This window comes from Bradyrhizobium sp. CCBAU 51745 (assembly GCF_028128715.1).
GTDB lineage: Bacteria > Pseudomonadota > Alphaproteobacteria > Rhizobiales > Xanthobacteraceae > Bradyrhizobium > Bradyrhizobium manausense.
Genome location: NZ_LBJP01000066.1, coordinates 1 through 56,695 on the forward strand (window position 1 = coordinate 1; position 56,695 = coordinate 56,695).

Annotated in this window: 50 protein-coding genes, 1 tRNA gene and 2 pseudogenes; 16 read left to right on the top strand and 37 right to left on the bottom strand. The window is 63.7% G+C overall.

The genetic code is table 11. From position 1 onward, the window contains the following. The 4 genes and pseudogenes from XH98_RS15860 to XH98_RS15875 all read left to right on the top strand — a co-directional run. Positions 1–560: pseudogene (locus XH98_RS15860) on the top strand (DNA polymerase III subunit gamma/tau); the annotation flags it as partial. A 24-nt stretch (positions 561–584) separates the two neighbouring features. Beyond that, positions 585–905, top strand: coding sequence for a YbaB/EbfC family nucleoid-associated protein (locus XH98_RS15865; RefSeq protein WP_128949514.1), 321 nt, complete (start codon positions 585–587; stop codon positions 903–905). A 1-nt stretch (position 906) separates the two neighbouring features. After that, positions 907–1,509 carry a recombination mediator RecR gene (gene recR, locus XH98_RS15870; RefSeq protein ID WP_271603530.1) on the top strand — a complete coding sequence of 201 codons (603 nt, stop codon included), beginning with the start codon at positions 907–909 and terminating at the stop codon, positions 1,507–1,509. 24 nt (positions 1,510–1,533) lie between these two features. Continuing rightward, complete coding sequence (locus tag XH98_RS15875) at positions 1,534–1,971, top strand: hypothetical protein (RefSeq protein ID WP_220001419.1); 438 nt, start codon at positions 1,534–1,536, stop codon at positions 1,969–1,971. Between the two features lie 149 nt (positions 1,972–2,120). Here the strand turns inward: XH98_RS15875 and XH98_RS15880 are convergent, their stop codons facing one another. After that, positions 2,121–3,485: an AmpG family muropeptide MFS transporter gene (locus XH98_RS15880; protein ID WP_271619173.1), complete on the bottom strand. Its 1,365-nt coding sequence runs from the start codon at positions 3,483–3,485 to the stop codon at positions 2,121–2,123. Positions 3,486–3,674: 189 nt separating this feature from the next. Then, complete coding sequence (locus XH98_RS15885) at positions 3,675–4,874, bottom strand: DNA recombination protein RmuC (RefSeq protein WP_271603533.1); 1,200 nt, start codon at positions 4,872–4,874, stop codon at positions 3,675–3,677. A 169-nt stretch (positions 4,875–5,043) separates the two neighbouring features. Between XH98_RS15885 and def the strand changes: the two genes are divergently transcribed. From def to truA, 3 genes are all read left to right on the top strand, one after another. Further along, positions 5,044–5,571 carry a peptide deformylase gene (gene def, locus XH98_RS15890; RefSeq protein WP_271603534.1) on the top strand — a complete coding sequence of 176 codons (528 nt, stop codon included), beginning with the start codon at positions 5,044–5,046 and terminating at the stop codon, positions 5,569–5,571. A 128-nt stretch (positions 5,572–5,699) separates the two neighbouring features. After that, complete coding sequence (gene fmt, locus XH98_RS15895; protein ID WP_271619199.1) at positions 5,700–6,623, top strand: methionyl-tRNA formyltransferase; 924 nt, start codon at positions 5,700–5,702, stop codon at positions 6,621–6,623. Next, positions 6,623–7,360, top strand: coding sequence for a tRNA pseudouridine(38-40) synthase TruA (truA, locus tag XH98_RS15900; RefSeq protein WP_271619174.1), 738 nt, complete (start codon positions 6,623–6,625; stop codon positions 7,358–7,360). Before fmt ends, truA begins: the two co-directional genes overlap by 1 nt. A 159-nt stretch (positions 7,361–7,519) precedes the next feature. Here the strand turns inward: truA and dapE are convergent, their stop codons facing one another. The 11 genes from dapE to rpmH all read right to left on the bottom strand — a co-directional run bounded on the left by dapE (position 7,520) and on the right by rpmH (position 17,192). Continuing rightward, positions 7,520–8,686 carry a succinyl-diaminopimelate desuccinylase gene (gene dapE / locus XH98_RS15905; RefSeq protein WP_271619175.1) on the bottom strand — a complete coding sequence of 389 codons (1,167 nt, stop codon included), beginning with the start codon at positions 8,684–8,686 and terminating at the stop codon, positions 7,520–7,522. Next, complete coding sequence (locus tag XH98_RS15910) at positions 8,683–9,306, bottom strand: DUF805 domain-containing protein (RefSeq protein ID WP_271619176.1); 624 nt, start codon at positions 9,304–9,306, stop codon at positions 8,683–8,685. The genes dapE and XH98_RS15910 overlap by 4 nt, the downstream gene beginning before the upstream one ends. A 222-nt stretch (positions 9,307–9,528) precedes the next feature. Then, complete coding sequence (dapD, locus tag XH98_RS15915) at positions 9,529–10,374, bottom strand: 2,3,4,5-tetrahydropyridine-2,6-dicarboxylate N-succinyltransferase (protein ID WP_271603538.1); 846 nt, start codon at positions 10,372–10,374, stop codon at positions 9,529–9,531. Positions 10,375–10,585: 211 nt separating this feature from the next. After that, positions 10,586–11,275 (bottom strand): pyrimidine 5'-nucleotidase, encoded by a 690-nt coding sequence (locus tag XH98_RS15920; RefSeq protein WP_271619177.1) that lies wholly within the window; start codon positions 11,273–11,275, stop codon positions 10,586–10,588. 15 nt (positions 11,276–11,290) lie between these two features. Then, positions 11,291–12,277, bottom strand: coding sequence for a DUF1036 domain-containing protein (locus tag XH98_RS15925; RefSeq protein ID WP_333932090.1), 987 nt, complete (start codon positions 12,275–12,277; stop codon positions 11,291–11,293). Positions 12,278–12,510: 233 nt separating this feature from the next. Next, a complete protein-coding gene (gene argB, locus XH98_RS15930; protein ID WP_057748412.1) occupies positions 12,511–13,398 on the bottom strand; it encodes an acetylglutamate kinase in 888 nt (295 codons plus the stop codon). 211 nt (positions 13,399–13,609) lie between these two features. Next, positions 13,610–13,969 (bottom strand): DUF423 domain-containing protein, encoded by a 360-nt coding sequence (locus XH98_RS15935; protein WP_271619179.1) that lies wholly within the window; start codon positions 13,967–13,969, stop codon positions 13,610–13,612. Next, positions 13,969–14,622, bottom strand: coding sequence for a ribosome biogenesis GTP-binding protein YihA/YsxC (gene yihA, locus XH98_RS15940; protein WP_271603542.1), 654 nt, complete (start codon positions 14,620–14,622; stop codon positions 13,969–13,971). The genes XH98_RS15935 and yihA overlap by 1 nt, the downstream gene beginning before the upstream one ends. A gap of 114 nt (positions 14,623–14,736) precedes the next feature. Further along, complete coding sequence (yidC, locus tag XH98_RS15945; protein ID WP_271619180.1) at positions 14,737–16,602, bottom strand: membrane protein insertase YidC; 1,866 nt, start codon at positions 16,600–16,602, stop codon at positions 14,737–14,739. A gap of 16 nt (positions 16,603–16,618) precedes the next feature. Then, positions 16,619–17,029 (bottom strand): ribonuclease P protein component, encoded by a 411-nt coding sequence (rnpA, locus tag XH98_RS15950; RefSeq protein WP_271603544.1) that lies wholly within the window; start codon positions 17,027–17,029, stop codon positions 16,619–16,621. Positions 17,030–17,057: 28 nt separating this feature from the next. Beyond that, entirely contained in the window at positions 17,058–17,192 is a 135-nt protein-coding gene (gene rpmH / locus XH98_RS15955) for a 50S ribosomal protein L34 (protein WP_008542748.1), read from the bottom strand. Between the two features lie 383 nt (positions 17,193–17,575). On the opposite strand from rpmH, the gene XH98_RS15960 reads away from it, so the two are divergent. Together XH98_RS15960 and XH98_RS15965 are read left to right on the top strand one after the other, a co-directional pair. After that, entirely contained in the window at positions 17,576–19,114 is a 1,539-nt protein-coding gene (locus XH98_RS15960) for a sensor histidine kinase (RefSeq protein WP_271619181.1), read from the top strand. Between the two features lie 292 nt (positions 19,115–19,406). After that, positions 19,407–19,483 (top strand) — tRNA-Arg (locus XH98_RS15965). Between the two features lie 29 nt (positions 19,484–19,512). On the opposite strand, the gene XH98_RS15970 is transcribed toward XH98_RS15965, so the two are convergent. The 6 genes from XH98_RS15970 to XH98_RS15995 form a co-directional block, all read right to left on the bottom strand. After that, complete coding sequence (locus XH98_RS15970) at positions 19,513–19,854, bottom strand: hypothetical protein (RefSeq protein ID WP_271619182.1); 342 nt, start codon at positions 19,852–19,854, stop codon at positions 19,513–19,515. A 77-nt stretch (positions 19,855–19,931) separates the two neighbouring features. Beyond that, on the bottom strand, positions 19,932–24,755 hold the full coding sequence (locus tag XH98_RS15975; protein ID WP_271603546.1) for an NAD-glutamate dehydrogenase: 4,824 nt from the start codon (positions 24,753–24,755) through the stop codon (positions 19,932–19,934). Between the two features lie 307 nt (positions 24,756–25,062). Then, a complete protein-coding gene (locus XH98_RS15980; protein WP_271603547.1) occupies positions 25,063–25,347 on the bottom strand; it encodes a GYD domain-containing protein in 285 nt (94 codons plus the stop codon). Between the two features lie 266 nt (positions 25,348–25,613). After that, a complete protein-coding gene (locus XH98_RS15985) occupies positions 25,614–26,549 on the bottom strand; it encodes a sensor domain-containing diguanylate cyclase (protein WP_271619183.1) in 936 nt (311 codons plus the stop codon). A 183-nt stretch (positions 26,550–26,732) separates the two neighbouring features. Further along, positions 26,733–28,400 carry a tetratricopeptide repeat-containing glycosyltransferase family protein gene (locus XH98_RS15990; RefSeq protein ID WP_271619184.1) on the bottom strand — a complete coding sequence of 556 codons (1,668 nt, stop codon included), beginning with the start codon at positions 28,398–28,400 and terminating at the stop codon, positions 26,733–26,735. Further along, on the bottom strand, positions 28,397–28,540 hold the full coding sequence (locus XH98_RS15995; RefSeq protein ID WP_157083556.1) for a hypothetical protein: 144 nt from the start codon (positions 28,538–28,540) through the stop codon (positions 28,397–28,399). The genes XH98_RS15990 and XH98_RS15995 overlap by 4 nt, the downstream gene beginning before the upstream one ends. A 128-nt stretch (positions 28,541–28,668) precedes the next feature. Between XH98_RS15995 and XH98_RS16000 the strand changes: the two genes are divergently transcribed. Then, positions 28,669–30,357, top strand: a complete 1,689-nt coding sequence (locus tag XH98_RS16000; protein ID WP_271603551.1) for a methyl-accepting chemotaxis protein — start codon at positions 28,669–28,671, stop codon at positions 30,355–30,357. A gap of 12 nt (positions 30,358–30,369) precedes the next feature. On the opposite strand, the gene XH98_RS16005 is transcribed toward XH98_RS16000, so the two are convergent. The 5 genes from XH98_RS16005 to XH98_RS16025 form a co-directional block, all read right to left on the bottom strand. Further along, on the bottom strand, positions 30,370–33,501 hold the full coding sequence (locus XH98_RS16005; protein ID WP_271619185.1) for an efflux RND transporter permease subunit: 3,132 nt from the start codon (positions 33,499–33,501) through the stop codon (positions 30,370–30,372). Continuing rightward, positions 33,498–36,683, bottom strand: a complete 3,186-nt coding sequence (locus XH98_RS16010) for an efflux RND transporter permease subunit (RefSeq protein ID WP_271619186.1) — start codon at positions 36,681–36,683, stop codon at positions 33,498–33,500. The genes XH98_RS16005 and XH98_RS16010 overlap by 4 nt, the downstream gene beginning before the upstream one ends. Positions 36,684–36,691: 8 nt before the next feature. Then, positions 36,692–37,912 (bottom strand): efflux RND transporter periplasmic adaptor subunit, encoded by a 1,221-nt coding sequence (locus XH98_RS16015; protein ID WP_271619187.1) that lies wholly within the window; start codon positions 37,910–37,912, stop codon positions 36,692–36,694. A gap of 209 nt (positions 37,913–38,121) precedes the next feature. Beyond that, the gene (locus tag XH98_RS16020) at positions 38,122–39,219 is read right to left on the bottom strand and encodes a glycoside hydrolase family 3 N-terminal domain-containing protein (RefSeq protein ID WP_271619188.1); all 1,098 of its coding nucleotides are present in this window, start codon (positions 39,217–39,219) and stop codon (positions 38,122–38,124) included. 201 nt (positions 39,220–39,420) lie between these two features. After that, positions 39,421–40,731, bottom strand: coding sequence for an MFS transporter (locus XH98_RS16025; RefSeq protein WP_271619189.1), 1,311 nt, complete (start codon positions 40,729–40,731; stop codon positions 39,421–39,423). An 87-nt stretch (positions 40,732–40,818) separates the two neighbouring features. Here XH98_RS16025 and XH98_RS16030 point away from each other — a divergent pair, with 87 nt between their 5' ends. The 3 genes from XH98_RS16030 (at position 40,819) to XH98_RS16040 (ending at position 42,371) form a co-directional block, all read left to right on the top strand. Continuing rightward, positions 40,819–41,415, top strand: a complete 597-nt coding sequence (locus XH98_RS16030) for a TetR/AcrR family transcriptional regulator (protein WP_271619190.1) — start codon at positions 40,819–40,821, stop codon at positions 41,413–41,415. A 265-nt stretch (positions 41,416–41,680) separates the two neighbouring features. Continuing rightward, a complete protein-coding gene (locus tag XH98_RS16035; protein ID WP_271603557.1) occupies positions 41,681–41,902 on the top strand; it encodes a hypothetical protein in 222 nt (73 codons plus the stop codon). A 7-nt stretch (positions 41,903–41,909) separates the two neighbouring features. Continuing rightward, complete coding sequence (locus XH98_RS16040) at positions 41,910–42,371, top strand: hypothetical protein (protein ID WP_271603558.1); 462 nt, start codon at positions 41,910–41,912, stop codon at positions 42,369–42,371. Positions 42,372–42,439: 68 nt separating this feature from the next. Here XH98_RS16040 and XH98_RS16045 read toward each other — a convergent pair whose 3' ends face one another. From XH98_RS16045 to XH98_RS16070, 7 genes and pseudogenes are all read right to left on the bottom strand, one after another. Continuing rightward, positions 42,440–42,868, bottom strand: coding sequence for a hypothetical protein (locus tag XH98_RS16045; RefSeq protein ID WP_271603559.1), 429 nt, complete (start codon positions 42,866–42,868; stop codon positions 42,440–42,442). 20 nt (positions 42,869–42,888) lie between these two features. Next, complete coding sequence (locus XH98_RS16050) at positions 42,889–43,242, bottom strand: hypothetical protein (RefSeq protein ID WP_271619191.1); 354 nt, start codon at positions 43,240–43,242, stop codon at positions 42,889–42,891. A 61-nt stretch (positions 43,243–43,303) separates the two neighbouring features. After that, a complete protein-coding gene (locus XH98_RS16055) occupies positions 43,304–43,840 on the bottom strand; it encodes a hypothetical protein (protein ID WP_271603561.1) in 537 nt (178 codons plus the stop codon). 391 nt (positions 43,841–44,231) lie between these two features. Further along, a pseudogene (locus XH98_RS41130) lies at positions 44,232–44,343 on the bottom strand (LLM class flavin-dependent oxidoreductase); the annotation flags it as partial. A 14-nt stretch (positions 44,344–44,357) separates the two neighbouring features. Then, positions 44,358–44,969 carry a pentapeptide repeat-containing protein gene (locus XH98_RS16060; RefSeq protein ID WP_271603563.1) on the bottom strand — a complete coding sequence of 204 codons (612 nt, stop codon included), beginning with the start codon at positions 44,967–44,969 and terminating at the stop codon, positions 44,358–44,360. A 263-nt stretch (positions 44,970–45,232) separates the two neighbouring features. After that, on the bottom strand, positions 45,233–46,255 hold the full coding sequence (locus XH98_RS16065) for an LLM class flavin-dependent oxidoreductase (protein ID WP_271619200.1): 1,023 nt from the start codon (positions 46,253–46,255) through the stop codon (positions 45,233–45,235). Between the two features lie 120 nt (positions 46,256–46,375). Then, positions 46,376–46,591 (bottom strand): hypothetical protein, encoded by a 216-nt coding sequence (locus tag XH98_RS16070; protein ID WP_271603564.1) that lies wholly within the window; start codon positions 46,589–46,591, stop codon positions 46,376–46,378. A gap of 478 nt (positions 46,592–47,069) precedes the next feature. On the opposite strand from XH98_RS16070, the gene XH98_RS16075 reads away from it, so the two are divergent. Together XH98_RS16075 and XH98_RS16080 are read left to right on the top strand one after the other, a co-directional pair. Beyond that, on the top strand, positions 47,070–47,546 hold the full coding sequence (locus XH98_RS16075; RefSeq protein ID WP_271619192.1) for a histidine phosphatase family protein: 477 nt from the start codon (positions 47,070–47,072) through the stop codon (positions 47,544–47,546). A 26-nt stretch (positions 47,547–47,572) separates the two neighbouring features. Further along, positions 47,573–48,784 (top strand): hypothetical protein, encoded by a 1,212-nt coding sequence (locus tag XH98_RS16080; protein ID WP_271619193.1) that lies wholly within the window; start codon positions 47,573–47,575, stop codon positions 48,782–48,784. A gap of 68 nt (positions 48,785–48,852) precedes the next feature. Here the strand turns inward: XH98_RS16080 and XH98_RS16085 are convergent, their stop codons facing one another. Together XH98_RS16085 and XH98_RS16090 are read right to left on the bottom strand one after the other, a co-directional pair. Further along, positions 48,853–50,208: a hypothetical protein gene (locus XH98_RS16085; protein ID WP_271619194.1), complete on the bottom strand. Its 1,356-nt coding sequence runs from the start codon at positions 50,206–50,208 to the stop codon at positions 48,853–48,855. A gap of 133 nt (positions 50,209–50,341) precedes the next feature. After that, a complete protein-coding gene (locus XH98_RS16090) occupies positions 50,342–51,019 on the bottom strand; it encodes a hypothetical protein (protein ID WP_271619195.1) in 678 nt (225 codons plus the stop codon). Positions 51,020–51,277: 258 nt separating this feature from the next. Here XH98_RS16090 and XH98_RS16095 point away from each other — a divergent pair, with 258 nt between their 5' ends. After that, positions 51,278–52,366, top strand: a complete 1,089-nt coding sequence (locus tag XH98_RS16095) for an FAD-dependent oxidoreductase (protein ID WP_271603569.1) — start codon at positions 51,278–51,280, stop codon at positions 52,364–52,366. A 150-nt stretch (positions 52,367–52,516) separates the two neighbouring features. Here XH98_RS16095 and XH98_RS16100 read toward each other — a convergent pair whose 3' ends face one another. From XH98_RS16100 to XH98_RS16115, 4 genes are all read right to left on the bottom strand, one after another. Further along, positions 52,517–53,341: a class I SAM-dependent methyltransferase gene (locus XH98_RS16100; protein ID WP_271619196.1), complete on the bottom strand. Its 825-nt coding sequence runs from the start codon at positions 53,339–53,341 to the stop codon at positions 52,517–52,519. Between the two features lie 179 nt (positions 53,342–53,520). Further along, positions 53,521–54,039, bottom strand: a complete 519-nt coding sequence (locus XH98_RS16105; protein ID WP_271619197.1) for a nuclear transport factor 2 family protein — start codon at positions 54,037–54,039, stop codon at positions 53,521–53,523. 113 nt (positions 54,040–54,152) lie between these two features. After that, a complete protein-coding gene (locus XH98_RS16110; protein ID WP_271619198.1) occupies positions 54,153–55,145 on the bottom strand; it encodes a cysteine synthase A in 993 nt (330 codons plus the stop codon). A gap of 500 nt (positions 55,146–55,645) precedes the next feature. Further along, positions 55,646–56,239: a hypothetical protein gene (locus tag XH98_RS16115; protein WP_271603573.1), complete on the bottom strand. Its 594-nt coding sequence runs from the start codon at positions 56,237–56,239 to the stop codon at positions 55,646–55,648. Positions 56,240–56,695 lie beyond the last annotated feature (456 nt).

The following is a 56,695-nucleotide window of genomic DNA, read 5'->3' on the forward strand; positions in this document are numbered from 1 at the left end:
CGGCCCCGCCGGCCGCGCCGGTTCGCATGCCGACCTCGTCGCCATCGGCGTTCGGCGGCGGCGCGCGGCCGCAGATGGCGGCGCCCGCGCCGGATCCGCAAGGCGCAACACCTCAGCTGCGTGTCACCAGCTTCACCCAGCTCGTCGCGCTCGCGGGCCAGAAGCGCGACCTCATGACCAAGAGCGCGCTGGAAGGCGACATGCGGCTCGTCCGTTTCGAGGAGGGCCGGCTGGAGGTCGCGCTCGAGCCGAACGCCTCCAAGACCATGATCTCGGAGCTTGCGAAGAAGTTCGAGCTGTGGACCGGCCGGCGCTGGACCATGATCGTTTCCAACGAGCAGGGCCAGCCCACGCTCCGTTCGGTGAACCAGGCCGCCAAGCAGGAACATGCGCGCAACGCAGAGGCCGATCCGCGCGTGCAGGAGGTGCTGTCGCGCTTCCCCGGTGCGAAGGTCATCGAGGTCCGCAGGCTTGCCCCGGAGACGCCGGAGTCCAATATTAACGCTGACTACGGCTCTGACGATCCGCCCGACGGTTCCGACGCCGACGACGATCTCTGAGCCTATCTTTGAGGACGAAAACCCATGGCTGATTTTCTCGGCATGATGAAGCAGGCGGCGCAGCTGCAATCCAAGATGCAGGAGATGCAGGAGCAGCTCGGCAATGTGGAGGTCGAGGGTATCTCCGGCGGCGGCCTCGTCGCCGTGCGCATGACCGCGAAGATGGACGTCAAGGGCGTCAAGATCGATCCCTCGCTGATGAAGCCGGAAGAACGCGAGGTGCTGGAAGACCTGCTCGTCACCGCGCTCGGTGACGCCCGCCGCAAGGCCGAGACCGCGATGCAGGAGAAGATGCAGTCGCTGACCGGCGGGCTCGGCCTGCCGCCGGGGCTGTTCGGCCAGTAAGATGGGCGCGGTTGCAGGTCCTGAAATCGAGCGGCTGGTCCAGCTTCTCGCGCGGCTGCCCGGTTTGGGCCCGCGCTCCGCGCGTCGCGCGGCGCTGCATCTGATCAAGAAGCGCGAAGCGCTGATGATGCCGCTGTCATCAGCCTTGCAGGTCGCGCTGGACAAGGTCCAGGTCTGCAAGACCTGCGGCAATATCGATACGCAAAATCCCTGCACGGTCTGCACCGATGCGAAGCGCGATGGCGCCATCATCGTCGTCGTCGCCGATGTCGCCGATCTCTGGGCGCTGGAGCGGGCCAATGCAACCCAGGGCCGCTATCACGTGCTGGGTGCGACCCTGTCGCCGCTCGACGGTGTCGGCCCGCAGGACCTCACCATCGACGCGCTGGTCGCGCGCGCGCACGCACCCGAGGTGCACGAGGTCATTCTGGCGCTGAATGCGACTGTCGACGGCCAGACCACGGCGCACTACATCACCGACCTGCTTCAGGACGCCAACGTCAAGGTCACCCGGCTGGCTCATGGTGTGCCTGTCGGCGGCGAGCTTGATTATCTCGATGAGGGCACGCTATCGGCCGCCATGCGGCAGCGCACCCTGTTCTAGCCACAGACCCGCGGAACGGACGACATGACGAAACTTTTCGCCACACGATCGGCTTTGGTCGCGACGATGCTGCTGCTGGTGACGCCGGCCATCGCCGCCGCGCAGCAGGAGAGCGAGGCGCCGCCGCCCTCGAAGCCCGGCAAGCCGATCAGCGCCGGCGAGGTGCTCTCGGGCGAGCTCAACGCCATGAAGATTCGCGACGCCAAGAACGCGGGCAAGCGTGTCGCGATGTACCAGATCACCTCCGAGCCGCGCCGCCTGCCGGCGCCGAACGGGCTGTGCGACCTCGAGACCGGGCCCGAGACCTTCCAGCTCGTCACCTCCAGCGACGCGCAGGCCTCGCAGCTGAAATCCTTCGTCGGCAAGGAGATCTCCGTGAAGGTAGATGAAGTCGCCTGCGCCAGCGATCCCGGCCAGATGAGCGAGGCTGTCGTGACGAAATGGAGCCTGGTGAAGAAGTAAGGGCGGCAGGCGAGGTGCCGTAGCGAGCTGCCGTAGGGTGGGCAAAGCGAAGCGTGCCCACGCACTGTTGACGACCGAGAGAGATGGTGGGCACGGCGCGTTGCGCCTTTGCCCACCCTACGGCATTGCGGCTGCGGCACGTGCTCGCCCTACACCCTCACCGGCCCCAGCGTCTCGAAATGCCCGCGCTTCTGCAGCCAGGTGAGCAACACCAGGCTCGGGATCGCCACCAGCACGCAGATGACGAAGAACAGCGGCCAGCCGGTCGCGCTGGCGACGAAGCCTGCTCCTGACGACAGGTACGTCCGTCCCACCGCCGCAAGCGCGGTGAGCAGGGCGTATTGCGTCGCGGTGTGCAGCGGGTTCTGGCACAGCGCCGAGAGATAGGCGACGAAGATCACCGTGCCGATGGCGCTGGTGAAATTCTCGGCGCAGATCGCGAGCGCCAGCGCCCATTGATTGGTGCCGACCAGCGCGAGCCAGGAGAAGGTGAGGTTGGCCAGCGCCTGCACCACGCCGCCAATCCACAGCGAGGTCGCCAGCGAGTAGCGCCGCGCGACGAAGCCGCCGGCAAAGCCGCCGATCAGCGTCGCGGCAAGGCCGACGCCTTTCACGATCGCCGCATAATCGTTGCGAGTGAAGCCGAGATCGATCACGAACGGCGCCGTCATGGTGCCGGAGAACGCGTCGGTGAACTTGAACAGCACCACGAAGGCGAGCGCTGCGAGCGCGTCCTTGCGCGACAGGAATTCCGAGAAGGCGCCGATCGCCGCGTGCAGCACCCGCGTGAATGCGGTCTCGGTTTGCGTCGCAGCTTCCGCCCGCACCGACTGCTCGGGCTCGGTCGCAACAAGCGCCGTGATCGTCCCGATCAGCACCATCGCCGCCATCACCACATAGCCCCACATCCAGGCCGCGCTGCGCGTGATGCCGGTGCTCTCGAAGCCGGAGACGATGAACAGCGCGCCCGCGGTCGAAACCAGCATGCCGATGCGATAGGCCGCGACATAGGCCGCCATGCCGGCCGCCTGCTCGCTCTCCGGCAGGCTCTCGACGCGGAAGGCGTCGACCACGATGTCCTGGGTCGACGACGTCGTCGCCACCAGCAGCGCACCGAGCGCGACGTAGAACGGTGACCGCGCCGGATCGGTCATCGCCAGCAGCAGGATCGAAATGATCAGCAGCAGCTGCGAGAACAGCAGCCAGCCGCGCCGCCGTCCGAAGGCGCGCGTGAACAGCGGCACGTGCAGCGCATCCACCAGGGGCGCCCACAGGAACTTCAGCGTGTAGGGCGTGCCCACCAATGCAAACAGCCCGATGGTCTTGAGATCGACGCCGGCCTCGCGCATCCACACCAGCAGCGTCGAGCCCGACAGTGCCAGCGGCAGCCCTGACGAAAAGCCGAGGAACAGCACGATCAGCACCCGCGGTTGCAGGTACACAGCCAGGCTGTCGCGCCAGGAGGTCGCGGGGGCGTCAGTGCCGGCGGGGGACGTCGTGTCGGGTGCGGTCATAGGGCGGTGTTAGCAGATTCCGGGGGAAAAGACTCGCGGCAGCCGTGTGGCGGGAATGCCTTCGGCCCCCTCAATGTCATCGTCCGCGAAGGCGGACGATCCAGTGGTCACCAGCACCTCGATTCAATCACTGCTGCCGCGGCGTACTGGATACCCCGCCTTCGCGGGGTATGGCAGTGTGCCCATATCCTATTCACCCGCTTGCAGCTTCTTCGGAAACAGCTCGCCCGCGCCCGTCGTCACCAGCCGCGGGCCTTCCGGCGCATCGGTCTTGCTGAAATCGAGCTCCTCGATTCGTCCCGCCCGCTTCTCGATCTTGTCGGCGGAGATCAGGATCTGCCGGACGTCTTCGTTGGCGTCGGCAAAGTGCTTCTGCAATTTCAACACACGGTCGCGCAGGCGGCCGAGATCGTCGCCGAGCTTGATCACCTCGGTCTGGATCTGGTCGGCGGCATCGCGCATGCGCGCGTCCTTCATGATCTGCTGCATCACCTGGATCGCGAGCATCAAGAGCGAGGGCGACACCAGCACGACGCGGGCGCGATAGGCCTTCTGGATCACGTCGTCGAATCCGTCATGGATTTCGGCGTAGACCGATTCCGACGGCACGAACATCAGCGCCATCTCCTGGGTCTCGCCGGTGACGAGGTATTTTTCCGCGATGTCGCTGACATGCTTCATCACGTCGCTGCGCAGCCGCTGCGTGGCGAGGCGCTTCTCCTCGTCGGTGCGGGCATCGTGCAGCGCGGTCATCGCCTCCAGCGGGAATTTCGCATCGATGCAGAGCGGGCGCTGGTCGGGCAGGAACACGACGCAGTCGGGCCGTTTTCCGGTTGAGAGCGTGAACTGGAATTCGTAGGACCCCTTCGGCAGACCGTCCTGGACGATCGCCTCCATCCGCGCCTGGCCGAAGGCGCCGCGCGACTGCTTGTTGGCGAGCACGTCGCGCAGGGTCGTGACCTGCGTGGTGAGGTCGGTGAGGTTCTTGTGGGCAGAGTCGATGATGCCGAGCCGCTCGTGCAGCGCGCGCAGGCTCTCCATGGTGTTGCGGGTCGAGTGTTCCATGGACTGGCCGACCCGATGGGTCACCGAATCCAGCCGCTCGTTGACCGCCCGCGCCATTTCGGCCTGGCGGCCGGCCAGCGCCTGGGTCATGGCGTCGACCCGCCCGGAGGCCTCGCTCTGCGCGTGCAGCACCTGGGCGAGCCGCTCTTCCAGCTCGTCGGCCCGGATCGCGCTCGCCATCGCGAGTTCCGCGCCGCGCCGCCCCGAGCGCGCGATCACGACGGCAATCACCACCAGCAGGATGAGGACGAGGGCGCCGAAGCCGATCAGCGCATCGATGGTGCGCACCGGCCAGTCGCCCAGCATGAAAATGATCTCGTTCATGTCGCCCTTCTAGCCGATTCGCGGACCAGAGCGAACGAAGAGAGAACGATGACCCTAACGGCCCCCTCATTTTTATGGTTACCGAAAGGCGAAGTTTTATGGTTAGCGGAGGGTTGACGCGTTCCCGGCCGCATTGACCGCTTCTCGTGCGCAGCTTAAATCGCCCGCCATGGCCCTCAGAGAAATCATCATCCTGCCCGACAAGCAGCTGCGTCTGGTCTCCAAGCCGATCGAGAAGGTCACGCCGGAGATCCGCAAGCTTGCCGACGACATGTTCGAGACCATGTACGACGCGCCCGGCATTGGCCTCGCTGCGATCCAGATCGCGCAACCGCTGCGGCTGATCACCATGGACCTCGCCAAGCCCAACCCGGACGGCGAGACCAAGCCGGAGCCGCGCGTCTTCATCAATCCGGAGATCATCGCCTCGTCAGAGGAGCTGTCCACTTACGAGGAAGGCTGCCTGTCGATCCCCGAATATTACGAGGAGGTCGAACGCCCGGCCAAGGTGCGCGTGCGCTTCACCGATCTCGACGGAAAGCTGCACGAGGAGGACGCCGAAGGCCTCTACGCCACCTGCATCCAGCATGAGATCGATCATCTCAACGGCGTGCTGTTCGTCGACTATCTGTCGAAGCTCAAGCGCGACCGCGTCATCAAGAAGTTCGAGAAAGCCGCCAAGCGCGCGGCGGAGTAGGTCTTTCTGTCGTTGTTCCGGGGCGATGCAAGGCATCGAACCCGGAACTTCGAGATTCCGGGTTCGGCTCTTCGAGCCGCCCCGGAATGACGGTCACATTAATTGCGTCCTTCGCAGGTTTTTCCCCGATGCCGCTCCGCCTGATCTTCATGGGCACGCCCGATTTCTCCGTGCCGACGCTGCTCGAGCTCGTCGCGCACGGCCACGAGATCGTGGCCGTCTATACCCGCGCGCCGAAGCCGGGCGGGCGGCGCGGGCTGCAGATGCAGCCGACGCCGATTGAAGAGGCCGCGCGAAAGCTCGGCGTCCTCGTGCTGACGCCGAAGACGTTGAAGACGCCGGAGGCGCTGGAAGAGTTTCGCGCCTTCGACGCCGATGCCGCTGTCGTCGTCGCCTATGGCATGATCCTGCCGCAGGCGATCCTCGATGCGCCCCGGCTCGGTTGCTACAACCTTCACGCTTCGCTGCTGCCGCGCTGGCGCGGCGCCGCGCCGATCAACCGCGCGATCATGGCCGGCGATGCCGAGAGCGGCGTCATGGTGATGAAGATGGATGTCGGCCTCGATACCGGCGACGTCGCCATGGCCGAGCGGCTTCCGATCACCGACAACATGACCGCGGCCGATCTGCACGATCGCCTCGCCCGTCTCGGCGCCGACCTGATGGTGCGCGCCATGGCGGCGCTTGACCGCGGCGGGTTGCAGCTGAAAAAGCAGCGCGAGGACGGCGTCACTTATGCCGCCAAGATCGACAAGGCCGAGGCGCGGATCGACTGGAGCAAGCCCGCCCATGCGGTGCTGCGCCATATTCATGGCCTGTCGCCGTTTCCCGGCGCCTGGGCCGAGCTTGAGAATGCGCGGGTCAAAATCCTGCGCTGCGCGCTTGCCGAAGGTTCCGGCGCGCCGGGTGCCGTGCTGGACGATCAACTCACCATCGCCTGCGGCGAGGGCGCCATCCGCATCCTCGAGCTGCAGCGGGAGGGCAAGGGCCGGATGCAGGCGGCAGACTTTTTGCGCGGCACGCCTGTGAAGCCGCCGATGCGGCTCACCTAATGCCGCGCTACAAGCTCACCATCGAATATGACGGCGCCCCGTTCTTCGGCTGGCAGATCCAGGACACGCTGCCCTCGGTCCAGGGCGCCCTGGAAGCAGCGGTGAAGGCGATGACGGGCGCCGATCTGCGCGTGCACGGTGCCGGCCGCACCGATGCCGGCGTGCATGCGCGCGGCCAGGTCGCGCATGTCGATGTCGAGAAGCAGTTTCCGCCCGGCCGTTTTCGCGACGGGTTGAATGCGCATCTGCGTCCGCATCCGATCGCAGTGCTCGAAGCCGAGATCGTGCCCGATCATTTCGAGGCCCGCTTCTCGGCGATCAGGCGCCACTATCGCTACCGCGTCATCAACACCCGCGCCAATCTCGCGCTCGACGCCGGCCATGCCTGGCGCGTGCCGCGCCGGCTCGACGCTGACGCGATGCATGCGGCCGCCCAGCGCCTGCTCGGCAAGCACGATTTCACGACGTTCCGCGACACCGAGTGCCAGGCGAAATCGCCGGAGAAGACGCTCGATCAGCTCGACGTCTTTCGCGATGGCCGCGAGATCACCATCCTCACCTCGGCGCGCTCGTTCCTGCACAGTCAGGTGCGCTCGATGGTGGGCTCGCTGGTCTGGGTCGGCGAGGGACGCTGGACCGCCGACGATCTCTCCGCAGCGCTTGCCGCCCGCAACCGCGCCGCCTGCGGCATCGTCGCGCCGCCGGAGGGGCTGTATCTGATGAAGGTGGATTATTAGGCGAGAGGCGCGCGGCTGTTGCCTCATCAGCGGTGTCATGCCCCGGCTTGACCGGGGCATCCAGTACGCCGCGGCCTCTCGTCCTATCGCTGGCGTCTCTGGAATACTGGATCGCCCGGTCAAGCCGGGCGATGACAGCGGAGAATGGGGCGTTGAGCGTTAAACAAAATACCTTGTCAGAATCCCGCGATAGACCTTCGTCAGCTTCTCCAAATCCACCACCGGCACGCGCTCGTTGACCTGGTGCATGGTCTGGCCGACCAGGCCGAACTCGATCACCGGGCAATAGCTCGAGATGAAACGCGCATCCGAGGTGCCGCCTGAGGTCGACAGCTCCGGCTTGCGACCCGTCACCTCTTCGATTGCGGACACCGCGAGGTCAGTGAACGGGCCGGGCTTGGTCACGAACACGTTCGAGTTCGATGGCTCCCAGACAATACGGGCCTTGATGCGGTTGCCGCAGGCTTTGGCGAGACGGGTCTCGACCAGCTCGCGCAAGGATGCCTGGGTGTGGTTGTCGTTGTAGCGGATGTTGAATTTGGCGCGGGCTTCGCCGGGGATGACGTTGAAGGCCTTGTTGCCGACGTCGACCGAGACGAATTCGAGATTGGAAGCCTGGAACTGCGCGCTGCCATGATCGAGCGGCTCGTCCGAGATCGCCACGATCAGACGCGAGATGTCCGGCACCGGATTGGAGGCGCGATGCGGATAGGCGACGTGGCCCTGCACGCCGTCGACGACGAGCGTGCCCGACTGCGAGCCGCGGCGGCCGACCTTGATGGTGTCGCCGAGCGTCTCGACATTGGAGGGCTCGCCCAGCACGCAATGATCGAACTTCTCGCCGCGCTCGGCGGCCCATTTCAGCAGCTTGATGGTGCCGTTGATCGAGACGTCTTCCTCGTCGCCGGTGATCAGGAACGAAATCGAGCCCTTTCCGTCCGCGCGCGGCTTGCCGCCATTGGCGGCGAGATGCTCCAGCACCGCGGCCACCGAGCACGCAATGCCGCCCTTCATGTCGACCGCGCCGCGGCCGTGCAGAAAACCGTCCTTCACCTCGCCGGAGAACGCGCCAACGCTCCAGGCGCTCTCGTCGCCTGCTGGCACGACGTCGGTGTGGCCGGCAAAGGTGATGTGCGGGCCTTCGGTGCCGATCCGCGCATAGAGATTGTCGACGTCGGCGGTGCCGTCCTCACTGAAGGTCACACGGCGGCAAATGAAGCCGGCTGCGCCCAGCGCTTTCTCAAGCACGCCGAGCGCGCCGGCGTCTTCAGGGGTTACCGAGGGGCAGCGGATCAGGTCGCGGGCAAGGGAGAGGGCATCGGTCATGCGCCCCGCTTAACATGCATGCCGCCGGGCGGGCTAGCGCTGGGCGGGACAATTTCGAGCTCGCGGCTCTGGTCCCAGCTTTTCGCAGGCGAGGCAGAATCGTCGGCCTCCTTGGCCTCCGGGTCCGGACCAAACCGGTTCGGCCCGATGGTGCCGCGCAGAAAGCCGGTCTCGACCAAGGCCGAGAGGGTGAGGACGGCGCTCGCCAATGCGAGCGGCAGCACCCAATAGCTGTCCGGAAGGCGCTCCTCGAACTGCTTGTAGAGGCCCGGCAGCACGAAATAAGCGAGCAGCCACCAGGCGCTCTTGTCGCGGTCATGCAGCCGCTTCACCACGATCGCGAGATAGATCCAGAGCAACAGTCCGGTCGCGGCAAGCTTGAGCAGCAGCAGCGGCACATGGTCCAGCAGCGACCATCGATAGGTGGAGGGATCGACAATCGCGAAGACGTCGTCGGCATTCAGCTCGAACGATCCGATCTTGCCGCTGAACGCGACCATGACGCCCGCGCAGAGGAACAGCAGCAGGATCATGCCGCACAAGACAAAGAACAGGCTACACCAGAACCCGGCACGGCCAATGCGGCCGTCGAAGCGGAACAGGTACCAGATCCAGTTCATGCGAGAGGCTCCGGGCAGGAAGGGTCGCCCGGATCTTGGTCGCGATGGAGGGAGAGGGGGTTCGATCGCTCCTCGGCGTCGTCCCGGCGAAGGCCGGGACCCATCCCGCGAAGTCTATCGGTCTTGAGCGGTGCCCGTCTCGAAGACCACTTCCAATCTTCGCCCAACTGAGCCCTGTGGCTATGGGTCCCGGCCTTCGCCGGGACGACGATGGAGGCCGCTTTAATCCCGCAGCAGCTCGTTGATGCTGGTCTTCGAGCGCGTGCGCTCGTCGACGCGCTTGACGATCACGGCGCAGGCGGTGCTCGGGCCGATCTGGCCGTTCTTCATCGGCTTGCCGGGCAGGGCGCCGGGCACCACGACGGCATATTCCGGCACCTCGCCCATGAAGACCTCGCCGGTCTCGCGGTCGACGATCTTGGTCGAAGCGCCCAGGAACACGCCCATCGACAGCACCGCGCCCTTGCGCACGATCACGCCCTCGGCGACCTCGCTGCGCGCGCCGATGAAGCAATCGTCCTCGATGATCACGGGCTCGGCCTGCAGCGGCTCGAGCACGCCGCCGATACCGGCGCCGCCGGAGATGTGCACGCGCTTGCCGATCTGCGCGCAGGAGCCGACGGTGGCCCAGGTGTCGACCATGGTGCTCTCATCGACGTAAGCGCCGAGATTGACGAAGGACGGCATCAGCACGACGTTCCTGGCGATGAAGGCCGAGCGGCGCACCACGGCGCCCGGCACCGCGCGAAAACCGGCATCGCGGAAACGGTTCGGGCCCCAGCCTTCGAACTTCGAGGGCACCTTGTCCCACCAGTTGGCCTGGCCCGGGCCGCCGGCGATGACGTCCATGTCGTTGAGACGGAACGACAGCAGCACCGCCTTCTTCAGCCACTGATTGACCTTCCACTTGCCGTCGGCCCCGCGCTCGGCCACGCGCGCCTCGCCCTTGTCCAGGGTCTCCAGCGCCTGGTTCACGGCATCGCGGACTTCGCCCTTGGTCGAGGTCGAGATGCCGTCACGCGCCTCGAAAGCGCTGTTGATGGTGGATTCCAGGGCGGACAGGGACATCGGGATTTCCTCTTGGGAGCGGGGAATTTGATGGATTGGGGCGCTTTTTCGGGATTTGGAAAGCTCAAGTCAAGCGCACAATCGTGTTTGCTGGGCTTGTCTGGGCCATCCTCAACGGTCATTCCGGGGCGATGCGAAGCATCGAACCCGGAATCTCGAGATTCCGGGTTCGCCCTTCGGGCGCCCCGGAATGACGGCGGCCGCTACGTCTTCACCGCGACAACCCCGCCAAAAACCCCGCCAGGTCCTCCGTGACGTGGTCGACATGGGCCGCATCGCGGCCCTCCAGCTCCCAATCCTCGCGCACCACGTCCTTGGTGCCGTCAGGCACCACCAGCACCGTGGTCATGCCGAGCTGGTGCGGAACGGTGAGGTTGCGGGCGAGATCCTCGAACATGGCGGCCTTGGTTGCGTCGACCGCGTGCAGATCGAGGAATTTCCGATAGGTCTGCGCCGCCGGCTTGGGCTCGAATTCGGCGGCGATGATGTCGAACACGCCGTCGAAATGCGAGCTGAGTCCCAGTCGCGCCAGCACCGCATCGACATGATCGACCGAGCCGTTGGTCAGGATCAGCTTGCGTCCCGGCAGCTTGGCGATGGCTGCGCCGAGCGCCGGATTCGGCTCCAGCGGCGAATGGTCGATCTTGTGCACGTAAGCGAGATAGTCGTCGGCGCGCACGCCATGCAGGGTCATCATGCCGCGCATGGTGGTGCCGAAGCGCCGGTAATAGTCCTTCTGGATGTTGCGCGCTTCCGCGGGCGTCACGTTCAGCCAGTTGCACACGAACTCGCCGATTCTAGCATCGACCTGCTGCCACAGATTGACGTGGTGCGGATAGAGCGTGTTGTCGAGGTCGAACACCCAGGTGTCGATATGGCTGAAGGCGCGGGGGGATTTCATCACAATTCCCTCAAATCACGGCAACGCAAAGCGCAGCGTCTTGCCGCCACTGCTCATATCCACCACGCCAAATCCCGTCGCCACAAATCCGCGCGCACCGCAATCGGTCTGCTCATTGGTCTCGAACTTGGTCTCGCGCGTGCAGAGCTGCTTGCCGCCGCCCCAGTTCAGTGGCTTGTCCTTCAGCCTGATGGCACGGTTGTCGCTGTCCACGGCTTCCGCGAAGCTGAAGATCTGCTTGGGCTGGCCTGATACATCAGGATGCAGGCAGGTCTTGGGATCGATGCGATACCAGCCGCGGCTGGTGACGGACTTGCCGTCATCGGTCGCGATTGCCGCCATCACCTTGTGCGGCGTGTCGTTGCACCAGGTGAGACCGCTGGTGGACGGCGTCTGCGCCGCATCGACCAGGGTCTTGAAGAAGCCTGGCGAAGAGACCGTGTCGGACGACAGTCCGCGGCTCTTCAGGAACGCGGCGAGCGCTCCTTGCGTCTTCGGCCCGTCGACGCCGTCGATGGCGCCGATGTCGTAGCCTGCGATCACCAGCAGCCGCTGGATGCCGGCCAGTCGCGCCTGCTCGTCGTCATATTCGGAATCCTCGGCGAGATAGGCGACGAGATTGCCGTCGTCGGCCTGCGTCGGCGTCACTTGCGTGAACGCCGCCTGGGTCTGGCCGCTGCGGCATTGCCGCGCGGCGGCGATGACGAAATTCTCCTGCGCCACGCACAGCATGTCGTGGCCGTTCTGCGGGATCGGCGAGGCGCCGTAGACGCCGAGCGCGCGGGCGTGAAGCAGGATGCGGTCGGCGGTGAGCGTGCCCTGCACCACGACGCGGCAGGTGGCGGGATCGATCCTGAACCAGCCGCGCGTCGCGGTCGCCGCCTTGTCGTCGATGCCGATCGCGGCCTCGACCACGTAGGACATGCGGTTGCAGATCTTCAGGTCGGCGAAAGCAGGCGCGGAGGAGAAGAAGAGCGAGATGGCCGCGGCCGGCAGCGTCATCAGGAAACGGGTGAGGGCCGAGCGGCGTTGTTTCACCTTCGTCATTCCGGGATGGTCCGAAGGACCAGACCCGGAATCTCGAGATTCCGGATTCGCCCTGCGGGCGCTCCGGAATGACGACGCGAGGCGAGAGCTTTGGATGCCCGGGCCTTCGCCTCGCCGAAGCGGCTTCGGCCGCGCAGGCGGGTCAAGCCCGGGCATGACAAGCTTTTTCCGTTGGTCCTGCTCGCTCATCACTTGTGGATCAGCGTCCCCGTGCCTTGGTTGGTGAACAGCTCGAGCAGCACCGCGTGCTGCATCTTGCCGTCGATGATGACGACGCCCTCGACGCCCTGCTCCAGCGCGTAGATGCAGGTCTCGACCTTCGGGATCATGCCGCCGGAAATGGTGCCGTCGGCGATCAGCTTTCGCGCGTCCTTCACCGAGAGCTGGGGGATCAGCTTCTTCGATTTGTCGAGCACGCCGGGCACGTCGGTAAGCAGCAACAGGCGTTTGGCCTTCAGCGCGCCCGCCACGGCACCGGCAAAGGTGTCCGCGTTGATGTTCAGCGTCTGGCCCTCCTTGGAGGTCGCGAGCGGCGCCAGCACCGGGATCAGCTCGTAGCCGATCAGCTGGTTGAGCAGCGTCAGATCGACCTTCTCGGGGTCGCCGACGAAGCCGAGATCGATTGCCTTTTCGATGTTCGAGTCCGGATCGATGATGGTGCGCGTCGTCTTCGACGCCTTCACCATGTTGCCGTCCTTGCCTGATAGCCCCACGGCCTTGCCGCCGGCCTCGTTGATGTAGCCGACGATCTGCTTGTTGACCGACCCGGCCAGCACCATCTCGACGATCTCGATGGTGGCGGCGTCGGTGATGCGCAGGCCGGCTGCGAATTCCGAGACGATGCCGAGGCGCTTGAGCATGGTCGCGATCTGCGGCCCGCCGCCATGCACCACGACCGGATTGATCGCGGTCTGCTCGAGCAGCACGATGTCGCGGGCAAAATTCTTCGCGGTCTCCTCGTCGCCCATGGCGTGGCCGCCATATTTGATGACGATGGTTTCTTCGTCGTACTGCTGCATGTGCGGCAGCGCTTCGGACAGGATGCGGGCCTGGTCGAGCGGGGAGATGTCGGTCATGTCACGGATCTCGCTGGCGGGACTAACGCGGGTTCGCGTTCTATCTGATTGGCGGGCGAGGCGCAAAGTGGGGCTGGCATGCGGGACTTGTAGCCCGGATGGAGCGAAGCGTAATCCGGGACCGGTGCCCCGCGGAAAGAACCCCGGATTGCGCGGAGCCTGTCATCGGGCGCGCATTCGCGCGACCCGTTGGCTGCATCCGGGCTACGGTTCAGCGCGCAGGCACCACCGCTGCAATCGTCACCACCAGCCAGCTCAAGATCATCAGCGTTCCACCCGTCGGCGCGGCCATCGGAAACAGCGAATGCCCCGCATATTGCCGCAGGGTGAGATCGCCCGCGAACAGCATAGCGCCGATCACGAAGCCGAATGCGGCGATCAGGCCAATTCCGCCGTGCAGAAGGCCGCGCGCGAGCAAGGTGACCGCCGCCAATATGGCAGTTGCATGAAACAGCAGCATGGCGCTGGCGGAGGCAAGCCGGCTGGCATCCGTGCCGTGGGCGGCGGCCGCAGCCAGCGCCACGCCGGCGGCGCCCATCAGACCGGCGAGGGCGAGCAGCAGGCGGAGCATCACGCGCTCCGCTCTTCGAGCAGCTTGGCCATCGCGGCACGCAATTCAGCCATGCCGGTCGATGAGCGCGACGAGGTCGCGATCACGTTCGGAAACGCGGCCGGATGTTTTGCCAATGCAGCTTCCGTCTCGGCGATGCGCGCTTGCAGCTCGGAGGCCTTCACCTGGTCGGCCTTGGTCAGCACGACCTGATAGCTGACGGCGGAGCGGTCGAGCGTCTTGAGCACGTCGAGGTCGACATCCTTCAGCCCGTGCCGCGCATCGATCAGCACATAGACGCGCGCGAGCGAGGCCCGCCCCAGCAGGAATGTGTGGATCAGCTCGGTCCAGGACGCGACCTGGCTCTTCGGCGCCTTGGCATAGCCATAGCCGGGCATGTCGACGAGGCGCAGGTCGGTCTTGCCGGGGACCTCGAAGAAGATCAGCTCCTGGGTGCGGCCCGGCGTGTGCGAAGTGCGCGCCAGCGCGTTACGCCCCGTGAGTGCGTTGATCAGGCTCGATTTGCCGACATTGGAGCGCCCGGCAAAGGCGATCTCCGGCCCCGCCATCGGCGGCAGCGTCTGGATCGAGGGGGAGGCCCAGATGAATTGCCAGTCGCGGGCGAACAGCTTTCGCCCGGCCTCGATCAGCTTCGCATCGATGTCGTCGGTCATGCGAAGCTCTCTGCTTTGCCGTCATTCCGGGGCGATGCGAAGCATCGAACCCGGAATCTCGAGATTCCGGGTCTGGTGCTTCGCACCATCCCGGAATGACTGTGTGTGTGAGAGTTACGTCGCCTTCTTCGCGAACGTCGCCTTGAGATTATCGAACAGCTCCACCTTCACGCCGTTGCGACGCATGATGAAGCTCTGCTGGATCACCGAGAGCGTGTTGTTCCAGGCCCAGTAGATCACGAGGCCCGCCGGGAAACCTGCCAGCATGAAAGTGAAGATCAGCGGCATCCAGTTGAAGATGATCTGCTGCGTCGGATCCGGCGGCGTCGGGTTCAGCTTCATCTGGAACCACATCGTGATGCCCATGATGATCGGCCAGATGCCGAGTGCCAGATAGTGGCCGAACACCGGGATGGTGGTCGGGTCGAACGGGATCAGCCCGAACAGGTTGAAGAGGTTGGTCGGATCGGGTGCGGAGAGGTCCTTGATCCAGCCGTAGAACGGCGCGTGCCGCATTTCGATGGTGACGAACAGCACCTTGTAGAGCGAGAAGAACACCGGGATCTGGATCACCACGGGAAGACAGCCGGCGACCGGGTTGATCTTCTCCTTGCGGTAGATCTCCATCATCTCCTGCTGCTGCTTCACCTTGTCGTCGGGATAGCGCTCCTTCAGCGCCTGAAGCTGCGGCTGGATCGACTTCATCTTCGCCATCGAGGCGTAGGACTTGTTCGCCAGCGGGAAGAACAAGAGCTTCACGATCACGGTCACGAGCAGGATCGAGATGCCGAAATTGCCGAAGAAGCGGTAGAAGAAGTCGAGGCCGAGGAACATCGGCTTGGTGATGAAGTAGAACCAGCCCCAGTCGATCAGGAGATCGAACTTGTTGAGGCCGAGCGCCTTGTTGTAGCCGCCGAGGCCGGCGAGCGGGAAATTGATGCCGACCACGCCGGCTTCCTTGGCGCCCGCGAACAGCCGCGCATTTGCGGTCGCGGTGCCGCCGATCGCGACGGTAACAGGGTCGAGCAGATAGTCGGTCTGGTAGGTGTGGACGTTGCCGACGAGGTTCGAGGAGAACTTGGCCTGAAGCTGCGCACTGGTGTCGGGCAGCAGCGCCGAGGCCCAGTATTTGTCGGTGATGCCGAGCCAGCCATTGGTGGCCTTGAAGTCGACCTTCTTGGCTTCGTCGATCTTCTTGTAGGCGTACTCCTGCAGGCCGTGCTCGCCGAGATAGCCGATCAGGCCTTCATGCAGGATGTAATAGCCCGAAACCTGCGGCGTGCCGTGGCGCGAGATCAGCGCGAACGGATAGAGCGTAACGGGCGCGTTGCCGACATTGCTCACGTCGTCCTTGATGGAAAAGAGATAGTGGTCGTCGACCGAGATGGTGCGGCGGAAGCTGAGGCCATCGCCATTATCCCACTTCAGGACGACAGGCGTTGATGGCGTCAGGCTGCCGCTGCCGTTCTGCTGCCAGACGGTCTGGGCATCAGGCATTTTCGACGTCACACCCGTGGCCGCCACCCAGCCGAACTCGGCGTAATAGGGCTCTGCGGTGCCCGAGGGCGAATAAAGAATGATCGGCGGCGATTTCGGATCGACCGTCTCGCGATATTGCACCAGCGCCAGATCGTCGATGCGGCCGCCCTTCAGCGAGATGCTGCCGACGAGCCGCGGCGTGTCGATCTTCACGCGCGGGCTCGATGCAATCGCGGTGTCGCGGGCGACGACCGGCTGGGCCGGCTGGTTCGCCCCTGGCGCGGTGGTCGGTGTCGTCGAGCCCGCCTGCGGCGTGGCGCCCGGCGTGGCCGAGGCCGTCGGCTGCGGATTGACCTTCTGCAGCTCGGCTTGGGCCTGCTGCTGGGCCTGCTGCTGGGCGCGCTGCTTCTCCATCGCCGGCACGTTGTAGAAGTACTGCCAGGCGATCAGCACCAGGCCGGACAGAATGACGGCGAGGATGGTATTGCGATTGTCGGTCATCACTATGGTCTCGTCATCAATCCGGTTTGCGGCTGGCGGCTGGGCCGGGCCTTGGATTTGGCCGGCGTCCCTTGTCAGATCCGTTGTCAGATCCTTTGGCCGTATGCCGCGCGGGCTTCGTGATCGCTATGCGCAGATCGTCGAGCATGGTCGTGAAGTCGCGCGAGAGCGCGCCCCTGCGTCCGACCAGCACGTAATCATGATGGGGTTGCATCGATACCGGGTCGAGCCGCTTCACCAATTCGCGAAGTCGGCGCCGGATGCGATTGCGTTCGGGAGCGTTGCCGTTCTTTTTGGTAACGGTGAAGCCGATCCTGACAGGACCGAGGTCGTCGCGACGCCGGCTTTGCAGGACGAACGCGGGACTGTTCACCCGCGCGCCATTGGCAACGGCGAGGAAATCCGCTCGCTGCCTCAGCCGATCCATAATGAAATCCCGGTAAAGGGGGTCCGGCTCAGGCGCTCAGACGCTTGCGGCCGCGGGCGCGGCGGGCGGCGAGAACCTTGCGGCCGCCGGCAGTGGCGAGACGAGCACGGAAACCGTGACGGCGCTTGCGCACCAGTTTGCTGGGTTGATAAGTCCGCTTCACGGGTTTTTCTCCGCTGACCGGGCAATTTGCCTGTAGAATTGATGATAAAGTCCGTAAAGATGCGGCCCAAAACGGGCCGTTTCCGGCCCCAGAAGAGCCGCTCCCGGTGTCGCACCGGGTCATCGCGGACAATTTGCGCGGCTTATAAGGGAGCGTCTTGTTTTCGTCAACGCCGCAGGACCGCGCAGTTCCGGTGAATATCGCTGTTTCCTTCCTGTTTCCTTCCTGTTTCCCTTGGGGTTTTTAACCCTTGAGGTGGCGGATAGCGATATCAGCGCCTACATCCCACCTTGGCAGATTAGCGATCTGTAATTTGACCGCCCCGGGGGGGCGGTCGCATCCTCCATCACCAAGCTCTCAGAAGGCCAGCAGGGGCGAACTTCGTGGAAGCGACGGACCTTCAGCAGCCGGCCCAGAATCCGGATCAAAGCCTGGATCGAGATCCGGATCGGCCAGAGGACCAGCCGGGTTCGCCGGCGACGCGGTCCCGTGGCCCGGGCGGGCTTGGGCTATCGGGCAAGCTGCTGCTGCTGACCGTCCCCCTGGTCATGATCGCAGCCGTGCTGCTTTACGTCCCCGCGATCGCCAACTTCTGGGTCAACCGCCTCAACGACCGCGTTGCGGCGGCCAACACCGCGGCACTGGTGCTCGACGCGGCGCCGCTTGGCATGGTGCCGGACTCGCTGTCGCGGGAAATCCTCAAAAGCATCAATGCGCGCGCCGTCGCGATCAAGATGGGCCAGCAGCGCCGGCTGCTTGCCAGCGACAATCTGCCGTCCGCGATCGAGCATGACGTCGATTTGCGCGACATGACCGTGTGGGAGGCGATCACCGGCTCGTTCCAGATGATGCTTGAGACCGGCAACCAGCCGATCCGCATCGTCGGTCCCGGTGTCGGCAATGCCCAGTTCGTCGAGATCGTGACCGACGAATTGCCGCTGCGGCAGTCGATGTACCGCTTCTCCCGCAACGTCGTGGTGGTCGCGCTGATCATCGGTGTCTTGACCGCGGGTCTCGTCTATCTCGCCCTGCACTATCTCTTCGTGCGGCCGATGCGGCGGCTGACCGCGAGCCTGGTCGGCTTCCACGAGAATCCGGAAAGCTCGGCCCGGATCATCGTGCCGAGCCAGCGCAGCGACGAGATCGGCGTCGCCGAGCGCGAATTGTCCGACATGCAGCGCGACCTGATGTCGATGCTGCATCAGAAGAGCCGGCTCGCCGCGCTCGGTCTTGCCGTCTCCAAGATCAACCATGATCTGCGCAACCTGCTGGCTTCGGCGCAGCTCTTGTCGGATCAGCTCGCCAGCGTGCCCGATCCCCGGGTGCAGCGCTTCGCGCCGAAGCTGGTGCGCTCGCTCGAACGCGCCATCGCGTTCTGCCAGTCGACGCTATCCTATGGCCGCGCCCAGGAGGCCGCGCCCGATCGCCGCATGTTGCTGGTCGAGCCCGTCGTGCTCGAGGTGCGCGAGACCGCCGGTCTTGCCAACGATGCCACAATCGCCTGGGTCGCCGCGATCGAGCGCGGCCTTTCGGTCGACGCCGATCCCGACCAGCTGTTTCGCGTGCTGCTCAACCTCGTGCGCAACGCCGCCCAGGCGCTGGAGAGCCATGCCTCCGGCGACGGCGGCCCGCAGCAGATCCGGATCACCGGCAAACGCGAGGGCGCCGTCGCCATCCTCGAGGTGTCCGATACCGGCCCCGGCGTACCCCAGAAGACCCGGGAACACCTGTTCGAAGCCTTCCAGACCTCCGGCCGCCCCGGCGGCAGCGGGCTGGGCCTCGCCATCGCCGCTGAGCTCGTCCGTGCCCATGGCGGCGACATCCACCTCGTCGAAGGCACCATCGGCGCCACCTTCCGGATCGTCATCCCCGACCGCCCGGTGGAACTCCTCTCCATCCGCAGCGAGCGGCAGCGGGCGTAGGTCGGCCAAAGGCCGAGCGCCCCGCGTCATCCCTGGCGTGCGAGTTATCGTCCGTCATTCCGGGGCGGCGCGCCGCGCCGAACCCGGAATCCAGAGGTTTTGGTGCGAGATTCCGGGTTCTCGCGTCGCGAGCCCCGGAATGACGGTGGAGAGACCGTCATTTCCCTGCAAAATCTCCCCAACCCGGACCTTGCCAACGCCGGCAAGAGCGGTTAGTCAGAGCCCTCTTCGCACCCCTCCGGCGCTGTCCGGAGGCTGCGTGCGGGCCTGGCCCGCACGAGCAGCGAAAAACGCGCCCGTAGCTCAGCTGGATAGAGCATCAGACTACGAATCTGAGGGTCGGACGTTCGAATCGTTCCGGGCGCGCCATTTTTGGCCATTCGTTGCGAGGCCCTCTCCTAGCGTTGACCACGGCTCTGGTTCGGAATTCTTGCCGCGACGTTCGGCCGGTTTTTCTCGAGCCAGGCCACGGCTTCGGGTCCGTTGACGACGCACTCGAACGTTTCCCAGGCCGGGTCCTCGATCTTGTCGGGTTGCAGTCGCTTCGCCGCATATTCAACGAGATCATGCAGGCCTTCGTATCCGCGTCGGCGCTCGAGGGAGTCGACAATCGCCGTGCTGGCCCAGCCTCGTTGGGCCAAATCGACAATGCTCGGAACGTCAGCCTCGCTGAACCAGGGCGTAGCATCGAACTCGAGGCAGCGGATGTTGTCGGCGGTATGGCAAGTCGCGTGGATCATCGGGTCCCTCCATTCGCTGGCTGACAACCATTCACCTGACATTGCATTCCAGATTCGCTCGTGCAGCCGTGCGCCCGTCAGCCTTTGACCAGGTCGCTCAGCAAGTTGGCCGCCACCATCAGCTTGGCAAGCGTCAGGCCACCAGCGGCAATCTCCTCGACCGCTCGGCGGATGCGCGTGGCTTCAGGATGAGCCACAAGCCACGTCTCGGCAGCCTGCTGACCGGATTGGCCGATGGTCAGCATGTCTGCGGCCAGTCGTCTTTCGGCAGCTGCGATCAGGTCGACGGCACGGTCGATGGCGAGGCGTTCGAAATGATCGCTTGCCGGCACGTTGCGCGCAGCGGCGGTGATGCGGTCGAGACGGAAATTGGCCTCGGCGGCAAAGAACGTCGCTGCGGCATCGCCGATGCTGCGACCGGTACCCTCGGCGACGGTCACGATATCAGGCGCCGAGTGCAGGGCATCGAGGTCGGCAAGATCTCCGGCGAGTCCGCTCGGGACGCCGGCATCGGTCAGCTCCTGCCGGCGCTTGGCTCGCGCGGCCTGCATGTCCGGCGGCAGGGCGTCGTCGAGCGAGGCTGCAACGTCGCGGACGGCAGGGCCAAACCGGGCGATGATTGCGCTCAGCCCATCCTTGAAATCGACGTTGCGCACATACCAGACCATGCGGGAGAGCAGCAGATCCTGGATCGCCGCGTAGAGGCTGAGCTGCAACTGCCCGTCGATGAGGGTGTCGAGCGCGTCGATCCCGTCGTTGAGCCGCCTGAGCTCGTAGATCGCGTCCACCGCAACCTGCGCCATGACGATGGTCGAGACATCGGCGTCGGTTTCGTCGGTCAGGCGCACGATGCAGGCTGGGCCGCCGCGATTGATCACGGCATTGACGAGACTGGTCGCGATGATCTCGCGTCGCAGGCGATGGAGCTCGACCGCGGTCGGGAATTTATCGAGAACTTCGCGCGGAAAATACAGGGACAGTCTGCGGGCGAGATAGGGATCATCAGGCACGCCCGTGACGAGCAGGTCCTCGTAGAGCGTCAGCTTGGCGTAGGCGAGCAGCACTGCAAGCTCGGGCCGTGTCAGGGCCTGGCCGCGCCGCGTGCGCTCAGCGATCGCGGCGTCGTCGGGCAGGAATTCGACGGCACGGCTGAGCAGGCCGCGCTGCTCGAGCGACTGCATCAGGCGGGTGAGGAAGCCGGTCTCGGCCATGCCCTTGCGTTCGGCGAGCGAGAGCGCCAGCGTCTGCAGATAGTTGTTGCGCAGCACCAGCGTTCCGACCTCGTCGGTCATTGCGGCAAGCAGGTTGTTGCGATCGGCGAAGCTGAGGCGTCCCTCGCGTTCGGGGCGTGCCAGCGCGATCTTGATGTTGACCTCGACGTCGGACGTGTTCACGCCGGCCGAATTGTCGATGGCGTCGGTGTTGAGCTTGACGCCCTTCTGCGCCGCTTCGATGCGGCCGCGCTGGGTGACGCCGAGATTGGCACCTTCGCCGATGACCTTGGCGCGAACCTCGGTCCCGGTGATGCGGATCGGATCGTTGGCGCGGTCGCCGGCCTGATCGTCGCTTTCCGTCGACGCGCGGATGTAGGTGCCGATGCCGCCGAACCACAAGAGGTCGGCGCGCGCCTTCAGGATCGCCGTCATCACCTCGAAGGGCGTTGCCTGCTCCTTGTCGAGATCGAGCAGGCTGCGCACTTCCGGCGCGAGCGGGATCGCCTTGAGCGAGCGCGAGAACACGCCACCTCCTTCCGAGATCAGCGATTTGTCGTAGTCCTGCCAGCTCGATCGCGGCAGGTCGAACAGGCGCTTGCGCTCAGCGAAGCTGGTCGCGGGGTCGGGGGATGGATCGATGAAGATGTCGCGGTGATCGAACGCCGCAACGAGCTTCGTCGCCGGCGAGAGCAGCATGCCGTTGCCGAAGACGTCGCCGGACATGTCGCCGACGCCGACCACGGTGAACGGCATGGTCTGAATGTCGGTGCCGAGCTCGCGGAAGTGGCGCTTGACCGCCTCCCAGGCGCCGCGCGCCGTGATCCCCATCTTCTTGTGGTCGTAGCCCTGGCTGCCGCCGGAGGCGAAGGCATCGCCGAGCCAATGGTTGTTCTCGGCCGAGATCGCATTGGCGACGTCGGAGAAGGTGGCGGTGCCCTTGTCGGCGGCGACGACCAGATAGGGATCGTCGCCGTCGTGCCGCATGGTCAGGTCGGGCGGCACCACGATGTCGCCGTCAAGATTGTCGGTGAGTTCGAGCAGCGAGCGCACGAAGATGCGATAGGCTTCGGTGCCCTCCGCGAGCCACGCCTCGCGATCGGAGGGCGGCGGCAGGTGCTTGGGCACGAAGCCGCCCTTGGCGCCGACCGGCACGATCACGGCGTTCTTGACTTGCTGCGCTTTCACGAGGCCGAGGATCTCTGTACGGAAATCCTGCGGCCGATCGGACCAGCGCAAGCCACCGCGCGCAACCTTGCCGAAGCGCAGGTGAATGCCTTCGACGCGCGGTGAATAGACGAAGATTTCGTAGAGCGGTCGCGGCGCCGGCAAATCGTCGATCTTGCGCGCGTCGAACTTGAAGGAGATCACCGGGCGCGGATGTCCATCCGGGCCGAGCTGCCACAAATTGGTGCGGATGGTCGATTGCACCAGATTGGTGAAACGGCGCAGGATGCGGTCTTCATCGAGCGAGGCGACGGATTTGAGCTGCTCCTCGATCTCAGCAACGAGAGTTATCTCGCGCGCCGAACGCTCGCGATCGGTCAGGACAAGGCGCGGATCAAGGCGCGTCTGGAACAGCGCGACGAGGTTCGCCGTGATGGCGGCGTTCTTGCGCACCGTCTCCCACATGTAATCCTGGGTGAACGGCGTGCGGATCTGGTGCAGATAACGCGACAGCGCCCGGATAGACGAGACTTCCCGCCAGCCGAGCGCAGTGCGCAGGATCAAGGCATTGTATCCGTCGGATTCGGCGCGGTCGGTGACAACAGCCATGATCGAGGCCTCCAGGCGATGGCTGAAGTCCCGGCTGATCTCGATCGGCTGGCCGTCGCTGGTCTCAATCGTCATGTCGTGCAGCCAGACCGGCTCGGGCCTGTTGCCGGGCACGATCTGATAGGTGCGTTCGTTGACCACGCGCAGGCCGTGATTTTCGATCACGGGCACGCGGTAGGACAGCGATAGAGGCGCGGCATCCGAAAACACCCTGAGGCCGAAGCGCCGGGGATCGTCCTTCTCGAAGCGGTGAACCGAAATCGTCACCGGGCGGGCTGGTGTGAGCTTCTCGATAGTGGCGATGTCGGCGACCGCCTGTTCGGCCGTGGAAGCCTCGGTATAGCCGCCGCTGAAGGCCTGAGCGTAGCGATTTGCGAGCATGCGCGCCCGCATGCCGTCGGTCGACGCAGCCAGCGCCGCCTTCAGCTTGTCGGCCCAGGTCGCGGCGATGGCGCTGATCCCGGCTTCAAGCGTGGCGCGCTCGACGGCGGGAGTCTTACCTTCATAGCGTCCGATGATGAATTGGACTCGCGCCAGCGCGCCTTCCGGGAACGAGACGTAGGAAGCGGACAGGGTCCCCTTGTAGGCCTGCGCCAGGAAGGCTCCGACACGCGTACGGACGTCGGTGTCGTACTTATCGCGCGGAATGAAGGTGAGGATGGAGACGAAGCGATCGAACTTGTCGACCCGCGCCAGCGCCCGGACGCGGGGACGCTCATAGAGAATCAGGATCTCCATGACGAAATTGAAGAGGGTATCGACGTCGATCTGGAAAAGTTCGTCGCGTGGGTATTCCTCGAGAATATGCTGGAGAGCTTTGCCCGAATGGCTGTTCGGGTCGAAGCCGGCGCGCTGGAGCACCCGCGATACCTTGTGGCGAACATAGGGGATCTGTCGTGCCGAGCGCGTATAGGCACCCGAGGTGAACAGACCGACGACTCGCAATTCACCCTCGAGCCGGCCGTCGGGCGTATAGAGCTTGATGCCGACGTAATCCATCCGGATGCGGCGATGAACGCGGCTGCTCACATTGGCCTTGATGACAATGAGCAGGGTCGGCTCGCGCATGAACTCGCGAATCTCCGACGTCATCACCACCATTTCGCTGCCGCGGCGCAGGACCTTTACGTCGGGATCGCGGAGGATACCGAGGCCCTCGCCGGTCGTGATGTCGTCCGACGCATCCCGCCCTGGCAGGAAGCGATATTCGCGCACGCCGAGAAAGGTGAAATTGTCCGCGCACAGCCATTGCAGGAACTGGTTGGCTTCGGCGACCTCGTCGATCGGCAGCGGCGGCGGATTGGACGAGAACGTCTTGACCGCGTCCTCGACGCGGTCGCGCATGGCGCGCCAGTCCGCCACGCAGGCGCGCACGTCGCCGAGCGTCCTGGTCAGGCCGTCAATCAGCCTCTCGCGGTCCGCGTCGGCGTCCAGGCGGGTGATGTGGAGATGAATCAGGCTCTCTCGCGCGCCCTTTTCCCCTTCCGGCAGTGCCTCGCCGTAGAAGCGCAGGAGCTTGCCCTGCTCATCGCGCTCCACCGCGATGATGGGGTGAGCGACGAGGGTGACTTCGATGCCCTGCTCGGTGAGCTCCGCCATGGTGGAATCGAACAGGAAGGGCATGTTGTCGTTGAGGATTTCGAGCACTGAGATCTCGCGCCCGTCCGGCATCAGCGGATTGACGACGCGGATATCGGCACGCCCCGCCGTGCGCCGCTGCACATGCTCCCAGGCTTGCTCCGCCAGGAAGGCAAGCGAGGAGGCATCGTGACTGGCGAGATCCTCGACATTGGTGAAGGCGAACAAAAGCTCGGCAAAGCTTCGGGGGGCCTTTCCCGGCTGCACGCTTCCTGCCGCCTCGCGGATCAGAGTTGCCCGGGCCTTGTCGTCACGCCACGCCATCGCATCCTCCATCTCCCACCGACGATCCGCAATGACGGTCGGGCATTGTGTTCTTGGAGTGCGCCTCTTCGAGCGCATCTTCTTGACCGTGTTTCAATCGCCTCGGCGAAATCTTCGGTCTTGCGGCTTCCGCGATATTAGCATTCCGCAGCCGTCATGGCGCGCGGAGTTGTGGGGCGCGCTTTGGGGCGGAACCGGTGCCGACGACGATCGTGCCGTTGTGTGCCCTGCAAAATGACGAGGAATCTCAATTCAAAGTAGCTTGAACGGCCGGGCCGTTTCGGCTGCCCGGCCGTCGCCTCCGTGAGCCAGCAAGCGCTCAGCCCGCTGCGTTCTTGATCGCGGTTTCGAAGCTCTTTGCGTCGAAGGCCGGCATACTTTGGATCCGCCCTAGACCTTGGGTCGAGTACCAGACGGAGAACGCGAGCACCGCTTCCGCATTCGGGGCATCAACGACGTCGACGAAATCGTAGTAGCCCTGCGTGTAGTGGATCGACTCGATCTTGATACCCAGATTGTCGAGCCTTGCCTTGGCCTTGCCGATCCGTTCCGATTGCCTGCTCGCCCACTCCGGGCTCAGATTGCCAAGCAGTACATATTTCATTGGCCACCTCCACGTCATGTTGATCATCGCGCGCGAAGGAACCCGACAACTATACGCCTTCCCGCGCCCTGCGTACATGCCGTTCCGTGGCGAAGGCGGCATGGGAGCCGGGCCTGGGAGGAGATTGCCCGATGACCCCTGGTGCAAATTCGAAGACTAGCCCTGCCATTGGCGACCGGACCGTGTCCCGGGCCACAACATCATAGCGCAACAGCGAGCACGCAGTGCCCATCTTCATCGGCCGTGGCGCGCCATTTCAATCTGCGCTAAGCCGCCAGGCCCTGCTTCTCGTCCCCGATCAGGTGGACCCGGTTACGGCCGGCGGCCTTGGCGTCATAGAGCGCGATGTCAGCTTCGGCGAACAGTTCGGCGATCGGCCGGCGGTGCGGGCGGCCGATCAGGGCAGCTCCGATCGAGGCGCCGACTTCGAGGCGAAGACCGTTCCAGAACAGCGGGCGGCTCAGCATCATTAGGGTCTTTTGCAACACACGTGCGATCCGCGCAGGGTCCTTCGGGGCGCGCAGGATGATCGCGAATTCATCGCCACCGAGCCGGCCGACCAGGCCGGCATTGTGGAAGGCCCGCCGCAAACGCTGCGCGACCTCGCACAGGCATGCGTCTCCGGCCAGATGGCCGAATGTATCGTTGAGCTTCTTGAAGCCATCGAGGTCGATCAGCACCAGCGCCGAGGCGAATCCGTGATTCAGGCTGTCGTTGACCACCTCGCGATAGCGGGCCTGAAAAACGGAACGATTGGCGAGACCGGTCAGCGGATCGGTTTCGGCTTGCTGCCGCATGCTCTCGAGAGCCTGCCGGTCGGAGGTGACGTCCTGCTTGCAGCCGAAGATCCGCACCGGCCGGCCGCCCTCGTGCACCGCGTTGATCGAGAGGCGCATCCAGCGCCGTTCGCCGCGCCAGGTTCGGATCTGGGCATCGAGCGTCACAGGCGAGCCGCTCCGGATCACTTCGGCTCGCGCGAGCTCCATGTGGCGCCTGGATTCGTCGATGTAGAGGTCAACGATGTCAGCGCGCCGCAGCGGGTTGCTCTCGGGAAAGCCGAAGATGTCGTAGACGCCCTGGGTCCAGCTCAGGCGCTCGGTCTCGAGCACGCATTCCCACGCGCCGATGCGCGCAGCATTCAGGGCCTGATCATAGAGTCGTACGCGAACCTCGTCCGGCAAGGTCGCATGGTCTTCTGTCATCGACGGTCCGGCAGCGTATCGCGATTTTGCCCAAAGACTTAAGGAAGCGCTCAAAGGCTAGGGCGTCTGCGTTAACGAATTCTGTATGTCGATGGGAGCAGGTCAAGGGAGCAGGCCAAGGGAGCTGGCAAAGGGAGCCACAAACATGTGCCGGCCGGCGATGTTCGCCGCCTCTCGGGGGGCTCAAGCTCCGAATGCGGCGGCGAGGACCCGCAATTCGTCCCTGAGGCGATCAAGCACGGTCTCATAGTCACGCGTCTCGGTCTGGCGAAACAGCCGCACGCTCGGATACCAGGGGCTGTCGGTGCGATCGAGCAGCCAGCGGTAGTCGGGCGTCCATGGCAGCAGGATCCAGGTCGGTCGACCAAGGGCGCCGGCGAGATGGGCGACGCTGGTGTCGACGGTGATGACGAGATCGAGACAGCTGATCAAGGCGGCAGTCTCGGTGAAGTCGGTGAGTTCTGCGGTCAGGTCGAGAATGTCGCTTCTCTCGCGCAACACCGCCGCATCGTGCGGCCGCGGCGCCTTTTGCAGGCTGACAAAGCTGACATCGACGTCGAGGATGCGCGACAGCGTTCGCAACGGAATCGAGCGCGTCTCGTCGTTCACGTGCGAAGGATCACCGGACCAGACCAGGCCGACCCGGAGCCTGGTGCGAGGACCAAGCCTGCTGTCCCAGGCCTGAACGCGGCTGTCCGGCGGAGTGGGCAGATACTGTCCGGACGGGATCGTGTCGAGACGGGTGTGGAAGGCGAGCGGAAGGCTGGAGATCGGGCAGTGCAGATCGAAATCAGGCAGCGTGCCCATCGCCGACATCGGCACGCAGACAGATGCACCGCTCAAGTCAGACATCAGCCGATGCAGCGGATCCTGAACGGCAAGGAGAACGCGCGCACCGCGCGCGGCCAGCATCGGGACGTAGCGGGCGAAGTGAATGGTGTCGCCCAATCCCTCGTCCGCAGCGATCAGGATCGTCTTGCCTTCAACGTTCTCGTCACCAAGCCACATCGGTTGCGGAAAGGGAGGATATTTTGACGAAGGCAGCTTCGACCGCGTCTGGTGCCCGAGCCAGCCGGCTTCGAAATTGCCGGTCAGGAGCTGGGCCAGCGACACATTCCACGCGGTCACCTCATTGCTTAAGCCCAGCGAAATCATGCGGTCGGACAGCGCGAACAGCTCGTCGAAGCGATGAAGGTGAAACAGCGCGACCAGTCTGTTGTCGAAGGCATCGGCAAAGCGCGGTGCCAGCGTGATGGCCTTTTCGAACCAGACAAGCGCCTCTTCGTTGCGGCGAAGCCGCCTGAGCGCAAGGCCGAGATTGTTGCAGATCTCGGCATCACCGGGGTCGAGCCGGTGCGCCCGCGCGCCTTCGGTCGCGGACTCCTCGTACCGCTTCAGGCCGTAGAGAACCCATGCGCGCGTCCGCAGCGTCGGGGCATGGTCCGGCAACAGCCTGACGCTCTCGTCAAGACGCGCAAGAGCCTCATCGTTCCGCCCGAGCTTGTGGAGCAGAATTCCGCTTTGGCACCATAGGCCAGCATCTTCACGCCGAAGCTGGATAGCCTTGTCGAGCACGCCCAGTGCTTCGTCGCAACGTCCATGCAGCTGCAGCACGGTTGCGAAGCTCGCGAGATATTCCGCCTTGGGGGCGCGCCGGATAGCGCGGACGATCCATTCCAGGGCGTCGTTGTATTGCCGGGCCTGAAGATGCAGCAGCCCCATGAGATGCTGGGCGTCGGTATGCTCGGCATCGATTCCGAGGGCCTGCTGGTAGCAGGCACGCGCGTCGAGATGCCGTCCTGCCTGAAAATGCGCAAGGCCCGCTTCGCAGAAGGCGGCGGCTGTGCTCATTGCTGCTCGGTCCCATGAATGGCGAATGGCCACCTCAGCAGCACGAGATTGCGCGAGGCTTGCGGCCGCTCCGGACGGTCGATTGCGGCCATCGTCTCCCGCACCGCCGACAAAAGCGACAACAGCGACGCGGCGCTCATGCGGATTTATCCACGAGGACGGCCCAATTCTTAATCGCTCTCGAAGGTGGAAGTCGTATCCTTAACGTAGATGTAATGAGTGCTCCATATTGGTTCTCGCGCCACAAACCTGGCACCGGAGCGCAATGATGAAACTGATCAACAATCTCCCGATCGCGGCAAAATTGGGCGGGCTTATCGTCCTCGCATTGCTGGGCTTGGGGGTTGCGGGTCTCCAAGCCGCTCGCCTGATGAGCGACCAGCTCCTGGCCGACCGGACTGAGCAAGCGCGCACGATCGTGGATATCGCCAAGAATGTCGCGCTGGAGCTCCAGAAGCAGGTCGATGCCGGTCGGATGACCAAGGAGCAGGCGATCCAGGAATTTGCCAAGCGCACGGCAAGCATGACCTACGACAAAGGCGAAGGTTACCTCTTCGTGTACACGATGGACGGCGTGCTGCTGGCGCATCCTGACTTGAAGCTGATCGGCACCGATCGGCTGGATGCCGTGACTGGCGGCCGCAAGCTGATTCGCGAGTTGCGCGACGGCGTGGCCTCCAAGGGCGAAGTCACCTTGAGCTATGAGCACACAAAGACGGGCGAGACCCGGCTGTCGCGCAAGTTGACGTATGCGGCCGGCATTCCGGCATGGAGCGTGTTCGTCGGCACAGGCGCTTACCTCGACGATTTGGAGGCCAAGCTTTGGCCGATCATCCGATCGTTGGGCTTCTCGATGCTCGTGATTGCCTGCGTCACCGGGCTCGCCGCCTGGCTCACCGCACGCGGGATTACCGTTCCACTCGGGCTGCTGCGAGACAGCATGCGCAAACTCGCGAGCGGCGATCTTCAGGTCACGGTTTCCAACGGGGGGCGGCGTGACGAGATCGGCTCGATGGCCGAGACCGTTCAGGTGTTCAAGGACAACGCCATCCGTATCCGAGGGCTTGAGCAGAAGGAGGCTGAAGCGCAGCAGCAAGCCATCGCCGATCGCCGTGCGGCCATGGCGGCGCTTGCCGACGGGTTCGAACGCAGTGTCGACGGCGTGGTGCGCGCCGTCGGCCTCTCCGCGGGTGAAATGCAGACCGCCGCAGAATCCATGACGGCAACTGCCGGCGACGCCAGCCAGCGCGCGGCTACCGTAGGTCAGGCTTCGGAAAAAGCCCTCGGCAACGTACAAGCCGTTGCTGCGGCGGCCGAGGAGCTTTCGGCCTCCGTCGCCGAGATCTCACGCCAAATGCTGCAATCGAGCGAGATCGCGCGCCGTGCTGTCAGCGAGGCTGAGCAGACCAATTCGACGGTGCAGCAATTGTCGGGTGGCGCCGAGAAAATCGGAGCGGTCGTCCAACTGATCCAAAACATTGCCGAGCAGACCAATTTGCTGGCACTCAACGCCACCATCGAGGCTGCGCGCGCCGGCGATGCCGGCCGGGGCTTCGCAGTGGTCGCATCCGAGGTCAAGGCGCTGGCCACTCAGACCGCCAAGGCGACGGAGGAAATCTCGACCCAAGTGTCGAGCATGCAGGCGACAACCGGCGAAGCGGTCGTGGCGATCAATGGTATTGCAGGGACCATTGGCAAGATGAGCGAGATTGCGATCGCGATCTCATCTGCGGTGGAAGAACAAGGCGCGGCGACGCAGGAGATCGCTCGCAACATTCAATCCGCCGCGCAGGGCTCGAGCGAGATCACGAGCCATATCGGCGGGGTGAGCAAAGCGGCCACGGCTACCGGCTCCGCTGCGTCCGAAGTGTTGCGCGGCGCGCGCGAACTCGACCAGCAGGCCGGAACGCTGCGCATGGCGGTTGACGGATTCCTGCGCCAGGTTCGAGCGAGCTGAAAAGCTGAGGCGTCAGGTCTGAGGGCTCGCCGCGGTTCCGACCTGGTCAACTGGACGCGCGGCATCGAAAATTTGGCCGTCCATTCCGAGGTCCTGACCCGCGCGCATCTTCTTTCGCCGGAGCCCGTCCAGGATCAGGTACATCGCCGGCGTCGAGTACAGCGTGAACAGCTGGGCGACGACCAGGCCGCCCATGATGGTGATGCCGAGCGGCTGGCGGATCTCGAAGCCGGGGCCGGTGCCGAGCGCGATCGGGACGGCGCTTAAGAAAGCCGCCAGCATCGTCATGGTGATGGGGCGCGCCCGCAGCCGTGCCGCGAGCAGGATGGCGTCGCGCGCAGCGAGGCCGCGATTTCGCTCCGCATCGAGCGCATAGTCGACCATCATGATCGCGTTCTTCATCACCATGCCGACCAAAAGGATGCAGGCGATGGTGGTCACCAGCGTGAACTGCGTTTTGGTCGCCCACAGCGCGACCAGTGCGCCGAAGGCGGTCGGCGGCAAGGTCGAGAGAATCGTCAGCGGATGGACATAGCTTTCGTAGAGCATGCCGAGCGCGAGGTAGATCGTGATCAGCGCTGCCGCGAACAACGCCGCCTGCTTGACGATCGATTTGTCCGCTTCCTTGGCCTCGCCGCGGAATTCGGCCTTGATGTCGTCAGGCAGTTTTGCAGCAAGCTCTTCCTTGCGGATCGAGGTGATCGCGTCGCCGATCGAGGTGCCGGGCTTGATGTCGAACGAAATCGTCGCGGCCGGAAACTGGGCGCTGTGCCGGACCCACATCGCCGCATGCGCGCGCTGCGGCCGGGTCAGGGCCGTCAGCGGCACCGCTTTGCCGCTGGCGCTCGGCACGTAGATCTGGCTGATGGACTCGGGGCCGGTTGCTGCCCGCGGCTCGACCTCGAAGATCACGCGCGAATAATTGGTCGGCAAGAACAACAGATTGACCTGTCTCTGGCCGAAGGCGTCATTGAGCGTGTTGTCGATCGCAACAGGCGTGACGCCGAGCATCGCGGCGCGAACGCGGTCGATGGTCAGCCCGGCCTGCAAGCCGCCGGTTTCCCAACTCGGGATGACGTCGATGATTTGAGGAATGCCGCGGACGCGGCGGACCATGTTCTCCGCGGCGCGTATCACCTCGTCCTCGTCGATGCCCCAGAGCGTATATTGATAACGCGAGCCGCTGGACTGAACGCCGAGATTGAGATCCTGCAGCGGCACGAAGAAGACGCGGACGCCGTCGATCCGGTCCATGCGCTCGCGCAAGCGCGCGATCACCTGCTGGATCGACAGCTTGCGCACGTCAGGCGGCTTGAGCGCAACCAGCATCTGCCCGACGCTGAGCGCATTGCCATTGCCCTCGCCGATGAAGGACGTCAGGCCCGATATCGCGGGATCCTGCAGGATCGCCTCGCCGACGGCGCGCTGCCGGTCCTCCATGGACAGGAACGAGATGTTGGAAGGAGCCACCGTCCGCACGAACATCACGCCGGTGTCCTGGGTCGGCATGAAACCTTTCGGCAGTTGCAGATAGAGCCAGACGCTGGCCCCGGTCAGGGCTGTGATCACAAGGGCGGTGAGAAAACGATGACGCAGCGTCCAGTCGAGGCTGCGCGCATAGAAGGTGCGTCGCTCGGGGAGCGCGTCGGGATTGTGCAGCCGCCGCCGGCCGCGATCGAGCAGATGACCGCACATCATCGGCGTCAGCGTCAGCGAGATCACCGCGGAGGACACGATGGCGACAACCAGCGTCACGCCGAACTCGCGGAAATAGCGCCCGACCACGTCGGGCATGAACAGGATCGGGATCAGCGCCGCGATCAACGCGACGGTAATGGCAACGACCGTGAACGCCATCTGGCGCGCGCCGTTGATGGCGGCCTGCAGCGCCGGCTCGCCCTCGGACATGCGGCGGATGATGTTCTCGATCATGACGATGGCGTCGTCCACGACGAAGCCGGCGGCGATGGTCAGCGCCATCAGCGACAGATTGTCGAGGCTGAAGCCGCACAGGCTCATCACGAACAGGGTCGCGGCCAGCGAGACCGGAATGGTGACGCTCGGGATCACGGTCGCCCAGAACCGCCGCAGGAACAGCGCGATGACCAGCACGACCAGCACTGATGCGATCACCAGCGTGAGCTTGACGTCGTTCACGGCGGCCCGGATCAGCGTGGTGCGGTCGTAGACCGTGTGCAGCTTGATGCCGGGCGGCAGCCAGCGCTGGATTTCCGGCAGCTCGGCCTTGATGGCATCGACGGTCTCGACGATGTTGGCGTCCGATTGCTTGTAGACGAACAGGACGATGCCGCGCTCGGTGCCGTACCATCCGGCAAGGCGATTGTTGATGACGCTGTCGGTGACCGATGCGACGTCGCCGAGTTTGACAGGGGCGCCGTTGCGCCAGGCCAGCACGATGTCGCGATAGTCGGACGCCTGGAGCAACTGATCGTTGGCCTCGATGGTGAGGCGCTGACCGTCGACCGACACGGCGCCCTTCGGCAGGTTCTGCGATGCATTGAGGACCGCGATGCGCGCCGCTTCCAGCGACAGGTTCATCGCGGCGAGCCGGGCCGGTGACGCCTGGACGCGCACCGCGCTTCGCTCGGCGCCGCTGACGACGATGCGCGCGACGCCCGGAAGCTGCGACAGTTTTGGCGAGATCACGCCGTCGGCGAGACTGTACACTTCGCCCGGCGTGAACACGTCGCTGGTCAAGGCGAGCGCCACGACTGCAGCGCCCGCCGGGTTCGCCTTCCAATAGGTCGGCGGCCACGGTCCCTTCGGCAGGTTGGGACCCGCCGCGTTGATAGCGGCCTGGACCGCGCCGGCGGCGGCGTCGAGGTCGACCGAGAGCTCGAACTGCACCGTGATGCTGGTGCCGCCCATGGCGCTGAACGAGGTGATTTCGGTGACGCCGGGGATCAGCGCGAGCGTGGTCTCGAGCGGCTGCGACAGCGCATTCGCAACCGTTGCCGGGCTGGCGCCGGGGAACGGTGCGTAGATCCCGATCGTAGGCCGCTCCACCGCCGGCACGGAGGCGATCGGCAGGCGGAAATAGGCGACGCAGCCGAGCAGGAACACGCCGATCATCAGCAGCGTCGTCGCCACCGGCCGCAGCACGAATTGTGCGGTGATGCTCACGGCACCGGCCGCTCCGCCTGCGGCAGCGCCGCCGGATTGTCGGCGGGTGCGGAACGCCATCCGAACCGGGTCCGCAGCGAGGCAAATGCCAGATAGACAACGGGCGTCGTATAGAGCGTGAGGATCTGGGAGACGATCAGTCCGCCCACGATGGAAATGCCGAGCGGCTGGCGCAACTCGGATCCGGTGCCCGCGCCGATCGCCAGCGGCAGCGCGCCGAACAGCGCCGCCATTGTCGTCATCATGATCGGACGGAAACGGAGGATGCAGGCCTGCCTGATCGCGTCGAACGAGGACGCGCCCTCTTCGCGCTCGGCCGCGAGCGCGAAGTCCACCATCATGATGGCGTTCTTCTTGACGATGCCGATCAGGAGGATGATGCCGATCAGCGAGATCAGATTGAGATCCTGCCGGTACAGCATCAGCGCCAGCAATGCGCCGATGCCGGCCGACGGCAATGTCGACAGGATCGTGATCGGATGGATGTAGCTCTCATAGAGCATGCCGAGGATCAGGTAGACCGTCACGATCGCGGCCAGCAGCAGCCACTTCTCGTCGCTGAGCGAGTTGGCGAACTCGGCGGCGGTGCCGATCAGCTTGGTGGTGACCGCATCCGGCAGTCCGATGTCGCGCTCGGTCTTGCGCAGCGCCTCCGTCGCCTGGCTCAGCGACACGCCGTCGGCCAGGTTGAAGGAAATCGTCGTGGCGGGAAACAGGCCCTGGTGCGAGATCAATAGCGGGGCGTGCTGCCGCTCGATCCGCGCGAAAGCCGACAGCGGCACCGGCGCGGAGGCCTTGCTGAAGGCGCCGCTGAAGCCGCCGGTCTGCTGATCGATGGTGCTGGCTTGGGCCGCGGCCGCAGTCAGATAGATCTTGCCGAGGATATCAGGATCGTTGCGCAGCGCCGGATCGACCTCGATGATCACGTGGTACTGCGTCAGCGGTCCGAATACCGTTGCGATCTGGCGCTGGCCGAAGGCGTCATACAGCGTCTGGTCGATCGTGTTGAGGCTGACGCCGTAGCTTGCCGCGAGCTGGCGGTCGATGGTGACGGACATCTGCAGGCCTTCGTCCTGGCGATCGTCGGCGACGTCGGCGAGCTCAGGGCGCTTGCGTAAGCCGTCGACCAGGCGGCGGCTCCAGAGCCGGAGCTCGTCCTCGTCGAGATCCTGCAGCGCATATTGGTATTGCGTGCGTGCGACGCGCGACTCGATCTGAAGGTCCTGCGCCGGCTGCAAATGCAGCGTGATGCCGTGAACGCCCTCGACAGCATGTTGCAGCCGCGCCATCACGGCTGCCGCGGACGATTTCCGCGCGTCGGGGCTGCCGATATCGATATAGAGCCGGCCGCTGTTCAAGGTCGTGTTGACCGAGCCGATGCCGACGAAGCTGCCGACGGTGACGACGTCGCCATCGCGCGCGATCACGGCGGCGAGCTGTTGCTGCCGCTCGGCCATCGCCGCAAAGGAGATGTCCTGCGCCGCATCGGTGGTGCCGATCAGAAGACCCGTGTCCTGCAGGGGCAAGAAGCCCTTGGGGATCGCGACGTACAGCATTCCTGTCGCGACCAGCGTGAGCACGGTGAAGACCAGCGTGAGGCCACGGTGCCGCAGCACCCAATCGAGCCCCCAGAGATAAAAGCCAGCGGAGGCGTCGAAGCCGCGCTCGCTGATCCGGTACAGCAAGCCGTGACGTGCATCGGGGTCCTCGCGTCGCAACAGCTGTGCGCACATCATCGGGGTCAGGGTCAGCGAGACGAGGCCTGAGATGACGACGGCAATGGACAGCGTGATGGCGAATTCCCGGAACAGCCGGCCGACCACGCCGCCCATCAGCAACAGAGGGATGAACACGGCGATCAGCGAGATCGTCAGCGAGACGATGGTGAAGCCGATCTGCCGCGCGCCCTTCAAGGCTGCTTGCAGCGGCTCCTCCCCGTCCTCGACATAGCGCGCGATGTTCTCGATCATCACGATGGCGTCGTCGACAACGAAGCCTGACGCAATCGTCAGCGCCATCAGCGAAAGATTGTCGAGGCTGAAGCCGCACAGCGCCATGACGCCGAAGGTCGCGATCAGCGACACCGGCAGCGTGACGCTCGGGATCACCGTCGCCCACAGCTTGCGCAGAAAGATGAAGATGACAAGCACCACCAGTGCGACGGTCAGCACCAGCGTGAACTGCACGTCGTGGATTGCGGCGCGGATCGTCGTGGTGCGGTCGCTGACGACGGAGATCTTCAGCGCTGCGGGCAAGGAATCCTGCAGCTTCGGCAAGACGCTCTTGATCGCGTCCACGACCTCGATCGTGTTGGCGCCGGGCTGGCGCTGGATGTCCAGCAGCACGGCGCGCTCGCCCTGGAACCAGGCCGCCTGCTCGGAATCCTCGACACTGTCGATGGCGGTGCCGACATCGCGCAGCAGCACCGGCGCGCCGTTGCGATAGGCGATCACCGCGTCCTGATAAGCCTCCGCCGTAAAGAGCTGGTCGTTGGTGTCGACGTGAAACGCCTGCCTCGGACCATCGAGCGAGCCCTTGGGATTGTCTGCGGTGGTCGCGGCGATGCCGCGGCGGACGTCGTCGAGCGAGAGGCCGAGCCCGGCCAGCCGGGTCGGGTTCATTTGCAGGCGCACCGCGCGGGTCTGCCCGCCCTCGATGCTGACGGCGCCGACGCCCGGAATCTGCGACAGCTTCGGCACCAGAATGGTCGCGGCGTGATCATTCGCCTCGTGCAGCGCCATCGTCTTCGAGGTCAGCGCCAGGATCAGCACCGGCGTATCGGCCGGATTGACCATGCGATAGGTCGGCGGGCTCGGCAGCTGCTCGACCGGAATCCAGCCCGCGGCCGCATTGATGCGCGCCTGCACGTCCTGCGCGGCCGCGTCGATCTTGCGCGAGAGGTCGAACTGCAGCGTGATCTGGCTGTAGCCGTAGGAGCTGGTCGAGCTCATGTCGGTCAGCCCTGAGATCGTGCCGAAATAATGCTCCAGCGGCGCGGTGATCGAGGTTGCGACGACGGTTGCCGAAGCGCCGGGATAGCGCGTCACCACCTGGATGGTGGGAAAGTCGACATTCGGCAGCGGCGCGATCGGCAGCTCACGATAGCCGAGCATGCCCAGCAGCACGACCGCGACGATCATCAGCGTCGTTGCGATCGGCCGGAGGATGAAGGGCGCGGACATGGCGGACCTCAGTCAACCCGCGGCTCGGAACGCGGCTGAGCGGTGGGCTGCGCCTTGGCGGTCGGCGTCTGGCCCTCGATGGTGATGCGGGACCCGTTCTCGAGTCGGTAATAACCGTCGGTGACGACGCGCTCACCCCTCGCGAGGCCCTTGTCGATCAGCGCGCGCCCGTCAAAGATCTGCCCGACCGTGACGGGGCGGAAGGCGGCGGTGTCGTCCGCCTTCGCGACCCAGACGAAGTCGCCGCGCGGCCCGTGCCGCACGGCAATCGCGGGCGCGGTGATCGCGTTCTTGCGCGTGTCCACCGTGATCCGCCCGTTGGCGAAATTGCCCGGCCAGAGCTTGAGCGCCTTGTTGGGAAAGCTCGCCTTCAGCTTGATCGTGCCGCTGGCCTGGTCGACCTGGTTGTCGACCAGCGTGATCGTGCCCTTGTCGAGCTCGACCGAGTTGTCGGCGGTGAGCGCGACCACCGGAGCCTCGGTCTGGCCGAGGCTGAGCCGGGTCTGACCGACCGCGACTGCGGCGAGCGTGTAGATCACCGAGATCGGCTGCAATTGCGTCACGGTGACGATGGTCGTCGGCGACACCGCGCGCACATAATTGCCCTGGTCGACCAAGCGGATGCCGAGCCGGCCGCTGATCGGCGCGCGAATGTTGGTGAAGCCGAGCTGGGTGCGCGCATATTCGATCTGGGCGTCGTCGTTGCGGACCTGCGCCTTGTACTGCTCGACCAGCGCATGCTGCTGGTCCACGACCTGCCGCGAGATCGCGGCGGTCTTGATCAGCGCGTCATAGCGCTCCATGTCGATCTGGGCGCCGTCGAGCAGCGCCTGGTCCTTCTGCCGCACCGCGATCTGCTGATCGAGCTGGGCCTGGAACGGGCGCGGATCGATCACGGCGAGAATGTCGCCCTGCTTGACGTCCTGGCCTTCCTGGAAAAGGATTTGCACGATCTCGCCGTCGACCCGGCTCTGCACGTTGACGGTGTTGGAGGCCTGGATGGTGCCGATACCGGTCAGGTAGATCGGCACGTCCTCCGCCTTCGCGGCGGCGACCTTCACCGCGACCGGCGGCCTCGGCGGAGGCGCCGCGGCGGGACCTTGCTCGGCTTCCGCTGCCGGCATGAACGGGAGCTTGAGGCTCTTGATGTCATCTCTGAAATGATAGGCGCCATAGCCTGCCGGCAGCACGACCAGCGCGCCGATGAGGAGTTTTGCTGCGCGTTTCACGTTCGAACCCATCACCTGAGCTGACCAGACGCCGGGTCCGACGACCCCGGACGGCACTTCCGTGGCACGAAGCAACCTGACGTTGCCGTCGCCAGGGTCTATGTGCTACCGTTAGTAACACTAACACGTGTAGCATATCGAGATCAACGGTGCTGGCGTTGATCGAACGCTTGATTGGCTGATGGACTGTGACGGGCGGGCCGCTGACTCTAGACGACTTCGACGGTCGCCGCGTCGAATTGGGTGCCGGCGGTACGATGGCGGGCGAGCACCTCGCCTGACAGCTCCGTCACAGCGTTTTGCGCGGTGCTGTCCAGCATCGTATGGACGCGCTGGCTTGACGCCTTCAGCATCGCCGGATCGAGCTTGCCGGAATCGACGCCGTTGATGATCGACTGGGCGAGGAAGCGCGCGCGCTCGGTGTCGGTCAGATGCGAGCAGATCATCAGCATGTCGTTGCCGGCGGCCATGAAGCGCGCGCCGGAGTCGGGCGCATCCAACCGGCCCGCCATTGCGCGCATGCCGACGTCGTCGGACACGATCACGCCGTCGAACTTCATCGCCTCGCGGAGCAGCCCGTGCGTGATCGCGCGCGACAGCGTCACGGGATCGTTGCGATCGAGCTTCCGGTACAGGATGTGCGACGTCATCATCATGCCGATGCCGCCGGCGATCGCGGCGGCGAACGGCTTCAGCTCGCGCGCCTTGATCTGCTCGAGGTCGAGATTGAGCACCGGCAATTCGTGATGCGAATCCACCTGCGTGTCGCCATGTCCGGGGAAATGCTTGCCGCAGGCGCGCACGCCGCGGCGCTCCATCGCCCTGGTGAAGGGCAGCATCGACTTGATGACGTCATCGGCGGTGCGGCCGAAGGCGCGCTCACCGATCACAGGGTTGGCGGGGTTGCTGTGAATATCCAGCACCGGCGCGAAATTCAGGTTGCAGCCGAGCGAGGCGAGCTCGGCGCCCATGGCGTCGCCGACCTGCTCCGCGGTGCCGGCCCAGCGCGCCGCATAGGAGAAGCGCGTGATCGGCGCCGGCGTGCGGCAGACGCGCCCGCCCTCGTGATCGATCGCGATGAACTGCTTGTCGCGCCGCGAGGCGTCGCGGATCGCAGCGATCAGGTCGCGGTGGACCGAGAGCCAGTCCCGATAGGGCAGATCGTGGCGGAAATTGCTCTTGTAGAGAATGACGCCGGCGGGCCTGAGATCCCGCAGCAGCGCGCGGTCGCGGTCATCGAGGACGCTGCTCGGCCGCAGGCCAAGGAAGAAATGGTCACCGACCGTTGCAAGAAGGGAATCGCTCATCCGCTAGCGCCGCCACAGATTGTCAGGGTTGATTGAGATGGAGCTGGACGCAACGCGAACTCTTGAAGCTCCGGCGCGGGCCTGACGAGTCGCCCGCTTCGTCACCACATTATTTCAAATTCCTTAACGGAATCAATCTTCGAATCCAGCGTACGAGGAACCGGCGCCGGCAAGGTGAGTGCCTTGCCGGCGCCCCATTTTTCACGCCGCAGCCAGCTGCGGCTGCACCGGCCGCCTGCCGATCATCAAGGACAGCACGGCGGCGACGATGCCGGTCGCACCCGCGATCATGAAGGCTTGCAGGTAGTCGCCTTGCGACGAGCGCATGAAGCCGGCGAAGAACGCGGCGCAGGCTGCGCCCAGCTGATGGCCTGCGACCACCCAGCCGAAGATCAGCGGCGCGTTCTTGTCGCCGAAGGCCTCGTTGGCGATGCGCACCGTTGGCGGCACGGTCGCGATCCAGTCGAGGCCGTAGAACACGGCGAACACGGAGAGGCTGACGAAAGAGAAGTCCGAGTAGGGCAGGTAGATCAGCGACAGGCCGCGCAGGCCGTAATAGAAGAACAAGAGCTTGCGCGGATCGAAGCGGTCGGTGAGCCAGCCCGACAGCGTGGTGCCGAACAGGTCGAAGAAGCCCATCAGCGCCAACAGGCTCGCCGCCTGCACCTCGAAGATGCCGTGGTCGCCGCAGAACGCGATCAGATGGGTGCCGACCAGGCCGTTGGTGGTGAAGCCGCAGATGAGGAAGGTCGCGAACAGGAACCAGAAGGTCGGCGTCCTCGCGGCGCGGATGAGGTTGCCGATCGCCGCGACGAACGGATTGCCCTGCGCAGGCGCGGCCGGTTGATCCTCATGGGTGCTGCCATAGGAGCGCAGGCCGATCGCAGAGGGGCGCTCCGGCACCAGGAAATACACCAGCGGGATCAGCGCCGCGCAGCAGGCGGCGACCGTCAGCACCACCGGCTTCCAGCCGCCATATTCGACCAGCGACGCAAGGCCCGGCATGAAGATCAGCGTGCCGGTTGCGGTGCTCGCCGTCAAAAGTCCCATGACAAGGCCGCGATTGGTCGTGAACCAGCGATTGACGATGGTGGCGCCAAGCACGTTGGCGACCGCGCCCGAGCCAATGCCGGAGAGCAGGCCCCAGCTCATGAACAATTGCCACGGCGCGGTCATGAAATAGCTCATGGCCGTCGAGACCGACATCAGCATGAGCGCGCCGAGCACGGTACGGCGGATGCCGAAGCGCTGCATCACCGCCGCGGCGAAGGGACCGGCGAGGCCATAGAGGAAAATGCCGACAGCAGCCGAGGATGAGATCACGCTGACGTCCCAGCCGAAGGCCTTCTGCAGCGGCAGCATGAGGACACCAGGCGCGGCACGCAGGCCGGCCGAAGCCAGCAGCGCCAGGAAGATCACGGCAACGACGACGAAGGCGTAGTTCTGGCCGAACGGCCGCCGCAAGACCGCGGAGGATTGAACGGAGGCAGGTTGAATAGGGGATGGGGGCATGTTACTTACCGGTACGTATGGCGATGCGGTATTTGTACGTACCGGTCAGTAACATTGTCAAGCCTGTCTTGGAGGCACGGGAGTCAGATGACGAAAAAAGCCGAGAAACCCGCCAACGCCCCGCTGCGGGCTGCCGACCGCATCCGCGCCTCCGCCAGCGAGCTGTTCTACCGCGAGGGCATCCGCGCCGTCGGCGTCGACGAGGTGGTGGACCGCGCCGGAGTGACAAAACCGAGCCTTTATCGCAGCTTCGCCTCCAAGGACGATCTCGCCGCCGCCTATTTGCGCGACTACGAATTGAACTTCTGGGAGAATTTCGAGCGCCCCGGCGGCAAGAGCTACAGCAATGCGCGCGACCATGTGCTTGCCTATATCGGCCAGCTTGCGCAGCGCGCGGTGGCCAAGGGCTATCGCGGCTGCGGCCTCAGCAATGCCGCGGTGGAATATCCCGCTCGCGACAATCCCGCCCGGCAGGTCGCCGAAGCGCACAAGAAGGTGTTCCGCAAGCGCCTGCGCGAACTCGCCGCGCAAATGGGCGCGCGCCAGCCGAACGTGCTCGGCGACGCGCTGCTGCTCCTGATCGAAGGCATCTACGTCACCGGCCAGCAATCCGAAGACGGTCCCGCCCAGTCGGCGCTCGCCGCCGCGAAGCTGCTGATCGATGCAAGCGTGAAGGCGGGGTGAGGAATCCCGTGAACGCTGCGTCAGGCGGCGGATAGCCGCACCCGGAATTTGCTGCCGGTCGCCTCGACGTAGCGCAAATTGTCTTTGTGCTCGGTAGCTTCTGTCCGCTGTCGAGCCAGGCAATCGTCGACTGGCTGGTGCCCGTTCGCTGGGCCAGCTCGGTCTGGGAGAAGCCGGCTCTCGACAACGAGCATTCCTGGGTGACAGGAACTTCCATTTTTTCCCGACGTTAGACCGGCGGCGCGCACGAGCGGCCGGCTTCGACATGAAGAACTTTGCCAACGCGGAATTTTCTCCCGAGGTGATCGAGCTCATGACCACCGCCCTGGAAGCTGCGGTCGCGACCCTGCCGGAGCCCGTGCATTCCGCCCATGTCAATGCGCTCGCCGAGTCGATCCTGCGTACGGCCGGAGCGGGCGAGCGCGATGTGACGAACTTGCAGAGGATCGCCTTGCTGGAGCTGCAGCTTGCGCCACGAAACCGATGAGGCTGACATGAAGACGAGAGCTGCAATTGTCATCGCACTCTTTGCGGCATGGGCCGTTCCAGCGCAGGCGAGCAACTGGACCACCTATCGCATTCCCGAATCCGGAACCTCCATCGACATTCCCACCTCGATCTTTACCGAGCAGGCCGGAAAGCCCGACGGATACGGCCAGCAATTTCGCACATCCGACGGTGCTGCCGATCTCACCGTGCAGGCCGTTCCTCGCCAGCCCGGGATTTCGCCCGCCGCATTCCTCAAAGCGAAACAACCACCATCGGGAATCGTCTACAAACGGATCGCGCCTGATTTCTTCGTCGTCTCCAGCATCAAGCGTGACAAGATCTGGTACGACCGCTGCAACTTTACCAGCCGTTACGTGCATTGCGTGCTGATCAATTATCCCGCGACCGAGAAGCGGCAATGGGACGACGTGGTCACGCGCATCAGCCACAGCCTGAGTGGCGGCTGACCGAAAGCAAAAAGGCTGCCCGAGCAGGTCGGGCAGCAGGTCGTGAGGACCAAATTGCTTGCGCGGATCTAACGCACCGTCGTCGACGTGGTTGACATGCTCGGCTTCGAGCCGGGCGTGTGCGACATCGTCTTGGTGGTCGAGCCCACCTCTTCGCCGGCCTTGACCTTGGTGCGGGTGTGCGAACGGCTGAACGTGCCGCCCTCATGGGCCTGCGCCCGGGCGTTGGAATTCAGCACCGGGCCGTTGCCCTTGTTCATGCTGACGCCGGTGTGGGATTTGCCGTTGACGGAAGCGGCGCTTCCGCCCGCAGCGATCGACGAACCCGTGCTGCCGGTGGCTGAGGTGGAGGTGCCGCCGGTGCCGACCGTGGAAGCGGAAGTGCCGCCCACTGCGGCCGAGCCGCCAGTTCCGCCTGTCATGCTCTTCTGCGCGAGGGCGGGCGATGCGGCGCCGAGCAGAAGTGCGAGCGCCGCGATGGTCAGATGTGTTCTCATGTTTCAATCCTCAACAAATCTTAAGGTGACGAGGTCGATATCGTGCAGCCGTTGACGGTGATGGTGCTGGCACTTGCGGAGCCGGGACCGCCCGCCGTTGAGGACGAGCTCGATACGTTGCCGCCGCCCGCCTGCACATGCACCGACGATCCGCCCGCCGAGCTGGAGCTCGACAGCGAGCCGCTGGATGCGGTCGATCCGGTCGTGCCTGAGCCCGACGCGCCCACCGCGCTGATGCTGCCGTCGGCATGCTTCTCGACTTTGACCTTGCAGGTTTCGCCCGACGCGGTCGTGCCTGACTTCTCGGTGGTTTCGGCAACAGCGGTGGAGCTCATCAAGGCCACGGTTGCTATCGCAATGATTGATCTGTTCATGCGAGTTCTCCTCAACACAGACGAAGGAGCGGCATTGCTGCCGCTCCGGAAAGTCAAGGCATCAATCCTTGTCCTTCTTCATCTCGTCCTTGTGGTGGCCCTTGCCTTTTTCCATGCCCGTGTCGCTGGCATGACCCGCAGACGAGCCGGCCGCGCCGACGGTCGAGCCGCTCTTGCCACCGCCCGCGGACGAGCCGCCGGTGCCTACAGTCGATGCCGAGTTGGATCCCGAGCCGGCCGCGGAGCCACCGGTGCCGACGCTGGACGAGCTCTTGCCACCGCCCGCGGACGAGCCGCCGGTGCCGAGCGTCGAGGCCGAACCGCTGCCCGAGCCACTGCCGGCCGCAGAGCCGCCGGTGCCCACACTGGACGAACTCTGGCCGCCGCCCGCGGACGAGCCGCCGGTCCCGAGCGTCGAGGCCGAGCCCGAGCCGCTACCCGATCCCGCCGAAGAGCCGCCCGTGCCGATGGTCGAGTTGCTGGTGCCACCACCGGCCGAAGAGCCGCCGGTGCCGACCGTCGAGCTCGATTGCGCAACGGCGAGAGCCGTGCCGGCCAACAGAGCAGCCGCAGCCGCGGAAAGTTTCCAAATCCTCATCTTTCGTCTCCTCCAGTTTCTTTCAAAGAATCGCCATGCAGGCACGGGATAAATTGGCAATCGCGCAAACGTTCCTGCGGCGCGATGTCTGCAGCTGATGTTCCGAATTTGAACTTTTGCAACGCACCGAGTGGGCAACATCGCGCGTCTATTCATCTGATGTTCATTCGCTGCCTCACGGCGTGCGAGAGCGAAACGAACTCAAGGTGCACGGCTACTTTCCGCCGGCGACGTGGAAAATCAGGGAGCCTGATATCGAAAGGCTGCTGGCGCTGCCGCTCTTTCAGCAGGAGTTGACGAGTCTCGAAGTCCGATATGCCAGGCATCCACGTTTGACGGCCTCGCTCGGGAAGATCAGGCAAGTCCTGCGCCGTGGGGCGGCGGGCTGCCCTCACCGCCGCCCGAGCGCCGGCGCCACATGCTTCAAGATCGCCTCGATCGCGTGCGCGCAGGAGTCGATCCGAGCTGTTCGGGATTGTCAGCAGCGGCGTATTCGCCTCGGCGGGCTTCGGTCCGGCTATCGGTCCCGCACCCGAACCGTGATCCCGAGGGCATCCAGCAGCCGAAACATCTGATCGTCGTTGATCTTCAAGCCGGCAAAGTCGGCAAGTCCCATCAGATTCAATCCGCTTACCTCGGCTCCCGTGAGGTCTGCGCCGGCGAGCTTCGTGCCGTCGAGAACCGCCTGGAACAAATCGCAGTCCGTCAGGTCCGCGTCTGTCAAATCCGCGCCTGACAAATCGGCTTCGCGAAGACGGCAGCCGGCAAGGTTGCAACCGGCCAGCTTCGCTTCGGAGAGGTCGACGAAGTCCATCTTGCAGGCGAGAAAATTCGCTCGCGTTGCGGTGTGCTTTCGGCTCAGGACGCGGCTGAAGTCGACCTTGTTGAACGTCGCTCCCGTCAGATTGCAATCGCGCATCTCGACGGCAAAAAGCTCCGCTCGGTCGAAGCTGGCCAGAGAGAGATCGCAGGACGCGAACGCAGCCCGTTGCAGATCGCTGAAGGCAAAGCTGCATCCTTTCGCGCCGTCACCCGCAAAGCTGCACCTCTCGAAACCGGCGCCCGGGAGTTCGGCGTGCGAAAAGCGGCACGATACGAACCGGCAGTTGTTAAAGCGCGCTTCCGCCATGACCGGGTTGGAGAACTGAACCCGCTCGAACACGCAATCAACGAACGACACACTCTCGCAATCGAGGTCCGGCCAGCTATCGTCGACCATCCGCAGCGACCGGACGGGGTTGCCGGCGCCGATCTCTCGCGCGAGCTCGTCAATCTCCATACCTATTCCCTGCGCGGTAGCAAATGACCGGCCTTATCGGTCCTGAGACGATCTTTCCGGGATCGAGCCGAGTCCGTCAACTCGCGAATCCGCGCCTCTCGGCCTGGCTGCGGTCACCGCCACCCCAGCGCCGGCGCCACATGCTTCAGGATGGCCTCGATCGCATGGGCGCAATAGTCGACGCCGAGCTGGTTCGGAATCGTCAGCAGCAGCGTGTCGGCTTCCGCGATCGCTTCGTCCTGCCTGAGCTGCTCGATCAGCACCTCAGGCTCCGCCGCATAGGAGCGGCCGAAGATCGCCCGGGTCTGTGGGTCGATGAAGCCGATCTGGTCCTCGCCGCCGCGCTCGCCGCCGAAATAGGCGCGGTCGCGATCGTCCATCAGCGCAAAAATGCTGCGGCTGACCGAGACGCGCGGCTCTCTGGTATGACCGGCTTCTTTCCACGCCGCGCGATAGGCGCGGATTTGCGCGGCCTGCTGCACGTGAAAGGCTTCGCCGGTCTCGTCGTTCTTCAGCGTCGAGCTCTGCAGGTTCATGCCGAGCTTTGCCGCCCACACCGCGGTCGCGTTCGAGCCGGCGCCCCACCAGATGCGTTCGCGCAAGCCCGCCGAATGCGGCTCGAGCCGCAACAGGCCCGGCGGGTTCGGAAACATCGGCTGCGGATTTGGCTGGGCGAAGCCTTCGCCGCGGAGCAGGTCGAGAAACACCTCCGCGTGGCGCCGGCCCATGTCGGCATCGCTCTGGCCCTCCGCCGGGCGATAGCCAAAATAGCGCCAGCCGTCGATCACCTGCTCGGGCGAGCCGCGGCTGATGCCGAGCTGAAGCCGTCCGCCGGCAATGAGATCGGCGCTGCCTGCGTCCTCGACCATGTAGAGCGGGTTCTCGTAGCGCATGTCGATCACGGCCGTGCCGATCTCGATCGTGCTGGTCCTGGCGCCGACGGCGGCAAGCAGCGGGAAGGGCGAGGCCAGCTGCCGCGCGAAATGATGGACGCGGTAATAGGCGCCATCGGCGCCAAGCTGTTCGGCCGCCACCGCAAGCTCGATCGATTGCAGCAACGTGTCCGCCGCCGAGCGCGTCTGCGAATGCGGCGAGGGGGTCCAATGTCCGAAGGACAGAAATCCGATCTTTTTCATCAGCGTCATTTAATGCTGGCAGCAGCGGCGTCAACCGCCCGCGCCGGCGGCGCGGCTATGCGTTGTATCGGGCACAAAGTGCCCGGCGCGCGTCGCGACCAGATAACACGGCAGCCACAATCAATCTCCGACCTCGGGTATTCTGGTTTCCTTCCATGGATTTTTTGCGCGCTTGAGCTTCTTTGCAGAATCTGTACCGGCTATCAGCCTTTGAAGAAGGCACTTCACCAAATCCTCGCGCTCCGATTTTTTCTTGAGCGAGTAATGCTTGATGGTGATCTCGAGGCGATCTCGCTTGGGATGGTATTCATGTTGAATGGACGGCCTTTTCGACATTGTTGACCCTCTTGGTTCGTCTAAGCATGATCCGGAAAAGTGTGAAGCGGTTTTCCCTCGCGACATCAGCGGAACGCGTTTGCGCGGAGATCATGCTCAAACAAAGAGCTAAAGCGTGATGACGGTTCAACCGAATCTCATCGCGCTTTAGTCGTCGCGCAATTCAGTTCCACCACTGCGCCCCGAAGTCTCCGCGACGGGACATGAACCGATCATCCGTCATGCATGCTTGAGTGTACGATCGGCAGCCGTTCGGCACTGTGATTTAGCTTACATTTGCTTGAGCGAAGTCCTGCTACACAAGACCTGCTGAAAGAGCACCCGCGGCATCGACCTTGGGCCAGGCTGTGCAGTCGTCCGCGGCCACGCAGCTGAAAAGGCAAGAATTGAAATCACGGAACGTCAGGAATCTTCGCCTGCTACAGCGATCACGCGAAGAGGACCCGTGTTCTATTCCCCTTCCGGGAGCATTTTGATCATGAACGCCAAGGTGATTTTGGTCATGCGGCACGCCGAAAAGTCGGACGATCCGCTTGATCCCGACCTCACTCCCGCCGGCAATGCCCGCGCGCAACGGCTGGCTCAATACATTCCAGCGACATTTGGAGCGCCGAAGTGGTTGTTTGCAACCGCTGCTTCAAAGCACAGTCGGCGTCCAATTCAGACGCTGGAGCCTCTTGCCAGGCAATGTCACCTGACAATTGATGAAACCTACGCCGATCAGGACTACGGCGCGCTGGCGCACCACCTTCGCAAGAGCGACGCCTTCGATGGCGCGCTCGTCGTAGTCTGTTGGCATCACGGAAATATCCCGCCGATGATGCATGCGCTGAAGGCATCGGCGGACGCTTATCCGGACCCTTGGAAAGGCGATGTTTTCGATCTCATTCTTCAAGTCGAGTTTGCGAAGGATCGGGAAACGCCTGAGGTCACGAAAGTGCGGGAGCCGTTCTGACGTTGCGCCTGCCGCCGGGCCGGTGAGTGAAAAGTCAGATCGACCGTCGCGGCGAACAATTGCGAGAGGAAACAATGGGTCGGTTGCCGAAGCAGCGAACGGCTATTCTGGTGACAGCAGCGTTTTGTCTGGCGGCTTTGGCTGCGGCTGATGTGCCGGCTCCCTTGCGCGCCGCGCCGCCCGGTTACGAGATCCAGAGCTTTCCTGTGCTGGAAGCGCTCCAGTCGGAGGGCCGGTCGCTTGCAGCGGACAGCAAGGATTGGATGAAGAAGTGGAGGGGAACGAACCTCGAGGACAGCGCCCTCTATACCTTCAAGGAGCTGTCCGGCTCGACGTCGATCAATATGAAGATCGAGAAGATCGATGCGTCGGATCCGAAAGGCTACAAGTCGCGCGGATCCTTCGTCCCACGGAATAGTTCCGCCAATCCCGACATCGAGATAGCGGCTTTCAATCTCAGTGCCATCCTTGGATACGACCAGATCTATCGACCCGCCGCGCGCTACGAGCTTGGTCCGATCGCGAGCCAGGCGTTGAAATCCCTCATCGGAAAGTACAACTTTCATGGTTCCGCGCGGTTGGCCAACAAGGCCCGAATATTGAAGGCCATAGACTCCGGGTCAGCCCTGAAGGGATGTGTCAAGGCCAAGAAGGACGACACGGGCGTCGCGTTCGACGCGATCGCCAACACCCACGCCGCGTCAAATGGCGCCCCGAACGCCGGTCACCCGATCATTCGGTTCCTGCAGGCGGCGAATGAGAAACCGACGGCAGGCAAGAGCCTGACTTTGAAAACCGGCTATGACGGCGACGAACTCGAGCTCGCGCGGGAGTATTCGGTCATCATGACGATCGACGCCATCACCCAGCAGTGGGACCGGTACAGCGGCGGCAACGTGGCGATCCGGAAAGACGATCAAGGTCGCGCTCATTTCTACATGACCGATAACGGCGGAGCCGATCTCAGCGACAGTTGGAACGCGCGGAATCTGACCTGGTTCAGCCGCTTCGATCGCGGCGTCATCCAGAAACTGGCCGATCTGAAACGATTCCTCGACACCCCCGCGACCGGCTATCTCGGCTATTCCGATCCTGAAGTGTTCGTCACCGACCTTGGTCTCTATTCCCAGAACAGCGCGGCTATCAATGTTCAACGGCTCAGAAGGAACCTGGGCCTTGTGCTGGACTATGTCCGAGCGACCGAAACCAAGTTCGGCGATAAAGCCTTCTTCGACTGAGTCTGCCATCGACAATCAAATGGCGCAGCTGATCGGATTCGCCTGCGGCTGCTGCGGCAGCGGAGCTCTCACGGCTCGCAACTCCTGACTTTGACTGTTTGGGTCGAGAAATGGGCCTGCAGATCCAGGTCGAGCTTCAAGACGCCTTTGAGGCATGCTTGATGCAGCTTGGCCGCAAGGTCCTTCAGATTCCTTCGGATGTTGGCGTAATCGTCGGCCGTAAAAACCAATTCCCGGACGAAGAAATCCTTCGTTTCAGTCGAATCGGCAACGGCGTCAAGTTGCTGGAGAAGCAGGTAGGTCTTTGGATCAATGTGCGCGATACGATCGGCCAGGCCGACTCGATTTGCAATATTCTCCTTTGCGACCCCGCAGTCATTGTCTTTCAGGAGCATCTTCTTGAGCTGAACAGCTCCCAGTCTCGCTGCCTCTTCGGGCGTCAAGTCCTTGCTCGACTTCAGCTTGGCGCTGCCATCCCCTGCAAGGTCCGCTGCATCGAGGTAGTAGTAGGTCGTAAGATAGTGGATATTGCCGAAGCGATCCTGCTGGTTCATGAGCGTGTCGAGCACGATCAAGTCCGCAGCATCCTTGAGCTGCACCATCTTCTGAACGTTTTCGGTGGTGAAGCTTCGTCCCACCAACGTATTGATGTCGACGTTGCGGGCCAGCATTTGCACGACCGGGTTCCTGTCGCGGAAATTCAACGCGCGGGCTACGTTGTTGGCTCCGCCATTGAAGAACTCCTTGTAGAAGCTTTCATGCTTTGGATTTTCGCTAAGGGCGCCATACGACTGGGTGAAGTCGTCGGTCAGCAGAAAATCCCGCCTTTTGCCGTTCGCGCCTGCTGTCAATTGCGCCATCAGGCCTGCCCAGGTCTGATGAATAAGACCGTTCGAGGCGGTCTCCGCCAGTGCCGCGCGACCGAGGGCAATATGATTTTGCAGGTCGAACGTGCGCAGAACTGCCGGAGGTACGTCAGCGATGCCACCAAGCATGCGCGACAGATGGTAGTAGCCGAGGATGGATGGAGTGTAGCTGCAGCTGGAGCTCAGCTTGTATTTGGCTATCTTGTGCGCGCCGGCAGTGTTGCAACGAGCGGCCTCAACCTGTTCGGGAGTGCCTCCTTGAGGGAGTGAATAGAGGTCAAGACCCGGATTGGTGCTGTTGAGTTTCGGACAAGCAGCCGAATTCTTGTGCTCATCGATATTGCAAAGCCGAATCTCGATCTCGCTGTCCTTGTCGAAATATCTCCCACCGGCGAGATGCTTGGGAACGACGCAAATCTCGGCATGTCTGCCTGGCACCGGAATCTGCGTGGTCTGTTCGCCGCGCGCAGGGTCGACGGATAAGCCGGCATGGGCGTATGCCGAACCGAGGAGCTGCAGCGGCAGCAGTAGAAGCCGAATGAACCGCACGGGTCTCATGGCGTGTCGTCCCGGTCTCGTGTGGCACGTGGAGGAAAACCCGCTGGAGCGAGGTCTCCACTAGGTTTGCATTCGCAACGTCCATCCGTGCGCCGATGTTTGCGATGCGCGCACGGAAAGAGTCCTGGAAGCCTCAATGGTATTGCGGACAAACGCGAGCCGCGTCCTGCTCGGAGATTTGCAGCTCCGGATCGGTGAAGCGGACGAAATTCGCGACCTCGTCGTGCTCTTTTGGATAACGAATCTTGGGCGGGATCACGCTATCCCAATATTCGGCCGCCTTGCGGGAATCCCATCCCGCTGGAGCGCAAAATTGAGCGAGGGCCGTGGCCGAGATAAAACCGGAAGCATGCAGGCCATACCAGCAATGGACGTACATCGCACCCTTGCCTTGAGTGATGATCTCATGGAGCTTGGTGAATGCCGTCTTCAAGGCCGCGCGGTTGTCCCACTGGTGATAGTCATATTGGAGCGAATTGCCGGCGCAGCTGACATTCTCGGTTCCGTTCCATCCGGTTCGGTACGCGTACACCGCCTGCGAGAAGCCGGCTTTGCAAAGTGCCTGAAGAGACTGATTTTGGAGCGGTCGGCGTGGACCGTCGACACCAGCGCGAGACCCTTCGGTGCCGCCGCGATAGAGGACCCCAGGCATGACGACCCGAAAGTGCGTCAGTCCTACTCCGTTCCCAACTGGAAAGAGTTTCTCTTTCTTCATATCGGCGTCGTCGGTTCCCGCAGGCTGCGCAAGAGCGCTCGCTGCAACTGACAGTCCCAACAGCAGAACCGAACAAAATCCAGGGATTTTGGACATGGCGTCTCCTCACCGAAGATAGTCAGTCTTGACGTCGCGTCGGACCTTGATTCCCTCCTGAAAGCGAAAAGAGCGAGGTGGCTCCAGCGCATCCTCGGCAGTTCAGCAGATCGCGCTGGTCTCGACGTTAGAGCAGCCAGCGACCAAAGGTTGTGAACCACTTCACATGGCCGGAAAATGCGATTGAGCTAAAGTTGCAATCTCAAGTGAAGGTCGTTTGGTGCAGACCTAGGTTCATAGGTTTCGCGAGGACCGGACATGCCAGCAACGCCCAATTTGCCGACGCCCGATTTCAGCTTCGATGCCGACCAGCCCGGCGCATGTATCGCTGGCGTACGGCCGTATCGCAATGGATCCTACCGTCTCGACGCCGAGACGATCTCCAGCAAATTCTTCGTCCATAATTACGGGCATGGCGGCGCCGGCATTACGTTGAGCTGGGGCTGCGCCTCCAAGGTGCGGGATATCGTCAGGAGCCATCTGGTTGGCTCGCCCGATACGAAGGTGGCCGTCCTGGGTGCAGGGGTGATGGGCCTGACCGCCGCCACGCTGCTTGCCGATCTCGGTCTGACGGTCAGGATCTATTCGGACCGCCCGCCGCTGCAGACCACGTCATCCAAGGCCGGCGGCCAGTGGGCGGTGTCGGTGGTGGAATTCGCGGGCAAGCAACAGGAACTCACTGACATCATCAAGTTCGCATACACGACCTTCAAAGCCAGCATCGGCCAGGGCTTTGGCGTCAGCGAGCGGCCGAACTATTCGGCCACGCCGTCGCATAATCTGGATGTCGTGATCCAGCTGGCGCCCGGTCTCATCAAGCCAAGGCAATCGCTTCCAAGGGAGCCGTTCGAGGGCCATACCAAGCCTGGCTTCGTCTATCAGACCTTGTTGATCGAACCGCCGATCTTCCTTGCGAAGCTCGAAGCAGACCTGCGGGCGCGCGGCATTACGTTCGTGAACAAGAGATTCGTCGACAGGTCGGATATCATCGCGTCGGTGCCGGAAACGATCGTCGTCAATTGCACCGGGCTCGGGTCGATGATGTTGATGAGCGATCCGAAGATGGTCCCGATCAAGGGGCAGTTGGCGATGTTGCCGCCGCAGCCCGCGTTGCAATATTTGTATGGTCAGGACGGATATTTGTTCCCGCGCGCCGATCACGTCGTCATCGGCGGGACGTTCGAGGTCGGCGTGAACAATGAGACGCCAGACAAATCCGTGTGCCAGGATCTCGTTCGTCACATCGCCTCCCAATTTGGCAAGGCGTCGGCGAAGCCTCTTCCGGACATCCATATCCACAACCCGGACCACGCGCCGATCGTCAATCCGCAAATCCCGGAGGTCTGAGTAGCGAGGTCTCGTAGGGTGGGTTAGCCCTGAAGTTGCGCGGAGCGCATCTGCAGGGCGTAACCCACCAGCTTCGGCGCGCTCGCGGCGATGCAGGTTGGCGCTCCACCCCCTACGAGCTTCAGTCTATGACCCGAGCTGACTTGGCGGCTAGATCCCCAGATGATCCTTCCGCGCTCTCAACGAGAACGACAATGGAAGGCGGGGATGTGCATCTGGAAGGCGCCAACGCCGATCGGATGAAGGAACCATCATCGGCAAAGCGCGCCAGGGCAGAACTTCATGTTCATGGAACATCCTGATTGTTAGTCCAGCCTCGATCAACGCGCCAAGGATCGCGGACATCGAATGGATCCATTCGCGGGTCGATTGATGCGTCATCACGGTTGGATCACCAGTGTAGGTTCTCTCGCTTGTGAATTCGAGTGGACGATCGACGGGCGTTTGAAAATCGTAGGTCGGCTCGAGCCTGCCTTCCCGTTCCTCCATGAGCACGAAGCTCGGGTGGGCATCTGCGCAATACAGTTCTCCGCCCGGCGCAAGGACTTTCGCAATGACACGCGCCCAAACCGTGAGGTCCGGCAGCCAGCAAATGGCTCCCCACGTGACATAGACCAGATCGAAAGGTCCCGGCGTCAGCTCAGGCGTGTCGTCCACTCGGCCCACCACGAAGTCGGCTTTGACCCCGGCCTCGTCGGCGAGCCGTCTCGCCGTGCGGATGGCTTCGGCGGAGAAGTCGAGACCGATGGCGCTCGCACCCAGCCGCACAAGGCGCAAGGTGTCGGTCCCGATGTGGCATTGAAGGTGAAGGACCTTTTTTCGAGAAATGTCTCCGAGTTCGGCGGCTTCGATAGAGTGCAACCGGTCATCATCGGACCGCACGCGATCAAGCCCGTAGAACCCCGTCGTATCCCGCGCATGAATGGCTGCACGTTCATCCCAGTTACGACGATTGATTTCGATCGGATCAGTCATGAACGGATGCTCGATTTGCCGCAGCGAGGTCTCGTAGGGTGGGTTGGCCCTGCAGATGCGCGAAGCGCATCTTCAGGGCGTAACCCACCAACTTCGTCCCGCCTACGCTGAAGCACGGTGGGTGACGCCTTCGGCTAACCTACGCGCTGCCTGCCGCATCGCCAAATCGGGTGGCCCGCTCAGGTGTCCTTCAGAAAAATGGGATCGATCTCCATTGATGGAGGGGCAGCGGCGCTCATGAATACGGGCTGGAGCGTGTGTGACTTGAACCGCCACACATTGTCTTCGTCGAGCACGCACTCATTGGTCAGATCCGCCACCATCATGGGAGGATTTGATTGACGCGTGGATGGATAAGTGAGGCTACCGTAGAAGACAATGATGCCCAGCACGGTCGCGGAGCGTTCGCGGCTCGATGCCACGTGCAGGTTGGTGATCAGGTGGCGCACGGCCTTCACACCGCTGATCCCCAGTCGATCCACGGCGCTCTCGCCGATCTGACTGGCCCGCCACTCATAAAACGCCCGGATCTGCTCACGTCCTTCGAACCGGTTGTGACCCACTATCTTCACGCCATCAGGCGTGAAGAATTCATGGGCCGTGCGCCCATCGTTGAAGTCGACGTCATGCCAATACGTCACCTCGATGCGGTGAAGGGCATGCCAGAGAAGGAGGTCGTCGTGCGGCGTCATTGGCATCTGGGCTACTCCCGAGAGTTGGCTGCGGAGAGTTGGCTGCCCCGCTGCCGGCCTGTTCGCGCGAGCGGACGCGAGACCATCTATTCTCCAAATCGCGCGGCGAATTGCTCGAATTATGGCGCCTCCATCCAGCGTGGAACGGGCAAGTTTTTCTGGCGCAGGAATTCCGGGTTGAACAGCTTGGATTGATAGCGCTGTCCGCCGTCGGCGAGGATGGTCACGATGGTCTTGCCGGGACCGAGGTCCCGCGCAAGTCGCATGGCTCCGGCGATGTTGATGCCGCTCGATCCACCGAGCACCAGTCCTTCGTGCTCGATCAGGTCGAACAGAACTGGCAACGCCTCCTCGTCCGTGATCCGGTACGCCGCATCGATTGGCGTGCCTTCAAGATTCCTGGTCACACGCACTTGTCCTATCCCTTCGGTAATGGAGTTTCCTTCGCTCGTCAGCTCGCCCCTGGTGAACCAGTTGTAGAGCGCGGCCCCCATGGGATCGCTGAGCGCGATCCTGATTGCTGGATTTCGCTCCTTGAGGGCTCGTGCGACCCCACCCAGCGTTCCGCCACTGCCGACGGCACAGGTGAAGCCGTCGATCTTTCCGCCCGTTTGTTGCCAGATCTCCGGCCCGGTCGTGCGGTAGTGGCCCTCGCGATTGGCAACGTTGTCGAACTGATTGGCCCAGAACGCACCGAGCTCTTCGGCGAGCTGGCCGGAATAGCGCGCGTAATGACCGGGATCCGAATAGGGAACGGCAGGGACCAGTCGCAGGTCTGCACCGCAGAGGCGCAGCATATCCTTTTTCTCCTGGCTCTGCGTGTCAGGCATCACGATCACGCTTCGATAGCCGCGTGCATTCGCCACGAGCGCAATGCCGATGCCGACATTGCCGGCCGTGCCTTCGACGATGACGCCGCCCGGTGCGAGCTTGCCGCTTCGCTCGGCATCATCGACCATGGCGAGCGCCGCACGATCCTTGATCGACCCACCTGGATTGAGAAATTCGGCCTTGCCGTAGATCTCGCAGCCCGTGGCCTCCGACGCCATTCGCAGCCTGATCAATGGCGTATTGCCGATCGAGTCCAAAAATCCGGTTCGGATGCCGTTCATCGCCTGCCCACCTTCGCGCGCTCGTGCAACTTTAGGCTGGCAAGCAGACAATTCCGTTTCCTAGTTTGGGCGATATGGGCAACGACTTTGGCGTTCAAGCTACTCGATCGGCAATTCCATTCCTGCGCCGTCTTTCACTCCGCTGCCGACCCAAAGCCGCTGCGTCCGCGTGTCCAACAGGCGCGAAACGCGAGCGCTGCGCCGGATTGCGACATCGTCGACGGCCTGTCGCGCCTTGCGGGATGCATCGCCTGGTTCGCCTGCAAGGTCACCCGCCGGGTCGGTGTCGGCGACCACACTCTGATCATCACCGAAGCCTGTATGCGGTCACCATGCGGTGAGGCGGGGAGCGTCCCTTACGCCGCTTTTTCCGACTGGGCGAGATTAGGCTGTGTACTCACCAAGGCTAGCCGTCTGATGTCCGCTCACCCCGAACGGCAGCGGAGAACCGGACATCTCCGGATGTCGCAGAAGGGCCAGAAGCCGACCTCGCGATTGGTTTATGGGCCTGGCACCATCATGGTCGGCTCTTCCAGCAGGGAAAAGTCGTAGCCCTCGCAGCTAACATTCGGGTTGGTGGGCGCAAACATGCCGAGCGGGTTCTCCTTGAACAACCAGGCATGCAAATCATAATGTACAAACTCCTTTGGAATGAGCGGCCAGTGTCCTTCCATCGGGCCCATGAAGGGTTGGTCGAAGAGAGAGGGGCGCTGCTTGGTATCTGCCGTCAGAGGCACCAGCCACTCGACAGCCACGAGCTTCAATTCCTTGCCCACGGGTTCGTAGATCAAAACGTTGGGCTTCATCGGATCGGGAGCGCCCTGCACTGTAACATTGGCAAAGTGCACTCCCATAGCGCCTTTGGCATACTCCATGTGGTGCGGTAGTTTCTCACCAGAATAGTGCACGCAGCCCACCGTCGACAGGTAGCGGTCGCGCACGGCTGCCTTGTAGTCCTGATATTTCTCCAGCGATTTTCGCAACGTGTCGAGTTGAGCCTTGTAAGGCTCTTCGGCTGCAATTGGTCTGAGGGTTGCACCGATAAAGGCAAGACCTAGCACGGCGACAAAGGTACCACGGACAGATTTGCGCATGTTCCCTCCTGGCTTTTCATCAATGCGATGTCGGAATGAGCTGCCCTAACGAGACCGCGCCCCAGCGCCAGCAATGGCATCAGCTGAAGCCCCACAGCCGCGATCAGCGAAATCCAACCCAGGACCAGCACGCCACAAGTCCCCCTTGCAGTCCCCGAACCAATTATTGCGCCTATGAATGTGAGTACGTTTCGGCTGCTGCGAGGTTCACTTATCAACTCAAGGCGCAGCACCCGTTGCGATTTCGACCCGACTGATGTCGGCTCGGGGTCAAAGGCTGCCCTCGACAGCCAGCATGCCCTTGGTCGGGTCACCTCTCAGGAGCCGACATCGCCGCGCTCCGGACTGAGGTCAGCCAAGGGCCACGTCCGGACGCCGAGGATGCTGCCGCTCGCCGGAGCTGTTATGATGATGCGGTTTTGGGGATGGATCGTCCGGAAGAGGTAATGATCATGT

Bases quoted from the DNA above. Each gene is read 5' to 3' on its own strand.
- XH98_RS15865 (WP_128949514.1), top strand. From the start codon at position 585: ATGGCTGATTTTCTCGGCATGATGAAGCAGGCGGCGCAGCTGCAATCC.
- recR (WP_271603530.1), top strand. From the start codon at position 907: ATGGGCGCGGTTGCAGGTCCTGAAATCGAGCGGCTGGTCCAGCTTCTC.
- XH98_RS15875 (WP_220001419.1), top strand. From the start codon at position 1,534: ATGACGAAACTTTTCGCCACACGATCGGCTTTGGTCGCGACGATGCTG.
- XH98_RS15880 (WP_271619173.1), bottom strand. From the start codon at position 3,485: ATGACCGCACCCGACACGACGTCCCCCGCCGGCACTGACGCCCCCGCG.
- XH98_RS15885 (WP_271603533.1), bottom strand. From the start codon at position 4,874: ATGAACGAGATCATTTTCATGCTGGGCGACTGGCCGGTGCGCACCATC.
- def (WP_271603534.1), top strand. From the start codon at position 5,044: ATGGCCCTCAGAGAAATCATCATCCTGCCCGACAAGCAGCTGCGTCTG.
- fmt (WP_271619199.1), top strand. From the start codon at position 5,700: ATGCCGCTCCGCCTGATCTTCATGGGCACGCCCGATTTCTCCGTGCCG.
- truA (WP_271619174.1), top strand. From the start codon at position 6,623: ATGCCGCGCTACAAGCTCACCATCGAATATGACGGCGCCCCGTTCTTC.
- dapE (WP_271619175.1), bottom strand. From the start codon at position 8,686: ATGACCGATGCCCTCTCCCTTGCCCGCGACCTGATCCGCTGCCCCTCG.
- XH98_RS15910 (WP_271619176.1), bottom strand. From the start codon at position 9,306: ATGAACTGGATCTGGTACCTGTTCCGCTTCGACGGCCGCATTGGCCGT.
- dapD (WP_271603538.1), bottom strand. From the start codon at position 10,374: ATGTCCCTGTCCGCCCTGGAATCCACCATCAACAGCGCTTTCGAGGCG.
- XH98_RS15920 (WP_271619177.1), bottom strand. From the start codon at position 11,275: ATGAAATCCCCCCGCGCCTTCAGCCATATCGACACCTGGGTGTTCGAC.
- XH98_RS15925 (WP_333932090.1), bottom strand. From the start codon at position 12,277: ATGACGCTGCCGGCCGCGGCCATCTCGCTCTTCTTCTCCTCCGCGCCT.
- argB (WP_057748412.1), bottom strand. From the start codon at position 13,398: ATGACCGACATCTCCCCGCTCGACCAGGCCCGCATCCTGTCCGAAGCG.
- XH98_RS15935 (WP_271619179.1), bottom strand. From the start codon at position 13,969: ATGCTCCGCCTGCTGCTCGCCCTCGCCGGTCTGATGGGCGCCGCCGGC.
- yihA (WP_271603542.1), bottom strand. From the start codon at position 14,622: ATGACCGACGACATCGATGCGAAGCTGATCGAGGCCGGGCGAAAGCTG.
- yidC (WP_271619180.1), bottom strand. From the start codon at position 16,602: ATGACCGACAATCGCAATACCATCCTCGCCGTCATTCTGTCCGGCCTG.
- rnpA (WP_271603544.1), bottom strand. From the start codon at position 17,029: ATGGATCGGCTGAGGCAGCGAGCGGATTTCCTCGCCGTTGCCAATGGC.
- XH98_RS15970 (WP_271619182.1), bottom strand. From the start codon at position 19,854: ATGATCCACGCGACTTGCCATACCGCCGACAACATCCGCTGCCTCGAG.
- XH98_RS15975 (WP_271603546.1), bottom strand. From the start codon at position 24,755: ATGGAGGATGCGATGGCGTGGCGTGACGACAAGGCCCGGGCAACTCTG.
- XH98_RS15980 (WP_271603547.1), bottom strand. From the start codon at position 25,347: ATGAAATATGTACTGCTTGGCAATCTGAGCCCGGAGTGGGCGAGCAGG.
- XH98_RS15985 (WP_271619183.1), bottom strand. From the start codon at position 26,549: ATGACAGAAGACCATGCGACCTTGCCGGACGAGGTTCGCGTACGACTC.
- XH98_RS15990 (WP_271619184.1), bottom strand. From the start codon at position 28,400: ATGAGCACAGCCGCCGCCTTCTGCGAAGCGGGCCTTGCGCATTTTCAG.
- XH98_RS15995 (WP_157083556.1), bottom strand. From the start codon at position 28,540: ATGAGCGCCGCGTCGCTGTTGTCGCTTTTGTCGGCGGTGCGGGAGACG.
- XH98_RS16000 (WP_271603551.1), top strand. From the start codon at position 28,669: ATGAAACTGATCAACAATCTCCCGATCGCGGCAAAATTGGGCGGGCTT.
- XH98_RS16010 (WP_271619186.1), bottom strand. From the start codon at position 36,683: ATGTCCGCGCCCTTCATCCTCCGGCCGATCGCAACGACGCTGATGATC.
- XH98_RS16020 (WP_271619188.1), bottom strand. From the start codon at position 39,219: ATGAGCGATTCCCTTCTTGCAACGGTCGGTGACCATTTCTTCCTTGGC.
- XH98_RS16025 (WP_271619189.1), bottom strand. From the start codon at position 40,731: ATGCCCCCATCCCCTATTCAACCTGCCTCCGTTCAATCCTCCGCGGTC.
- XH98_RS16030 (WP_271619190.1), top strand. From the start codon at position 40,819: ATGACGAAAAAAGCCGAGAAACCCGCCAACGCCCCGCTGCGGGCTGCC.
- XH98_RS16035 (WP_271603557.1), top strand. From the start codon at position 41,681: ATGAAGAACTTTGCCAACGCGGAATTTTCTCCCGAGGTGATCGAGCTC.
- XH98_RS16040 (WP_271603558.1), top strand. From the start codon at position 41,910: ATGAAGACGAGAGCTGCAATTGTCATCGCACTCTTTGCGGCATGGGCC.
- XH98_RS16045 (WP_271603559.1), bottom strand. From the start codon at position 42,868: ATGAGAACACATCTGACCATCGCGGCGCTCGCACTTCTGCTCGGCGCC.
- XH98_RS16050 (WP_271619191.1), bottom strand. From the start codon at position 43,242: ATGAACAGATCAATCATTGCGATAGCAACCGTGGCCTTGATGAGCTCC.
- XH98_RS16055 (WP_271603561.1), bottom strand. From the start codon at position 43,840: ATGAGGATTTGGAAACTTTCCGCGGCTGCGGCTGCTCTGTTGGCCGGC.
- XH98_RS16060 (WP_271603563.1), bottom strand. From the start codon at position 44,969: ATGGCGGAAGCGCGCTTTAACAACTGCCGGTTCGTATCGTGCCGCTTT.
- XH98_RS16065 (WP_271619200.1), bottom strand. From the start codon at position 46,255: ATGAAAAAGATCGGATTTCTGTCCTTCGGACATTGGACCCCCTCGCCG.
- XH98_RS16070 (WP_271603564.1), bottom strand. From the start codon at position 46,591: ATGTCGAAAAGGCCGTCCATTCAACATGAATACCATCCCAAGCGAGAT.
- XH98_RS16075 (WP_271619192.1), top strand. From the start codon at position 47,070: ATGAACGCCAAGGTGATTTTGGTCATGCGGCACGCCGAAAAGTCGGAC.
- XH98_RS16085 (WP_271619194.1), bottom strand. From the start codon at position 50,208: ATGAGACCCGTGCGGTTCATTCGGCTTCTACTGCTGCCGCTGCAGCTC.
- XH98_RS16090 (WP_271619195.1), bottom strand. From the start codon at position 51,019: ATGTCCAAAATCCCTGGATTTTGTTCGGTTCTGCTGTTGGGACTGTCA.
- XH98_RS16095 (WP_271603569.1), top strand. From the start codon at position 51,278: ATGCCAGCAACGCCCAATTTGCCGACGCCCGATTTCAGCTTCGATGCC.
- XH98_RS16100 (WP_271619196.1), bottom strand. From the start codon at position 53,341: ATGACTGATCCGATCGAAATCAATCGTCGTAACTGGGATGAACGTGCA.
- XH98_RS16105 (WP_271619197.1), bottom strand. From the start codon at position 54,039: ATGCCAATGACGCCGCACGACGACCTCCTTCTCTGGCATGCCCTTCAC.
- XH98_RS16110 (WP_271619198.1), bottom strand. From the start codon at position 55,145: ATGAACGGCATCCGAACCGGATTTTTGGACTCGATCGGCAATACGCCA.
- XH98_RS16115 (WP_271603573.1), bottom strand. From the start codon at position 56,239: ATGCGCAAATCTGTCCGTGGTACCTTTGTCGCCGTGCTAGGTCTTGCC.